50 protein-coding genes and 1 pseudogene (1 of these 51 running past the window's edge) are annotated in these 57671 nt (G+C 45.6%); 17 read left to right on the forward strand and 34 right to left on the reverse strand.

Annotated elements, in window-relative coordinates; translation table 11 throughout:
• Nucleotides 1-246: 246 nt before the first annotated feature.
• From ACVA58_RS00005 to ACVA58_RS00020, 4 genes are read right to left on the reverse strand one after another with little or no spacing between them, the layout of a single operon-like run.
• Complete coding sequence (locus ACVA58_RS00005; RefSeq protein ID WP_446508438.1) at nt 247-864, reverse strand: ABC-type transport auxiliary lipoprotein family protein; 618 nt, start codon at nt 862-864, stop codon at nt 247-249.
• 1 nt (nt 865) lies between these two features.
• Nucleotides 866-1921 (reverse strand): MlaD family protein, encoded by a 1056-nt coding sequence (locus ACVA58_RS00010; RefSeq protein ID WP_446508439.1) that lies wholly within the window; start codon nt 1919-1921, stop codon nt 866-868.
• A gap of 15 nt (nt 1922-1936) precedes the next feature.
• Nucleotides 1937-2728 (reverse strand): ABC transporter ATP-binding protein, encoded by a 792-nt coding sequence (locus ACVA58_RS00015; RefSeq protein ID WP_446508440.1) that lies wholly within the window; start codon nt 2726-2728, stop codon nt 1937-1939.
• Nucleotides 2729-2737: 9 nt separating this feature from the next.
• Nucleotides 2738-3826 carry an MlaE family ABC transporter permease gene (locus ACVA58_RS00020; protein ID WP_446508441.1) on the reverse strand — a complete coding sequence of 363 codons (1089 nt, stop codon included), beginning with the start codon at nt 3824-3826 and terminating at the stop codon, nt 2738-2740.
• A 542-nt stretch (nt 3827-4368) separates the two neighbouring features.
• On the opposite strand from ACVA58_RS00020, the gene ACVA58_RS00025 reads away from it, so the two are divergent.
• Nucleotides 4369-5283: a DUF2971 domain-containing protein gene (locus ACVA58_RS00025; RefSeq protein ID WP_446508442.1), complete on the forward strand. Its 915-nt coding sequence runs from the start codon at nt 4369-4371 to the stop codon at nt 5281-5283.
• A gap of 149 nt (nt 5284-5432) precedes the next feature.
• On the opposite strand, the gene rlmC is transcribed toward ACVA58_RS00025, so the two are convergent.
• Nucleotides 5433-6563, reverse strand: a complete 1131-nt coding sequence (gene rlmC / locus ACVA58_RS00030; RefSeq protein ID WP_446508443.1) for a 23S rRNA (uracil(747)-C(5))-methyltransferase RlmC — start codon at nt 6561-6563, stop codon at nt 5433-5435.
• A gap of 208 nt (nt 6564-6771) precedes the next feature.
• On the opposite strand from rlmC, the gene ACVA58_RS00035 reads away from it, so the two are divergent.
• The 4 genes from ACVA58_RS00035 (at nt 6772) to ACVA58_RS00050 (ending at nt 11743) form a co-directional block, all read left to right on the forward strand.
• Nucleotides 6772-7695 carry a LysR family transcriptional regulator gene (locus tag ACVA58_RS00035; RefSeq protein WP_446508444.1) on the forward strand — a complete coding sequence of 308 codons (924 nt, stop codon included), beginning with the start codon at nt 6772-6774 and terminating at the stop codon, nt 7693-7695.
• 193 nt (nt 7696-7888) lie between these two features.
• Nucleotides 7889-8998: an NAD/NADP octopine/nopaline dehydrogenase family protein gene (locus tag ACVA58_RS00040; RefSeq protein ID WP_446508445.1), complete on the forward strand. Its 1110-nt coding sequence runs from the start codon at nt 7889-7891 to the stop codon at nt 8996-8998.
• A gap of 53 nt (nt 8999-9051) precedes the next feature.
• The gene (locus ACVA58_RS00045; RefSeq protein ID WP_446508446.1) at nt 9052-10458 is read left to right on the forward strand and encodes a YfcC family protein; all 1407 of its coding nucleotides are present in this window, start codon (nt 9052-9054) and stop codon (nt 10456-10458) included.
• Between the two features lie 277 nt (nt 10459-10735).
• Nucleotides 10736-11743, forward strand: coding sequence for a zinc-binding alcohol dehydrogenase family protein (locus ACVA58_RS00050; protein WP_446508447.1), 1008 nt, complete (start codon nt 10736-10738; stop codon nt 11741-11743).
• Nucleotides 11744-11873: 130 nt separating this feature from the next.
• Here ACVA58_RS00050 and ACVA58_RS00055 read toward each other — a convergent pair whose 3' ends face one another.
• Nucleotides 11874-13376, reverse strand: a complete 1503-nt coding sequence (locus ACVA58_RS00055; RefSeq protein WP_446508448.1) for an arylsulfatase — start codon at nt 13374-13376, stop codon at nt 11874-11876.
• Nucleotides 13377-13386: 10 nt separating this feature from the next.
• The gene (locus ACVA58_RS00060; protein ID WP_446508449.1) at nt 13387-13776 is read right to left on the reverse strand and encodes a DUF4345 domain-containing protein; all 390 of its coding nucleotides are present in this window, start codon (nt 13774-13776) and stop codon (nt 13387-13389) included.
• Between the two features lie 220 nt (nt 13777-13996).
• Between ACVA58_RS00060 and ACVA58_RS00065 the strand changes: the two genes are divergently transcribed.
• A complete protein-coding gene (locus tag ACVA58_RS00065; RefSeq protein WP_446508450.1) occupies nt 13997-14764 on the forward strand; it encodes a hypothetical protein in 768 nt (255 codons plus the stop codon).
• A gap of 180 nt (nt 14765-14944) precedes the next feature.
• Here the strand turns inward: ACVA58_RS00065 and ACVA58_RS00070 are convergent, their stop codons facing one another.
• The 6 genes from ACVA58_RS00070 to ACVA58_RS00095 form a co-directional block, all read right to left on the reverse strand.
• Nucleotides 14945-15892 carry a LysR family transcriptional regulator gene (locus ACVA58_RS00070; protein ID WP_446508451.1) on the reverse strand — a complete coding sequence of 316 codons (948 nt, stop codon included), beginning with the start codon at nt 15890-15892 and terminating at the stop codon, nt 14945-14947.
• Between the two features lie 56 nt (nt 15893-15948).
• Nucleotides 15949-17259: a DUF1501 domain-containing protein gene (locus tag ACVA58_RS00075; protein WP_446508452.1), complete on the reverse strand. Its 1311-nt coding sequence runs from the start codon at nt 17257-17259 to the stop codon at nt 15949-15951.
• Between the two features lie 6 nt (nt 17260-17265).
• Complete coding sequence (locus ACVA58_RS00080) at nt 17266-18813, reverse strand: DUF1800 domain-containing protein (protein ID WP_446508453.1); 1548 nt, start codon at nt 18811-18813, stop codon at nt 17266-17268.
• Between the two features lie 336 nt (nt 18814-19149).
• Nucleotides 19150-20460: a DUF1501 domain-containing protein gene (locus tag ACVA58_RS00085; RefSeq protein ID WP_446508454.1), complete on the reverse strand. Its 1311-nt coding sequence runs from the start codon at nt 20458-20460 to the stop codon at nt 19150-19152.
• Between the two features lie 3 nt (nt 20461-20463).
• The gene (locus ACVA58_RS00090; RefSeq protein ID WP_446508455.1) at nt 20464-21987 is read right to left on the reverse strand and encodes a DUF1800 domain-containing protein; all 1524 of its coding nucleotides are present in this window, start codon (nt 21985-21987) and stop codon (nt 20464-20466) included.
• A 221-nt stretch (nt 21988-22208) separates the two neighbouring features.
• Entirely contained in the window at nt 22209-22973 is a 765-nt protein-coding gene (locus tag ACVA58_RS00095; protein ID WP_446508456.1) for a DsbA family protein, read from the reverse strand.
• A 698-nt stretch (nt 22974-23671) separates the two neighbouring features.
• On the opposite strand from ACVA58_RS00095, the gene ACVA58_RS00100 reads away from it, so the two are divergent.
• The gene (locus ACVA58_RS00100) at nt 23672-24316 is read left to right on the forward strand and encodes an outer membrane protein (RefSeq protein WP_446508457.1); all 645 of its coding nucleotides are present in this window, start codon (nt 23672-23674) and stop codon (nt 24314-24316) included.
• A 129-nt stretch (nt 24317-24445) separates the two neighbouring features.
• On the opposite strand, the pseudogene ACVA58_RS00105 reads toward ACVA58_RS00100, so the two are convergent.
• From ACVA58_RS00105 to pcp, 9 genes and pseudogenes are all read right to left on the reverse strand, one after another.
• Nucleotides 24446-26252 (reverse strand): annotated as a pseudogene (locus ACVA58_RS00105) (M3 family oligoendopeptidase).
• Nucleotides 26253-26294: 42 nt separating this feature from the next.
• The gene (gene btuD, locus ACVA58_RS00110; protein WP_446508974.1) at nt 26295-27056 is read right to left on the reverse strand and encodes a vitamin B12 ABC transporter ATP-binding protein BtuD; all 762 of its coding nucleotides are present in this window, start codon (nt 27054-27056) and stop codon (nt 26295-26297) included.
• A gap of 38 nt (nt 27057-27094) precedes the next feature.
• Entirely contained in the window at nt 27095-28087 is a 993-nt protein-coding gene (gene btuC / locus ACVA58_RS00115; protein ID WP_446508458.1) for a vitamin B12 ABC transporter permease BtuC, read from the reverse strand.
• A gap of 123 nt (nt 28088-28210) precedes the next feature.
• Entirely contained in the window at nt 28211-28810 is a 600-nt protein-coding gene (locus tag ACVA58_RS00120) for a sugar O-acetyltransferase (protein WP_446508975.1), read from the reverse strand.
• A 166-nt stretch (nt 28811-28976) separates the two neighbouring features.
• A complete protein-coding gene (gene astE / locus ACVA58_RS00125) occupies nt 28977-30023 on the reverse strand; it encodes a succinylglutamate desuccinylase (RefSeq protein ID WP_446508459.1) in 1047 nt (348 codons plus the stop codon).
• Nucleotides 30024-30326: 303 nt separating this feature from the next.
• A complete protein-coding gene (ihfA, locus tag ACVA58_RS00130; protein ID WP_255041551.1) occupies nt 30327-30626 on the reverse strand; it encodes an integration host factor subunit alpha in 300 nt (99 codons plus the stop codon).
• A 593-nt stretch (nt 30627-31219) separates the two neighbouring features.
• Nucleotides 31220-33607 (reverse strand): phenylalanine--tRNA ligase subunit beta, encoded by a 2388-nt coding sequence (pheT, locus tag ACVA58_RS00135; protein ID WP_446508460.1) that lies wholly within the window; start codon nt 33605-33607, stop codon nt 31220-31222.
• Nucleotides 33608-33625: 18 nt separating this feature from the next.
• Nucleotides 33626-34609 carry a phenylalanine--tRNA ligase subunit alpha gene (gene pheS / locus ACVA58_RS00140; RefSeq protein WP_107297789.1) on the reverse strand — a complete coding sequence of 328 codons (984 nt, stop codon included), beginning with the start codon at nt 34607-34609 and terminating at the stop codon, nt 33626-33628.
• A gap of 152 nt (nt 34610-34761) precedes the next feature.
• Nucleotides 34762-35457 (reverse strand): pyroglutamyl-peptidase I, encoded by a 696-nt coding sequence (gene pcp, locus ACVA58_RS00145; RefSeq protein WP_446508461.1) that lies wholly within the window; start codon nt 35455-35457, stop codon nt 34762-34764.
• Nucleotides 35458-35743: 286 nt separating this feature from the next.
• Between pcp and ACVA58_RS00150 the strand changes: the two genes are divergently transcribed.
• Together ACVA58_RS00150 and ACVA58_RS00155 are read left to right on the forward strand one after the other, a co-directional pair.
• Entirely contained in the window at nt 35744-36001 is a 258-nt protein-coding gene (locus ACVA58_RS00150) for a YiaA/YiaB family inner membrane protein (protein ID WP_446508462.1), read from the forward strand.
• 5 nt (nt 36002-36006) lie between these two features.
• A complete protein-coding gene (locus tag ACVA58_RS00155; protein ID WP_446508463.1) occupies nt 36007-36453 on the forward strand; it encodes a hypothetical protein in 447 nt (148 codons plus the stop codon).
• A gap of 92 nt (nt 36454-36545) precedes the next feature.
• Here the strand turns inward: ACVA58_RS00155 and rplT are convergent, their stop codons facing one another.
• From rplT to yqfB, 5 genes are all read right to left on the reverse strand, one after another.
• Nucleotides 36546-36899, reverse strand: a complete 354-nt coding sequence (rplT, locus tag ACVA58_RS00160; RefSeq protein ID WP_107348195.1) for a 50S ribosomal protein L20 — start codon at nt 36897-36899, stop codon at nt 36546-36548.
• A gap of 42 nt (nt 36900-36941) precedes the next feature.
• Nucleotides 36942-37136 carry a 50S ribosomal protein L35 gene (gene rpmI / locus ACVA58_RS00165; protein ID WP_006232269.1) on the reverse strand — a complete coding sequence of 65 codons (195 nt, stop codon included), beginning with the start codon at nt 37134-37136 and terminating at the stop codon, nt 36942-36944.
• A gap of 97 nt (nt 37137-37233) precedes the next feature.
• On the reverse strand, nt 37234-37785 hold the full coding sequence (gene infC, locus ACVA58_RS00170; protein WP_107348196.1) for a translation initiation factor IF-3: 552 nt from the start codon (nt 37783-37785) through the stop codon (nt 37234-37236).
• A gap of 3 nt (nt 37786-37788) precedes the next feature.
• On the reverse strand, nt 37789-39720 hold the full coding sequence (gene thrS / locus ACVA58_RS00175) for a threonine--tRNA ligase (RefSeq protein ID WP_446508464.1): 1932 nt from the start codon (nt 39718-39720) through the stop codon (nt 37789-37791).
• Nucleotides 39721-39926: 206 nt separating this feature from the next.
• Entirely contained in the window at nt 39927-40229 is a 303-nt protein-coding gene (gene yqfB, locus ACVA58_RS00180; protein ID WP_446508976.1) for a N(4)-acetylcytidine aminohydrolase, read from the reverse strand.
• A 138-nt stretch (nt 40230-40367) separates the two neighbouring features.
• On the opposite strand from yqfB, the gene hutC reads away from it, so the two are divergent.
• The 5 genes from hutC to hutH all read left to right on the forward strand — a co-directional run bounded on the left by hutC (nt 40368) and on the right by hutH (nt 47129).
• Nucleotides 40368-41078: a histidine utilization repressor gene (gene hutC, locus ACVA58_RS00185; RefSeq protein WP_446508465.1), complete on the forward strand. Its 711-nt coding sequence runs from the start codon at nt 40368-40370 to the stop codon at nt 41076-41078.
• 200 nt (nt 41079-41278) lie between these two features.
• Nucleotides 41279-42502: an imidazolonepropionase gene (gene hutI / locus ACVA58_RS00190; RefSeq protein WP_446508466.1), complete on the forward strand. Its 1224-nt coding sequence runs from the start codon at nt 41279-41281 to the stop codon at nt 42500-42502.
• A gap of 10 nt (nt 42503-42512) precedes the next feature.
• Complete coding sequence (locus ACVA58_RS00195) at nt 42513-43556, forward strand: formimidoylglutamase (RefSeq protein WP_446508467.1); 1044 nt, start codon at nt 42513-42515, stop codon at nt 43554-43556.
• Between the two features lie 55 nt (nt 43557-43611).
• A complete protein-coding gene (gene hutU, locus ACVA58_RS00200; RefSeq protein ID WP_446508468.1) occupies nt 43612-45306 on the forward strand; it encodes a urocanate hydratase in 1695 nt (564 codons plus the stop codon).
• 290 nt (nt 45307-45596) lie between these two features.
• Entirely contained in the window at nt 45597-47129 is a 1533-nt protein-coding gene (gene hutH / locus ACVA58_RS00205) for a histidine ammonia-lyase (protein WP_446508469.1), read from the forward strand.
• A gap of 133 nt (nt 47130-47262) precedes the next feature.
• Here hutH and ACVA58_RS00210 read toward each other — a convergent pair whose 3' ends face one another.
• The 6 genes from ACVA58_RS00210 to ACVA58_RS00235 form a co-directional block, all read right to left on the reverse strand.
• On the reverse strand, nt 47263-47997 hold the full coding sequence (locus ACVA58_RS00210; protein ID WP_446508470.1) for a DUF3726 domain-containing protein: 735 nt from the start codon (nt 47995-47997) through the stop codon (nt 47263-47265).
• Nucleotides 47994-49694 (reverse strand): hypothetical protein, encoded by a 1701-nt coding sequence (locus ACVA58_RS00215; RefSeq protein ID WP_446508471.1) that lies wholly within the window; start codon nt 49692-49694, stop codon nt 47994-47996. The genes ACVA58_RS00210 and ACVA58_RS00215 overlap by 4 nt, the downstream gene beginning before the upstream one ends.
• Nucleotides 49695-49861: 167 nt before the next feature.
• The gene (locus ACVA58_RS00220; protein WP_446508472.1) at nt 49862-51451 is read right to left on the reverse strand and encodes a BCCT family transporter; all 1590 of its coding nucleotides are present in this window, start codon (nt 51449-51451) and stop codon (nt 49862-49864) included.
• A 130-nt stretch (nt 51452-51581) separates the two neighbouring features.
• Nucleotides 51582-52571, reverse strand: a complete 990-nt coding sequence (locus ACVA58_RS00225; protein ID WP_446508473.1) for a membrane dipeptidase — start codon at nt 52569-52571, stop codon at nt 51582-51584.
• 10 nt (nt 52572-52581) lie between these two features.
• The gene (locus tag ACVA58_RS00230; protein WP_446508474.1) at nt 52582-54030 is read right to left on the reverse strand and encodes an aldehyde dehydrogenase family protein; all 1449 of its coding nucleotides are present in this window, start codon (nt 54028-54030) and stop codon (nt 52582-52584) included.
• 10 nt (nt 54031-54040) lie between these two features.
• The gene (locus ACVA58_RS00235) at nt 54041-54433 is read right to left on the reverse strand and encodes a RidA family protein (RefSeq protein ID WP_446508475.1); all 393 of its coding nucleotides are present in this window, start codon (nt 54431-54433) and stop codon (nt 54041-54043) included.
• A gap of 154 nt (nt 54434-54587) precedes the next feature.
• Between ACVA58_RS00235 and ACVA58_RS00240 the strand changes: the two genes are divergently transcribed.
• The 3 genes from ACVA58_RS00240 to ACVA58_RS00250 all read left to right on the forward strand — a co-directional run bounded on the left by ACVA58_RS00240 (nt 54588) and on the right by ACVA58_RS00250 (nt 57275).
• Nucleotides 54588-55484, forward strand: a complete 897-nt coding sequence (locus ACVA58_RS00240; RefSeq protein ID WP_446508476.1) for a LysR substrate-binding domain-containing protein — start codon at nt 54588-54590, stop codon at nt 55482-55484.
• 219 nt (nt 55485-55703) lie between these two features.
• Complete coding sequence (locus ACVA58_RS00245) at nt 55704-56567, forward strand: fructosamine kinase family protein (RefSeq protein ID WP_446508477.1); 864 nt, start codon at nt 55704-55706, stop codon at nt 56565-56567.
• 504 nt (nt 56568-57071) lie between these two features.
• Nucleotides 57072-57275 (forward strand): CPXCG motif-containing cysteine-rich protein, encoded by a 204-nt coding sequence (locus tag ACVA58_RS00250; RefSeq protein ID WP_428652083.1) that lies wholly within the window; start codon nt 57072-57074, stop codon nt 57273-57275.
• 108 nt (nt 57276-57383) lie between these two features.
• Here the strand turns inward: ACVA58_RS00250 and ACVA58_RS00255 are convergent, their stop codons facing one another.
• Nucleotides 57384-57671 carry the final stretch of a riboflavin synthase subunit alpha gene (locus ACVA58_RS00255; protein ID WP_446508478.1) on the reverse strand. It continues 327 nt past the right edge of the window, so 288 of the gene's 615 nt are visible here — the last part of the coding sequence; its start codon lies beyond the right edge, outside the window; the stop codon is at nt 57384-57386.

Genomic DNA, 57671 nt, shown 5'->3' on the forward strand with positions numbered 1-57671 from the left:
GGCTTTGACGTTGTACACGGTTCAGTACGTGTTTCACTGGCGAACCTGACTCACCACGAGTACGAGTTGATTGGCCGTGAAACCCGCAAAGTGCTTGACGAGTACTACAACAGCTTCGTAACTGCGACTCAAGCATAACGCTAGAAATAAACAGTCAACAAGCAAGCGCCCCCCAGCTTGCTCTAATATAAACCCCCAGCATATCCTGAGTGATGTTGGGGGTTTTCATATTATCCCCAAGATAATTTAATACCGTGTTCTTAAAAATTCTGACGTTAACTGCTCAAAAATTTTCGTCATCGCAACACCATATCCTTCCGCCAATAATGATGGTGACTTGTTTTCTATAGGAATGCGGCTTGTATACGTTTTCGAGAAAACCACTTCAGGACGGTAGTCGGTATTATCGACGAGGAAAAACTGTATCTCCATGACGGCCGTTGGCTGCTGGCCTTCTCGAAAGTCGCCAAACAACTTAGTAATCGTCACCTGTAATACTTGATTAGATGGGGTATGAACACTGGGCAAAGCGATAATATCGTAAAGGCCAGACTGCTGAAGCCAACTGGCAAGTTGGTTGGATACTATCGATTCAGGATCGCTAAGAAAACGATTGTAGTAGTCTTTTTCAAAACGCACATCGTTCAAACGATAGATCATTTGAGTATCATTGAAAGGCGGAACGCTTCTTACATGATCAATCCGTAATGTTTCTCCGATTCGAGCTGTCTTCACCACTGGTAAACGAGCGGTCATAGCATAGTTCGTCGGCTGGGGCATACTTTCACCCACACTACACCCTGCAACAATCGCAGCAAGAATAAATGCGGTAACCACAAATGAAAGGCTTTTTGCTACGTTCATATTAGTTTCCCCCATCAAGATTAATTTTTTCAGGTGCATTGCTGAAAATAATTGAGGACGGATTATTTTTGGTTGTGTCTGAAAACTCTTTCAAATTCTCAGCTGTGATAGTGAGGTTCTTGATCATCTGATACAAGTCATATTGATTGTCTGTCAGGATAGCATCGGAGCGTTTAATCAGGTCATCAAAATCAACCAGAATCTTGTTAATATCACCACCAGACGCCAACATCCGATTGATAGTGGCTGAGATATTCAGCAGCGACGATATCGCCTTTTTTATTTCTGGATCAGCAACAATATTGTTCAATTCTGAGCTCGCGACATTAACATTGCTGAATGTGTCATCGAGCTTGCTATCATTTATCAATTGATCAATATCGAGGATCATTTTGTTCGCATTCGCTAGCAGATCTACCGCCTCATCCGAAATCATCAAGGTATCAAGATCAACAATCTTCTTGTTTACATTTACCAATAAGCTATTGAGGTTATGTCCCAAATTAGCTATTTGAGCATCGTCAAGATTAGCCAGTAGGTTTTGGATCCCAGTTATGATTCTGCCCGTTGAGTTTTTAATAGATGGGATATATGCATATTCAGGTGTCCAGTTAAACGGCAAGTCATCCTTGGTTGAAATATCAATATAATCCAGAGATAGGTATTGCTGCCCCGTGATACCGGCTATTTGGGTTTGAGCTCTCAACCCCTTTCCTATCAGGACATCGAAATTCGTCTCCCAATCCCTGATAGCGCTTTCATCACCGGTTAATTCACTTCTAACGATGACATAGGACTTCCTCTGCTCGTGGGGCACATCATCTTCATACTCAGAGTTGGATAGCTCAATGCCCACCACCTCACCAAGGGAAATACCACGATAACGCACTGGAGAACCCACCTCCAAACCTGCAACAGAGGTATCAAAATACGTTTCAAAGGTTAGCTTGGGTTTATAGAAAGACTGCCCGCCCAAAATAAACAGCACACCAAAGAGCAAAATTAGCGTTATGACAACAAACAAACCAAGTCGAAAGTGTTTTTGAGAATCATCCATACTACTTACTCATTATCAATGATCTGATACTCGATTGAAAAACTGGCGGACCCGGGGATCTTCACTCGTATCCCGTAACACCATTGGCTCACCTTCAGCAATAATGCTTCTTGATTTTGGATCCAGCATTATCGCCCTATCTGCGACCGTAAAAATGCTTTGAAGCTCATGGGTTACAATGACGAACGTAAAACCAAGGTTATCCCTTAGCTGCAGAATCGTTTGATCTAAGTTTGCCGCTGTAATTGGGTCCAATCCAGCTGAAGGCTCGTCCAACATGATGATATCAGCCCCTAGCGCCATCGCCCTTGCTATTCCAGCCCTTTTCAACATCCCGCCAGACAATTCACTTGGCATGAACTGTTCTGAGTAACCCATTTCCACAAGGTCGAGCAATATTCTTGCCGTTAGGTTTTTTTCATCAATGCCAATATCAGTAAACTCATCGAGAGGGAAGCGGACGTTTTCCAATACAGTCAATGACCCGAACAACGCCCCACTCTGGTACATGACCCCAAGCTGGCGTTGAATAGAGTATTTTTCCAGCTTACTGGCATTCAAAATGCTTTGATTATTGATCAGAATGTTACCTGATTTCGGTGTATACAGGCCGATTAAGTGTTTCATTAAGCTAGATTTTCCACAACCAGAGCCACCAAGGATGACCAGTATCTCCCCATGCTTAACATTGAAACTGGCATCTTCTAACAGCACTTTCGAACCATAACCCATTTTCAAGTGCTGGACGCTGATGGCGTATTCCTCATCCTGCGTGCTTGTATGACGTTCAGTTTGGCTCTGTGACATGGTCAATTCCTAGTTAGTCAATACAGCAAAAAAGCCATCAATAACGACAATCCACACAATACTGCTCACAACGGCACTTGTTGCTGATAGCCCTACCGCAGATGAACCGACTCCGGTGCTTAACCCCCGCTCACAACCAATAGCTGCAATTATAAAGCCGAATGTCGTTGCTTTTATCAGCCCGATAATGAAATCCCAAGGAGCAAGGGAATGTAATAACTCTTGATAAAACTGAACAAACCCAATATCAAACTTCAACAGCACAATAGCACCACCAAATATCCCGATAACATCAGCCAAAACGGTCAGCAACGGTAAAACTACAACAGAGGCGAGTAGCCTAGGTAATACAAGAAAGTATATGGGGTTTATTCCAAATGTCTGAAGCGCATTGATTTCTTCATTGATTTTCTGCGTACCTATTTCAGCAGCAAAGGCTGCACCAGTTCTTCCTGCAAAAACAATCGCAGTCATAAGTGGGCCGAGTTCCCTGAACATAGATATACCGATACCGTCAGCAACAAAAATGACGGCACCGAATTGCTGAGCAACAAGCCCAATCTCGAAAGCAATGATCACCCCCATCAGAAAACCAATCAGAAGCACGATCGGGATAGCATTCGAGCCAGCCTGAGTGGCAATTAATAGTACTTCACCCCATCTCATTTTTTCCTTGCCAGCAATGCCTTTGACCATGGCGCGGATACACTCTAAGAGAAAGTGATACATCACACTGACATAAGTTAGATGATCATGAGTCGCCTTCCCTACACCTTCAATAAATGAAGATAATGTAGAAGGTCTCTCTGGCTTTTTTTTCGGCTGTATATTCTTATTCGGAATCAGTAATTCAAGGCTGGCACTCAGGTTGTTTATAGTAATATCGGCATTTTCATTACGTTGGCGATGACGAATATCATAAAGAAAAGCGATACCGGTATTGTCGATAAATATTAACTTTCCAGCATTAATTCTTATTTTTGATGTCGGATTCTCATTAATAATTTTATTTGTCGAATGCCATAGCTCAGCAACAGAGCTAGATGTTATTCTTTCGTCCAAGTCGACGTCAATGGTTGTGTTATTGCCAGATTCCATCGATTACGACGCTCCAACCCTACAGAAAAATAGTTTTAAAAGTATAGTGCTCACTGCTCTATTCGAGAGTAATCCCTGTCTCAGTTGCACGAATATTAACTTACCTTGGTATCCTCAAAAGGACTCGCAAAATAGCGTTACTACAACTCATTCATGGAGATTCACGAGAGACGCATCACATATGCCAGCGTCGTTAGAATCGCTGTAATAGAAGATGGTAATGCTGTAACTGAAGATACACTCAAGTGGTAACATATTGTCAGTTATGAAATCTCACATATCTTTATGTGAATTTAACCAAGTTTGTGAGGCAGATTATAGAAAACGGCTACTACGCCCCAATCAAGTGGCTAAAAGTAAACACTACCCAAGAATTTTCCGCTGTCATTTGCATGATCAGCCAAATACAAACCCCAGATAATCGATATAAATAATTTTGTAATAATGGCTGCGGTTAACAATTTTCAATTAATTTATTTGACCTAATTTTACTGGCACTAGTAATGTTAATTAAACACATAACAAAAAAGTAGGCGCTAATTGTGGATGGGAACACGCTTTTTCATTACACCTCAACGGACGGACTATTGGGCGTTATGCTCAACAAAGAGATATGGTTTACCGATTACCAGTTCTTGAACGACAAAGGTGAGTACAAAAAAGCGTTGCATGCTCTTACTGGACGACTCAGAGACTCGGAGTACACCACATGCAGTATGATATTAGAAATGTTCCTACATCAAATCGAAAACCAGCACTCCATGTGCGTCTGCTCTTTTTCCGGTACCAGTGATTCTCTGACTCAGTGGCGATTTTATGGTGATGATTGTCGAGGAAGCTGTATCGGTTTTAGGTCTGACGTTCTGAAGAACAACACCAGTGATAGCCCTTCACTATCTTCCTCTTCTCACTACTTTGGCGGTACGCTAATGCTCAGTGAAACATTCAAGTGCAGCTATGATCCGCTCCATCTCTATATTGATGAAACTCTTTCCCTATTCAAAGAGCTGTTTAATTACTTAAACGACATGGCTATGCCCAACCAACAAGAGCAGCAAAATGCCCTTGAAGCTTTGGCACCTCATTACAAATCCTCGCTTTTTTCCCTGCTCAAGGCCTTGTTTGCCTGGAAACATCATGACTTCATTAACGAAGATGAGTCACGTGCCATTGCACTGGTTCCACTTAGTGAACTGAGCTACCGGGTAAACCGAAACCTTATCACGCCATACTACAAGCGGACTCTGGAAGATGTCTTTTCAATGGAGTCTATCAAAGTCATCATTCTCGGGGCAAAATCAGATAAAAGAAACTCACTGGCTATCTCTAGCTTAACCTCACAGTACGGCGAGCAAGCCTTATTGTGGGGAGCCAACGCCAGAGAGCTCTCTGAAATCAGACCTGAAACTTATGAAGATGTCGGTCAATGCGCAAGACATAAGACGCAATATAATTAGCGAACTCTACTACCGGTCCTCGACAAAACTGGCCTAGAGAATACCCCAAGCTAAAATCGGTGATGTTAGTTACTAAAAAGAAACATAAAAGCTCACACAATGCCATTAAGTTCAGTATTGATTAATCATAATCGGCTGATAATAAGAACTTATTCCGTTCTATTAAGTAACACCATCACCTCTGCATGTTCGGTGTGAGGAAACATATCGAACCACTGTAGCCGCTTTACTTCATACTGATGTAAAGCTAACAGATCCTGTTTCAACGTCAGTGGATTACAGCTCGAATATATAATGTGCTTAGGCGCGAGTAACAATAGTTGCTCTATCAATACTAGCCCTAGCCCACGCCGTGGCGGGTTTACCAACACCAACTCTGGTGCGCTCCCCTGCTGTTGTGAAAAGCATGCAGAATCCAATGCATCAAATTCAAGGTTAGTGATCCCCAATTGCTTAGCGGAATACTTGGCGCTGGCAATTGCTTCAGGTTCAATTTCAATGCCGACAACCTGTTTCGCTTCATTGGCACAGTGCAGCGCAAAACCGCCTACCCCACAGAACAAATCCCACATCGTGATTGGTGATAGCTCCTTTACCCAGTCACGTGCGGTGGCATATAGTTTCTCTGCTACCTTGGGATTAGTTTGGAAAAAGCTCTTCGGCCTAATCACCAATGGAACGCCATTGAGCAGCTCGACCAAATGTTGAGTCTCGGTCAGGAAGAGCTCTTCTTCTCCTTCCAAGCGAGCCATATGAATAGGTTGTAGATTCACCGAGACGACTTTTACTTGAGGGCAATCAGCAAGCAACTTCGCAAGGTTGGCCTCTATTCGGCCTAGTGCATCTCGGCTTCTCAACACAAGCCGTAACATGTACTCACCTCGGGACTCGGATCGAGTGAGTAAGATGTATTTCAGCTCACCTTTCTTTTTCGATTTGTTGTATGGAGGGATCCCTGCAATGCTGACCCAACGTTGCAAATAAACCAGCAACGCCTGCATGTCATCAGGATATAACGGACAATCACATAAGCTTACAGGTTGCTTACCACAGCCCTCAATACCAATCACAGGCGCATGTGCCGCCCCCAACACCACCATTTTAGCCTTATTTCTAAAACCTGTTTCATCACTACGCACTGCAGAAAGCCAAGACTTAGGCATTGTCGATAAAAACAATTTTTTTAGCTTTTCATCTTTAAGCTGAACTTGCTGGGAGTAAGGCACATCAGAATAGACACAAGAACGACAGCGCTGCTGATCATAGTAAGAACATTGCATGGAGGTACGACGATTAAAGAAAAGCGCTAGTCTATTCCTTTATTTGAAAAGCACCATTTAGGTTGTTGCTGCAGAAGATAAGCCATTTTTATGATACTGCTGGTATTTTCAACATCTATTTTCTGTCCCCCAAATATCAATGCTAGCTCAAAGAAACCAAGTCATGATTTTGCTAGCTTAGCGCAAACTCGAATTATCCAGCACTATCATGAAACTCAGCCAACTTAATGCCTTTAAAGCAACCATTGAATGCCAAACAGTTACCGCTGCAGCCGAACGCCTTCATCTCAGTCAACCAGCCGTAAGCCGATTACTATCAAGTTTAGAAACGCGGCTAGGATTTAAATTGTTTATTCGCAAAGGTAACCGTCTTGAACTCAGCGATGAAGGCCAGGCGTTTTATTTGGAAGTCGCCAAAGTATTCGACGCTGTGTCAGGTTTGGATCAAGTGGCTCATTCTATTCGTTCAAGCCACTTTGGCAGCCTTAATATTGCGGCAATGCCCCTACTCTCCAATGCTTTTTTACCTCGAGTCGTCGCGACCTTTCTAACTCAGACATCAAAATTAAAACTGGGATTCAAAACCTACCGTTCAGAAGAGGTTGTACGTCGGGTACAGAGCCAAACCGCCGATATCGGGTTTGCTTTTGTCGATGACATCGTAGCGGGAGTGAAAGCCCAGCGAGTCGAGTGTGAGTGTGTATGCTTAGTTCCGGCTAACTCACCACTTGCAAAACGAACCGTCATCGACATCTATGATATTGCTGATCAAGTATTGATCCGCCATGAAAAAGACGCCACCCAGCGTCAGATAGATGCGTTACTAAGGCGTTACAACCTTTCCACCATTGAGCATATAGAAGTGTCACTCGCCAGCACGGCGGCAGCTCTCGTAAAAGAAGGAATTGGCATTGCGATCACCGACCCGTTTACCGCTGTGATTGAAAGCGAGCACCCACACGTTGTCATGCGCCCGCTTGTCTTTAACCTATCATTTGAATTCGACATTCTTTACCCTGCGCTAAAACCCATCCATCGCCATGCTGAACACTTCATCGAACAATTTATGCTGTTAGCCGACTCTCTTGATGTGCAGTTGAAAATAGGTCCTATGAGAGATATTGATGAGTAGCACATCACACTTAGAATCGATATGATCCACAGAGACAAAGCATAATTAATACATATAGAATCAAACACTTAATTGCATGGTTATTTTGTAGCATTACTTTTTTGCATGGCTGTTTGTTCCTTTGGCATTGGCGATAAAACACGATTTTTCCTTACTGTAGCCAAAACAACGACACACATTAAAAGGAATAATCATGACAAATCGTGTCTCTATCATTGGCTCAGGGAATGCCGGATTAACTGCGGCCTATCACTTTACCAAACAAGGTGCTGACGTTTGTCTTTATGGCAGCCCGGGCTTTGATCAGCCCCTGCAAGATATTGAACAACGTGGTGGCATTGAAGCCCTGAGCCACTTCAATGACGTGGAACTCACTTTCGCTGGATTTCACCCCATCGATAAGCTCAGCCGAGATCTGAAAGAAACCCTTGCTTATGCCGATATTGTCGTGCTTCCGGTTCCTTCTTTCGCCCAAGAGCCTTTATTCATCGAGATGTTACCCCACCTTCGTGACGGTCAAGTCATCATGCTGATGCCAGGGAATTACGGCTCACTGGTACTTAACAGAATCAAACACGAACAAGGTTATGCTGAACTTGATATTACCTTTGTCGATGCCATTTCTATCCCTTGGGCCACCCGTATTGTCGGGCCTGCTCAGCTAGCGATATTGGGTATGAAAGAATTCCTTCCTGTGGCTGCTTTCCCAGCCAAGCATACCCAGATGGCTATCGAGGCCCTTCAGGTGGTGATGCCACTTCCTCTTACCGCATTGAATAATGTAATTGAAGCGGGGTTAGAGAATATTAACTTCGGTGGTCACCCTCTGCTCACGACACTGAATATGGGACTACTGGAAAACTTCGATGGCCAATTCAACTACTACAAGGACTGTTGCTCTGTATCAACGGCCAAAGCTGCTGCAGTAATGGAAAGTGAGCGTCTGGCAATAGGCAAACAGCTTAACCTATCGCTAAAACCGGAATTGGATGCCATGAATGCCCTTTACAACATGGATTGCAAAACCGTTTATGACGTCAACCGCACCTCCGAAACTCACGGAAAACTCAATAGCGCGCCAAACTCAGCCGGTAATCGCTATATCACAGAAGATGCCGCTTACTTACTGGTACCTTGCTATGAACTTGGCCAACTTACTGGCATAGAAACGCCAATGATCACGGCATGCCTGCACATTGATAATGCCTATAACGATACCGACTATTTCACCGCAGGTAGAACATTGAAAAAAATGGGGCTTGATAACCTTTCAGCCCACGAAATTATGGACTTTGTAGCGTAAGCCAAGCGCAATAGACAAATATGGGGCCATAGGCCCCATAAAAGGACTAAATAATGAGTAAATTTAAATTTCCCTCGGCCTATACAATCTTAATGCTGCTAACAGTGTTTATGGCGCTACTCACCTGGATGATCCCTGCGGGTCAATACCAGATGGAGCTCAATGAAACTCTGGGTAAATTGGTTCCCGTGGTCGGCTCATACCAAACTGTAGAGGCAAACCCTCAAGGTATCGTTGATATCTTAATGGCCCCTATTCAAGGTTTTTACGATCCGTCAGAGTATGTTGCTCGGGCCGTTGATGTTGCTTTATTCGTGTTAGTTATCGGTGGCTTTCTGGCTGTCGTCACTGAAACTGGCGCAATTGATGCGGGTATCGCAGGTACAATGAAGCGTCTTGCCGGCCGCGAAAAATGGATGATCCCAATCCTGATGGGACTATTTGCATTGGGTGGTACCGTTTATGGCATGGCTGAAGAAACGATCCCCTTCTACGCCTTGCTTATCCCTGTCATGATAGCTGCAGGCTATGACAGTATTGTTGGTGTCGCCATTATCATGGTGGGTGCAGGCATCGGTTGCCTAGGCTCGACTATTAACCCTTTTGCCACCGTTATCGCTTCCAATGCTGCCGAAATAAACTTTATGGAAGGATTTGCCCTTCGCGCGGTGATCCTCATCCTTGGTTGGCTACTGTGTGTATTTTATGTCATGCGCTACGCTGAGCGGGTTAAGCAAGACCCTTCTCGTTCCATTGTTGCCCACCAGCATGACGATAACCTTAACCATTTTCTTCATGGCAAACAAAAAGAAACCCCCGAGCTAACCAATACGCGCAAATCAGTATTAGCTATTTTCGCTATGACCTTTGTTGTCATGATGTGGGGCGTATCCGTCGCGGGTTGGTGGATGGCCGAACTATCTGCCCTGTTTATTGGCTCAAGTATCCTGGTCGGCTTTGTTGGTCGTTTATCTGAAGTGGAAATCACCGACAGTTTTGTTAATGGTGCAAGAGACCTACTTGGGGTTGCCCTAATCATTGCCATAGCCCGCGGCTTAGTCGTCGTTATGGATAACGGCAATATCACGCACACCATCCTTAATTATGCCGAAGGCTTGCTGGGTGGGTTGCATGAAGTGGCCTTCATCAATGCCATCTACTGGGTTGAGGCGGTGCTGTGTCTTGTGGTGCCTTCATCATCCGGTCTTGCCGTACTTTCAATGCCAGTATTAGCACCGCTCGCTGATTTTGCTGGAGTCAGCCGAGAATTAGTCGTTACCGCTTTCCAATCTGCATCAGGGCTTCCTAACCTTGTCACTCCCACTTCTGGTGTTGTGATGGGTGGTCTTGCCATCGGCCGTGTTGCCTACTCTTCTTGGTTACGTTTCATTGGCCCGCTGATTGGCATACTGACAGTGATGATTATGATGCTACTTAGTGTTGGGGTGATTATCGCCTAAGGGTCAGATATTCTATTTAAACAGAATCTAAGCCTCTTCATGACATCTTTGAGTCATGTTGAGGCTTAGTCACTGCTATATCTCTTGAGCAATGCGAACTGATTAAGTAATGCCGACTGGTCGAAAATAGAATCAAAAAAACAAACATCTACCAAACGATGATAGCTGACATTAATTATGGGCAGAATAATCCATAATCATTGGAGCTTTTTACTCTTTTTCGTAACGATTTGGTGCTTCATTATACGGCTATCAAAACAAATGGTTCGAGGACATCATGAAAGCAGTCGGTTATCAGCGCAATCTTCCTATTAAAGACGAAGCGTCTCTTCAAGACATCACACTGGAAGCCCCAACAGCTACCGGCCATGACTTGCTAGTAGAGGTTCAAGCCATTTCAGTTAACCCTGCTGATTATAAGGTTCGCCAAGGTGTACCGGCAGAAAACGGGGGCTGGAAAGTCCTAGGCTGGGATGCCACTGGTGTCGTGAAGGCTGTAGGCGAAAAGGTCACCCTATTCAAGCCCGGTGACAAAGTATGGTATGCAGGCGATATTTCCCGATCTGGCAGTTACGCCGAAATGCAACTGGTCGATGAGCGTATCGTGGGAAAAATGCCTCAATCCCTTTCTTTTGCTGATGCCGCAGCTTTACCGCTGACCTCTATCACGGCCTGGGAGCTGTTGTTTGACCGCTTAAAAGTCGACAAAACGGCAACGGACAAACGTATCTTGGTCATTGGTGCCGCCGGCGGTGTTGGTTCAATTATGGTGCAGTTAATCAAACAACTCACCAACCTGGAGTTGATTGCAACCGCTTCTCGTCCCGAGACAATTGATTGGCTCAAAGACCTGGGCGCAGACCATATCATCAACCACCGTAACCCGTTGGGTGTCGAGTTTGAAGAGCATGGGTTACCAGAGGTCGATTATGTCGTTAGCCTTAACAATACTGAGCAACACCTAGGCGAGATTGTTAAAGTGATCAAGCCTCAGGGGCAATTTGCACTGATTGATGATCCTGAATCATTGGATATCGTCCCATTCAAGACGAAATGTATCTCTATCCACTGGGAGTTGATGTTTACCCGTTCGCTATTCCAAACACCGGACATGCAAGCGCAGCATGACTTGTTGAATGAAGTCTCAAGCATGATTGATAAAGCTGAAATCAAAACCACTGTTGGTGATCACTTCGGCCAAATCAATGCAGTCAACCTGCGCAAAGCCCATGAGTTTTTAGAAACAGGTAAAGCGAAAGGCAAAATTGTTCTTGAAGGGTTTTAAATAATTAACCCACAATAATTACAGATGACTTAACGGGCGATCACAGTGTAATGAGTTCGCCCGTTTTGATCTTACTCCTTATCGATATGCATAAGTTACTTGTAGTTCCCCGTAGCATACGATGCGTTAATCAGTTTCCAACCCCACCAGTGTTTGTCACCTCGGTTTTGGGTGTTAATGGTGGCCACTGCTCAAATGTAGCCAAATGCTGCTCAATAGATGCCTGTGCCGGACCAAATGCCCACATTTTCTGACCCATCCATTTTAGATACATTCCTGATTCTTCAGCAGCCCGTTCATAGGGATCACGACGTAAATTAAACAGCAGTGGCGCGTTCAACTCTTCTTTAGGTCCACTCCAACCATGGTTTTGCACAACAAAGTGGGCTTTCCAATCACCTACTCTCACAGCTTGCAGTTTATCTCTTTCATAGTAAAAGATTTCATTGCGATTCGACTGGCCGTCTTTCATCAACATCTCCAATTGATTGTAACCATCGAGATGTGCCTTGAAGCCATCATAACCGTCCAGCATTTTATCCTTTAGATCAGCAGGGCCACCCGCTGCTGCGACCAATGTAGGTAACCAATCCATTCCGTCAAAAATACCGTTATTCACAGAGCCTGCCGAAATCTTACCCGGCCAACTGACAAGTGCAGGAGCACGAACACCCCCTTCCCACGTAGTCCCTTTTTCGCCATGAAATGGTGTCATCCCGCCATCCGGCCATGTCATTATTTCCGGCCCGTTATCAGCGGTGAAAATCACAATGGTATTATCAGCCACTCCCAACTCTTCCAATTTTGAGAGCATCTGCCCCACATGATCATCCAGATCTTTCATCACAACTTCTTGTAAGCCCCAACCATTCTGCCCAAGCATTGCTTCATACTCTGGTGACAAGTGTGTCCACACATGCCCTCTTGATGGACAGTACCAAGTAAAAAATGGTTTTTCTGCTTTCACTGCTCGTTCAATAAAATCCATCGCATGTTTATTAACTTCGTCATCTAGTGTACGCATCCGTTCTATCGATATTGGTCCATCATCCTCTATCGACTGACTACCATTACCATCAGACTTAGCGTAAATTACATTACGCGGTGCAAACTTCTTAAAATCAGGATCTTGCGGCCAGTCTGGATCTTCTGTGTATTCCATAGCATTCAAATGGTATAGCCAGCCCCAATATTCATCGAAGCCATGCATCGTTGGCAGGAACTCATCACGATCACCAAGATGGTTTTTACCGAACTGACCCGTCACGTAACCCATTGTTTTCAATATTTCAGGCAAGGTTGGAGTATCAGCATTCAACCCAACAGCCCCTCCTGGCAGCCCGACGGTGTGCATACCTGTTCTTACGGGAAGCTGACCCGTTAAAAAAGCTGAACGCCCGGCAGTACATGATGGCTGGGCATAATAGTCGGTAAGCATCATTCCGTTTTCGGCAATACTGTCAATATTGGGGGTTTGGCTACTCATCACACCGTTGTGATACTGGCTCACATTTGAAATCCCAATATCATCGGTAAATATTACAAAAATATTGGGTTTATCTTGCGAAGAATAAGCTGAAGATGTCCAGCCACTTAATATAAACAACACGAACAAAAACATTGTTTCTTTCATAAATAGCCCCTTATGCAGTTTCCACTCTTTCTTTTTTAATCATTTTCAAGCCAATAACGCCAAATCCCAACTCCAAGACCAGATAAATGACCAGTAACCAATGTGGGATTCCATCAACAATAAGGCTGAGGGCCCGCCCGGCTGCTAAACCAAGCATAAAAACAACTAAACTATATAATGCATGGAGTTTGTATTTTTTGGTAAAAGCACCCAACAGCCAAAACATAACTAGCGCTAAGTACAACCCCATAACCGCACGAAAAATATGAGAAATATTGGTAGGGGTCGCATCAATACTGAAAAGATATTGAAGGGACATAACCGGATTGAAGCCATATGAGAGCGCGATAGGCATCAGGCCGCATGCAGCAACAATCAAAAATAAACTTTGTGGTTTCATGAAGTTCCCATCTTGATTGGACAGTTTTTAAAGCATAGACGATAAAGCCAGATACCAGCACAATTGCATATTTTATTATTTTTGATAACTAGTTGTAATAATTAAAATATGATAATTAATGTCATAATGTGGCGGGTGATATACAAGTTTTCTCCTGCAAAATGATAGAATTCGTCTAGCATGTAATATTATTATAAATGCAAAAAACTTGGAGCCGCTAATGGATAAACGGAATTACCTTCCCTTAATTTTCTTTCCGGCAGTCTTTCCTATTATGGCAAATGCCTCATCAACACCCAGAGAATCTAGCTGGCAGCATAGTTTTGAACTCTATGCCATGGGGCTCAATATTCGCGGCGACAGCACCATAAAAAACTTTTCTACCGATGTCGATATTGATCCAGGCTTTATTATGGATCACATAGATATCGGGGCTATGTTGAGACTTGAAGGCATATATAATAATCAATGGGGTTATTATATTGATTATAGTTTCATGGAACTAAGTGGTTACTCAGATGCCGTTCTGGACAAAGATTTAAACCTACTCCGTGGCAATTTAGATATCCGGCAAGGCGTATTAGAAGCAAAAGGCTTCAAACGCTACCTGTACGACTTCGGTTCAATTGACTATTTGTTTGGTATTCGTTGGTGGGATAATGATATTGATGCCAAACTTTATACTGATGGCCCTAAGGTAGATATTAACAAGTCTCTTGATGAAGATTGGGTCGACTATCTTGTCGGAGTCAGATGGATGAAACAACTCACCCCATTCTGGCACTTCCATGCCAGTATCGATGCAGGGCTCAGTAGTGACACTGACTTTACAAGCGCACTACTCACAGGAGTTCGTTATCAAATAAACCATTGGTCAAATATCCATTTCGCTTATAAGTCAACGTGGGTTGACTACGACAACGGAGATACTTTTAAATACAATACAGCTACGCAGGGTTTTCTTATCGGCTGGGCGGTTCAGTTTTAATGTTATTTCAGACTTGTGCGTAAACGCCTCATTTAAATATGAGGCTAGATCTAATACAGCTGCCAATATTGTAGCTTGATCCTTTCAACAAATATCCGCAGCTCAGTCTTCCACAACAAAATCTAAAGCACTCAGCCCCCTCTTATCCCAACCTGTGACTATGCATGTCAATGGCATCAGTCACCGATATAAACACGCATAGTTTGGCACGTGGCTAACCCAGCGCGGTGGATCACCGATATCATCCTGAAAGGCTTGAATGAACTCACGGACCAGCGGAGTTTGTTTGCGGTGCGGGTAAACAGCGTAGACGGCCTTATCTTTACTAGGCAGCACATAGTCAGTCAACAGCGTAACAATCCCCTGCTCCTCGATATTTTGATTTAGATTGTAAAGGTCGATCACCGCATAACCTAACCCATCCCTGACACCCGCCACCATCATACGAACATCACTGACTTTATAGTTTCCTTTCATTTTGTAACTTTTAAAATTGTCACCGTGTGGTACATCACTCAGCCACATCTGATCCAATGTGGTATCAGCATTGCTATAAATGACAGCAGGCAGTTCAGCGAGCTCTTCCGGTGTCGTTGGTTTACCGTGCTTTTTAATATAGGCTTTGGAGGCAATCACGGCAAAATGGGTATTGGCTATTTTCTTAGCGATCAAGTTGGATTCTTCTAGCTTGCCTATACGGAACGCTAAGTCATAGTGGTCGGCAATAATATCAGCCTTCTTATCATCCAGCGACAACGTCACTTTGACATCCGGGTACTTCTGCATAAAATTGGAAATCACCGGCTGAAGATATTCCTGTCCGAGGAAAACCGGGGAGGTAATTCGAATGACCCCTTTCGGTTCTGATTGATATGAGTCTGCAATACTCTGAATGTGATTGAGGGTATCTACCAGCAATTGCGCCTGCTCGAGAATTTCTTCACCTGCCGGAGTTAACGCGAATGAGCGGGTCGAGCGGTTAAGTAGCTGTACCCCTAATGTCGCCTCCAGTTTTTTGATCTGTTTAGACAGGGATGAATTGTCCATATCATGAAGGGCTGCCGCTTTGGCAAATGAACCTTGCTGAACTACATCTAAAAATAACGACAATTGATTAGTGACAGACATTCAGACCTCGAAATAAAAGCACAAGCCAGACTCTTGTCTGGCTTGTGTCCTTGACCCTATAAAAACGTCAATGTCTTTTGTTCAAAGTTCGCCAAGGATGGGAATAGTGTTGTTAGATCATCATTATAGCCAAACCACCTTGCAAGTGTCGCGTTTACCTGATCCGCAGCGATCTCAGGGATCAGGCGGCCATTGTTATAATCATATTCACTGCCCGGTGTTAAATCAGGCCAGTGGCCATATGCTTTGCCACCGTTGACTGCACCACCCATAACAAGTTGGTGCCCAGCCCAACCGTGGTCAGTACCAGTATCATTTGGCATCAATCGCCGGCCAAAGTCAGACATCGTAAAAGTGGTGATCTTATCTGACATATTCATGCCATTTATTTCATCGTAAAACTCCGCCATTGCATCTGCGACTTGCCCCAGCAAGGCCGTATGCGCATTCTTTTGGTTGTGGTGAGTATCAAAGCCCCCCAGACCAACAAAATAGATTTGGCGGTGATGGCCCATATCCGCATGTTGCTTGATCAGTTTTGCGGTCGTATGCAGTTGCTCAGCCAGAGACGTGCGCTCAACCCCATCATCTTCTTCACCCAGTAATTCAATCATTCTGTCATTTTGTAGAAAGCGACTCTTCATCACATCTGTAAAATTATCTTTGAACAAGTTGCCAAATTCCTGAGCAAAATGGTACTGCATGGCTTCAAGTCGCTCTGGCTGATCCAAGCCATTATATTTTTTCGGTCCAGCTCCCGGAATCACTAATTGTTCGTACACATCATTACGTAGCCATTTTTGCTCACCATTCAGTGACATCATCGGGGACAGGTCATTAGACAGGTAAACACTGCTCACCATACGCCCCGCCCAGCCAAGTTTATCCTCCATATTGAGGCTACCTGATTGCCACATGGTTTGCTGAAGATTATGTGCCATTAGAAAGTCTGGATAAACAAATGGGCCTTGCTGACCTATGATCGGTTCTACCAGTTGTCCTGAGTTCACAATGACCGTTGCATCTTGATTTGCAAAGACTGGCTTTAAACTCTCCATCGCAGGGTGCAAACCTAGACTAACTTCAGAAGTATTCGCCCCCGCCTCTGACTTGATATTGATATCTACAAGTTCATTTTGATTTATTGCTAAACTTGGCCTTGCTTGGCGATAGCGTTCGTAATGATGATTATCGACTGGAACCACCATGTTATACGCATCATTACCGCCAAATAGGAACACACATACCAACGCTTTAAACCCGTCATCACCAGCTACCGCCTGATGGCTAAGCGCTAAACCCGGAACAGTAGAGAGAGCACTAAGTGCTGTAGAGCTTTTTAAAAAGTTGCGTCGTGACATTTTCATGGTTTATTACTCCTGACAGCGAAAGTCTGGTGAACATTGAATGGCGAATAGTGTGACGAACGTTCTTCTATCCTCACCAATATTCTGGGTAGTCATCGCGATCAGTAATTTTGTTAAATAGTGATGCATGTCTTCTGTCATCAATCCGAAAAATATCCGGTCATTGATCCACTCTAAGTACCTTTCAGGATCATCTACTCGATTTTCTAGTGGCGTACGATCCCATGTCCACTGCTTCTCATCGGTATATCGATGGCTAAGAATAAGTCCCCACATCGCATTTGAAATTCGACGCATTGAATCCATCGTCAAAATATTAAACTCTGGTGCGGTAAGCTCTTTATTGGCGATCTCACCTTTCGGTGCGTAGTCAGGCTCATAAAAGTTAAACACACTTGGTGCCTGCAGCGGTGCTTGACCGAAGTTGTTTTGCAAGCCGGGAAAGTCCCACCAGCGACGAGAGTCGTTACTTTTCACATTCAACGCACGACACAGATTAGCCATAGCGATGGCAGGCTCTTTCACTTTACCAAAGTTGCGTGTATTTGAACCAAAGTTCTGGTGATCAGCCATTGCGCGGCCTTCAACCAGATCCTCATCAAGCAGAACCGCTTTAATCACCGCTTTCATATTGCCGCGAACACCTTGCCCATCATCGATAAAGACTCTGGCAACACGTTCAATATAATCGCGGCGTGGGTTACTGATAGTCAAACGCTGAATTAACAACCGAGAAATAAACACAGGTGTATTCGGGTGCAGATATAACAATTCAATTACCGAATTAAGATCTTGCTCTGCCGTTTGGCCTGCCGCGAAGTCAACACCTAGTACTTCTTTTTGACCATCATCGTGCCACTGCGATGCTGCTTTCATCGGCTTGACATTACTGTCCTTACCGTCGTCGCCTTTATCCTTATTCCACCCAGTTAGGGCACGGGATAACTCTTCTACATCATGCTGGGTATATGCAGGAATCGGCTTACCTTGGTTATCTAATTTAGGTTGGCCATTGATATTTAACTGCCATAAGCCAATGGAAAACAACTGCATGACTTCACGTGCATAATTTTCATCAGGATAAGTCTGTTTTTGCTCATCATGAGCACGACTTCCTGCCAGTGTCAGGAATTGTCCCATAGCAGGATGTAAGGTGACCGCTTTTAACAATTCATCAAAACGCGAGAAGGCATTTCTTACCAGCACATCATAATATGACGCTAAGCCTTCACCACCAGGACCGCCGTTATTTGAAACAACAAAAATTTGGCTCAATGCAAAAGCTACTCGCTGACGTAACTGATCCCCTCCAGTTAAAGAACGCTGCCACCATGCACTCATTCGTGCACCTTCATTTAGTGAGTCGCCGGTCGCATCAGCCACTTTCTGGGCTAGATTCAAATGCAGGTTCTGGCGAGAAAATTGATCTTCGAACCACCCATCGATACCACCTTCGAAACCAATTAGATTTTCGATATCCCCATTCTTGGGGCCAAAGGTTGCTCGATATAAGAACTTCGCAGCCTGTATCGGGTCATTAATTGTTATTACCACTACTTCTTCCTTTGTACATTGAAAGCCAACTTCAGCTTCTTCTAAGTCATGGAACTGCTGACAGCCATCAATCTAAGACGGTAGAAAAAAATAATGTTCATTTTTTGTCAATTCATATATTTCACCTTCTACTGTGGAAACAAGGCAACAAATAAAAAATTCTTACATTTGGATATTTAATGATTTAACAAAACGCTGAAATAACTTTGTTAATAACAGATGTACCGACTAAAAAATCATGTACCCAGTAACTCAAAGGTCGTTTGGCATATACCATTACGAGAGAAAAATAAATAAAGTCAGGCACTTGCCTGACTTTCATTCACATTTTACACTTCATAAAAATGGAATTGTCTTTTCAGGGAATTTCACTAACGATGGAAATAGCTTTTCTAAATCACCATCAAAGCCAAACCAACGAGCTAAGGTTGCATTGACCTGATCAGCTGCAACCTCTGGAATTAGTCGGCCGTTGTTATAGTCATACTCACTTCCCAGCGTTAGATCAGGCCACTTACCAAAGGCTTTACCACCTTTAACTGCCCCACCAACAACCAATTGGTGACCGGCCCAGCCGTGATCTGTACCCGATTCATTAGCCATAACTCGACGACCAAAGTCAGACATGGTAAAGGCGGTAACCTTGTCGGATAGTCCTTGCCGTTTCATCTCTGAGTAAAACGCTGCAAGCGCATCAGACACTTGGCCTAGCAATCCTGCATGGACTTCTGCTTGATCTTTATGGGTATCAAAGCCGCCCAAGCCTACAAAGAAGATCTGGCGGTTATGCTTTAGTTCCGCAGCGTTTCTTACCTTGAGCAACTTGGCTGTGGTGTGAAGCATATTGCCAAGTTTTGTCTGAGGAAAACCATCCAGATCTCCAACAGTTCCCAATGCTTCATCCAATGTGTCATTCTCGTAGTAACGACTTGCCATCGTCGTCGAGTAGTGCTCCGTATATAGATTGGCAAACTTCTCTTCAAAATGACGCATCATGGCACCAACACGGTCGCTGCTGTTCATGCCGTTATACTTACCTGCCCCATCGCTGGTCATCACCAACGGCTCGACTGCATTATTCCGTAACCACTTCTGCTCCCCGTTCAAAGACATCAGTGGGGATAAACTACCGGACAGATTCATTTCCTGAATCATGCGACCCGCCCACCCCAGTTTGTCATTCATGTTTTCTGCACCCGACTGCCACATGGTTTGCTGCAGATTATGCGCCATCAAGAAGTCCGGCACTCTGCTGTTAGGGTTATTGTCGCCAATGATCGGCTCAACTAACTGCCCTGAATTGACAATAACAGTGGCATTGTTGTCATCAAAAGCTGATTTCAAACTTTCCATCGCAGGGTGTAACCCCAGTTGAATTTCGTTTTCCGTTCCGAGACTTAATGGAACTAACTCTTTCTGGGCAATGGCCAGATTGGGCCTCGCTTGCCAATAAGTCTGATAGGCACTGTCAGTAGTAGGGATCACCATGTTGTAAGCATCGTTCCCACCAAACAGGAACACACAGACCAACGCCTTGTAATCCTCTTCAGATGCATGAGCCATATTCAATCCGGTCAGAGCTGGCGCAACCGAAGTCGCACTGAGCGCTACCGAGCTTTTCAGGAAATGACGACGTGATAATTTCATTATTTACTCCTGGCAGCGAAACTCTGGCGAACATTGAATGGCAAACAGCGTATCGTTTATCTTACGATCATCGCTTCGGTTAGCCGCGCTCATTTCTTCCAGCATTTGGCGAATAAATCCAGCTAACTCCGCCGACATTAAACCTGCAAAGAAACGATCATTGAGTAATGCAATATATTCGTCGGGTTTGTTCACCCTCTTCTCGAACTGTGCACGATTCCAAGACCAATGTTTTTGTTTTGTACTGTCATGAGACAAAATCATGGTCCACATTCGATTAGAGATACGGCGCATACTGTCCATAGAAAGAATGGCAAACTCTGGCGCTGACAATTGCTTATCTGTTATTTCACCTTTAGGGGCATAATCAGGTTCATAGAAGTTGAACACGCTTGGGGCTCGCAATGGTGCCTGACCAAAGTTACTCTGGGTACCGGGAAAATCCCACCAGCGGCTAGGATCATTGCTCTTCACATTGAAGGCTCGGCACAAATTAGCCATCGCGATAACAGGCTCTTTCACTTTACCGAAGTTACGACCATTAGAGCCGTGATTTTGATGATCCGCCATTGCTTTACCGTCAATGATATCTTGATCCAGTAATATGGCCTTTATCACCGCTGTCATGTCACCACGAACACCTTTGCCATTATTCTTGAATACATCCGCTACCCGCTGAACATAAGAGCGGCGAGGATTGCTTATGCTTAACCTTTTAATCAGTAGAATAGAGATAAACATTGGCGTATTGCGGTGATTGAACAGCAAGTCTATCGCTTGCGATAAATCTTGCTCAGGGGACTGACCTTCAGGAAAAGTCTGGCCTAGCACTCGCTTTTCGCCAAAGTCGTGACGTCGGTGATCGGCATACATAGGCTTGAGATAGGTATCACGTCGCCAGCCTGTCAGTACCCTTGCCAACTCCTCGACGTCTTGCTGGGTGTACGTCGGCTCTTTGTTTCCCTGACTATCAAGCTTTGGCATACCATTATTTTGTAACTGCCATAACCCAAGGCTAAATAGCTGCATGACCTCTCTGGCATAGTTCTCATCGGGAAAAGTATTCTTTTCAGGATCAGCCTTGCGACTCCCTTCAAGGGTCAGAAATTTCCCCATCGCGGGGCTCAACGTGACAGCTTCAAGTAAATCTCGGAAATTGCCAAAAGCGTGTTTAATCAGAACATCATAATATTCAGCTAACGCTTCAGAATTTGGGCCTCCGCTTCTCGATACAACGAAGATCTGACTTAATGCATAAGCGACGCGCTGCCTTAGCTGATCACCGGACGTTATGCTGCGATTCCACCAAGCGCTTAAGCGAGCATTCTCATTAATATTGTCGCCACTGGCTTTTGCATACTGCTCTACTAACGGACGGTGTAAACGCCAATTACGCGTAAACTGATCGTTGAGCCAGGCCTCCTGCCCTATATTTAAAAATTCGTCAACATCCCCGGACTTTGGGCCGAAGGTGGCTCGGTACAGGAATTCCGCCGCCTGTTCCGGTTCATATATTGAGCTAGCCACGGCACATACCTCTCTCCTTAGTCATTATTGTTCCTAAAGGATTTATTCAATATTAATAATGATTCAGAAGCATCCATAGAAGAAATGAATATCCTTTTTTTGGGACTAAAGTAGCAATTAGCTAGCCCCTTAGCCTTTGGAGGGTATTTGAAGTGAGTCACTTAAAGAGAAGGTGTAAAAAAGGCGGGATTCCCCCGCCTTAATCATGCAATATGAAATGCTTAGCTTTTATTTTGCTGCTGTACAACTTGCGCTTTCACAATCGGACGAAGTTGCTCGATAGGCATATAACCCGGAAAAACTTCTGTTCCCATAATCATAGCCGGGGTTCCTCGTAACCCAAGCTCAGTAAACATCTGATAGTTTTTATCTATCATTGCACGTGTTTCTGCTTGCCGCGTTAAGCTCTTCTCGGTGCCGGTATGTTTAGCGATACGGGTCATTGAGTTCTTATCATGCACCTGAGGACGCTTCACGAGTAATTGATTAACCAGCTCAAAAGCGTCTCTATCCTGCTGCCATACATTCAGTGCAAACTCAGCAGAAGTAGTTCCTAGTCCTTTGACATCTTGCTGTTTAAGCGGCACATAGATATTAACGACCCTGACATCATTTGGCATTTCTTTAACCAGTTGTTCGAGTACCGGATCGAGCTTCTTACAGTATGGACAGTTGAAGTCAGTGATATTCACAATGGTCAATGCGGCATCAGCCTTACCAATCATTGTCTGCTGAGGGTTGTTATAAATCCAGTCTTGGTATTTCGCCATCATTTCAGATTGGCGATTTTGTTGATCAAGATATAGGTTCAAACTAGTCAGCAACCCATCAATCAAATCTGGGTTTTCTACCAGTACAGCTTCGATCTTGTCTAACTTACCTTGCTGATCTTTGTTAAGGTTATGAGTTAAGGGCTCAGCAAAACTAATTGACGAATATGAGAATGTAACAGCTGCCAATAACGGCAAAATAAATGATTTTTTCATGTTTCTTCCTAAATTAAATACGTTAATAAATTGAAAGCCATCAACGTTTTATTCCAGAAAGCAACAATGCCGCAGATGCAGTCGCGTTTTAAAATAAACGTACTCTTCAAAGTAGCGGTAAAGGGAATTGAAATGCGTCGGAAGCCATTCGATATCAAAATCATTAAACAGTATTAGTAGCTGATTGGCTCCTTCATCGGACAAGACCTGATAACGTATTAGCTTCTCACTTAAGCTACAAACACCGGTTCCAATAGGATCGTCATTCGGTGTCGATGAGTTATGGTCAAATGAGCTGATATCATATGCGTTGAGTTGTAACGTTGAAACAAAGCAAAACACGACCACAAGGCCGATAATTACAATACTGGCTTTTGCTTTATTTATCAGTATCTCATAGCTATTCACGTTACCAATACTTCTTCAATTAGCATAAAACTCTAAGGTAAGGGTTAGTCCCCTTCTGGCACATTAAGTTCCAACTCAGTAGGTAGAAAACTGGTACTCGCTAGATCTCCCCTCTCGCTAAGCCGAGCCATCAGACACTGTCACCGATTGTATTTAAATGTACAGATCACAAAAACGCTATTGTACATCGTTTTATTAGAGCGTAGCATTCACCACAACAATAAGTCAGCAGGTAAATCTTGCCTTCGACATAAAAGGCATAAAGCCTCTATTACAAAATTAGGATAAACATGAAAAAGTTAATGCTACTTCCTTTGGCAGCACTAGTGGGTGCATCTTTCGCTGCAAACGCTCAAGAGCCGATGACCCAGAACTTTGACTACATTTCTGGTGGCCTGCAGATCAGTAAATTCAATAAAGACCTATGGTCTGAAGCGAATGCTAACACTGGAGCACTTGCGACTACAGATGGTGGTGCTGGCCTTTACCTACGTGGTAGTTGGAACTTCGCCGATAACTTCTTCGTGGAAACGCGTGGTGATGCAATCGCAGCTGACGATATGACCTTTTCAAATGGGCTTCTTGGCCTTGGTTACTTCATGCCAATGAATGATGATTTCACCGTTTATGGTTTGGCTGGTTTTGCCAACTCTCGTTACGATCTGGATGTAAAAACACCATTTGGTACTTTTGGCGGAAATGAAACTCAATCTGGCTTCACCGGTGAAATCGGTGCTCGCTATCAAGTAATGGATCGTTGGATGGTAGAACCAGCAGTTCGCTTTGCAGCTTATGACGACACAATGTACGAGCTTCGCCTTGGTAACAACATAAAAATGACTGACCATGTCAGCCTTGAAGCTAACCTATCTCGTAACGATTACGATGCATTCGCAGAAACCAACTTCCAGCTGGGTGCACGCTACAGTTTCTAAGTGTGTCTAGCTAGACACTCTTGCTAAATTGAAATATTTACATTCGCTTTCGCTAGGTTAAAGCAGCGGCCTGTGGTATTTGACTACCTCACAGGCCGTTTTTTTATGGTGACTCAATAAGCGTAGCGCTTAACGAGCTCCCTTGAGGCGAGTGATCAGCGCAGCAAACTCATCTATCTGATTGGCAACCATATCGACACTCTGTTGCCAGAACTCAGGTTGGCGGATATCCATCCCCAAGTGCTTCTCTACTACCTCTTCAGCTGTCATTGAGCCAGTATCACGCAGTAGTGCTTTATAATCAGCATAGAAGCTCTCACCTTTCGCTTCGCGTTGGGCATAGACCCCTTTACTGAACAAGTACCCAAACAAATACGGATAGTTATAGAAACTGATTTCCGCGATACTGAAATGCAGTTTGCTGGCCCAGAACATTTCGTTAGTTTCATCCATGGCTTCGCCATACCAGTCCTGCCAAGTTTCAGACATCACCGACTTAAGCTGGTCGGGAGTAAATTCGCCGTCTTTGCGTTGCTCGTAATAGGCTTTCTCGAACTCGTAACGTACCGGGATGTTAACCATCAGCGCCAAGGCTGATTGCGCCTCTTCCCACAGCATTAAAAGCTTCTCTTGTTCACTGTCAGCTTTTGCCATCAATGCATCGCGCACCACATTTTCAGCAAAAATTGAGGCTGTCTCCGCCAGCGTCATCGGGTAGCGGGTTTGCACCAAAGGCATGTCTTTCATTACCCAGTTGTGGAAGGCATGACCGAGTTCATGAGCCAAGGTCAGTACATCCGACATACTGCCGCCCCAGGTCATAAAGACCAGTGGCGTTCTGCTATCAGCAAACTTGGTACAGTAGGCACCCAAACGTTTATTTGGCTGAGGAGCCGCATCTATAAGCTGCTTCTCCACCATCATATCAACAAAGCAGGCCATTTCCGGATCGACATCGGCAAAGGCGTCACGAATAATATCGATGCCTTCGGCAAAACTGTACGACGTCCCCTCTCCCCCAGACAATGCTGGCATTGACGCCATTTCATCCCAAGGTTTAAGCGTATCCGTACCAAACAGCCGTGCCATTTGTAAGCCCGCCTTCTGGCCTGTGTGGCGGTTATCTTTGGCAACTGCCATCATCGCATCAAGTGTGGCTTTCTCGATTCTACTTGTATGCAGACTCGGGTCGAGGAAATTGCTGGGTATGACTCCGCTTTTGGTACTCCGTCAATCGGGCACCGGATAACGCATTCAAAATCGCGGCAAAACTTTCCTGATGCGCAGCCATCGCTTCAGACACTGCGCGCCAAGCAGGTTCTCTACGCAAACTGTCACCGCCATACAAAATACTGGCAGCCTGAGATAACCCCATACGCTCTTGCTGACCATCAGGCAATTGCAACGTCACTTTCAGGCTTCCGGTAATATTGTCGTATAGTCGTCCCCATGCCAGCTTACCATCTACATCCATTGCGGTAAGCAGCTGCTCTTCGGCTACAGATAGCTGCTGGGGCTTGAGTAACCGCTCTCGCTCAAGCAGAAAACGCCATGGTGATAATGCTTCGCCTTGCTCTTCACCCATACCGAGCAAAGCATCAAAATCATCAACAGTAAGATTAACAACGGCCTGCATAAACGGGGTCATGGCTTGATCAAGCTCGGACTGCAAAACATTGACTTTTCCGAGTAGCTTTTTCGCCTGCTTATCCGCCGCATCTACCGACAAGATACAGTTTACAAAAGCACCAAGTGTCATCACTTTCACACGCTCGGCTTGCTGCATAACTAATGCTGATGCCAAACCATCTAGCGACGTTGAGTCCAACTTTGCCAATTCTGGAAACAGTGCTTCAACGGCAGCCAGATCTTGCTCGATCTGGGGATCATTCAGATCTTGGTAAGCAATAGATAAATCCCAGCTTGGTGTATTCATTCGAACTCCTTGATGAGCGATACGTTTAATTCGCAAACAGTTTTAATCAGTAAACAATAGGCAAGATTTACCTTCATGCTCAATACGCTGAACTTGAGTAGAAAAGACCGTTTCCAATGTCTCCACTGTCATTACATCGTGTGGTTTTCCCTTCACGACACATGACCCGTTGTTCAACAAAATCACTTTATCAGCTTCCCTCAAAGTCCGGTTCAGATCATGGTTAGCCATAACCACGGCTATCCCTTTGTTCGCAAGACGGCGAATAAGTTGATACATAATCGCTTCTTGACCAATATCCAGTGCCGAGGCGGGTTCATCCAACAGCAATAATTGGGCATCGGGGTTCAGCGTTGGCCAAACTTGAAGGCAGGCAGCAGCCAACCTTACCCTTTGCCATTCACCTCCCGATAATTGCTGGATATTACGGTTGAGCTTGTCGGTAATTTTTAGTGCTCCACACACCTCATCCAATGCTTCCTGAATATCATTGGTGGCGAGTTCACCAAGCGGTGATAGAGCTAGCGACAAATAATGATATACCCCCACGGCAAACGCCGGCTTATCCTGCTGCGACAAGTAACTACGCATCCGAGCAAGGCGTGGAAGATCCAGCGTAGCGATAACCTCACCCACTAAGCTAACTTCCCCTTGGGCTTCAACCAAACCAGACAGCATAGAAATTGCACTACTTTTCCCGCTACCATTCGGGCCAATCAAATGGACGATTTCACCACGCCGGACAGAAAATGAAAGCGGCAACAACCGCGGTGGCATGGCCAAATTTCGAGCTGCAAGGATCACTGGCTGTGATTCTGATAAAGTTTCCATTCACAACCTTCCTAATCAATGTGCGAACGCAAAAGCATCCAAATAAACACAGGCGCACCTAAGCTGGTGATCACTACTCCAACAGGCAGCTCTGCGGCGGGAAGCATGACTCTTGCTAAGGTATCAGCCAACGCCAATAGCAGCGCACCGCATAGCGCAGATAAAGGGAGTAAGTAGCGGTTTTCAGTCCCAAGCGCCAAACGCAGTAGATGCGGGATAACCAGACCAATAAAACCAATGACTCCAGCCAAAGCAACCGAAGCACCAACCAGCAACGATACCACTAAAATTAAACGCCAGCGGCTAGCTTCCACATCTAGCCCCAATTGTTTGGCCTGATGCTCACCCAGCATCAATAAATCTAATTTGCGCCCTTGTAGGCAAAGCCAGAGCAGTACCGGCAAGACAAACAGTAATAATGAAAGCTGCTGCCAGCTAACGCCAGCAACACTTCCCATCAACCAATACATTAGCATTCGAAGGTTCAAATCATCACTGAAGTAAAAAGCCCAGGTAACGGCAGCGCCCGACAAAATGCCTAGTGCAACACCGATAAGCAACAAACGTGCTGTGGAGACCCGCTTACGCCGTGATAAACCAACCAGAATAAGAGTAAATAAGAATGCTCCCGCCATCGCTGCCACCATCATCAACAGTGGCGTCGGCGCAAAAGGTAGAGCAAACAGCAAAATAACAAGTGCGAGGCTTGCACCTCCGGAAATACCGAGTACACCTGGCTCGGCCAGCGGATTACCTAGTAATACTTGTAGCACTGCGCCAGAAGCTGCTAGTGATGCCCCAACAGCAATCGCGGCTAATAGGCGGGGCATTCTAAGCTGAAGCAACAACTGCTGCTCAAGACCGCTTTGGGCAGACCACGGCCATATGAAGATTTCGCCAACGGAAAGGGAGAGAAAGCAAGCAACGATTAACGCGCTGACTGCGACAACAAAACCCATACGCCATCTCGTTTGGCGGCGAATAAGAAGATCATTTAAGAGCATGTATAAGAAGGCATAATAACTAAGGACGCCTTACCATACCGCCTCGCTCATAAAATAGAAAGCCAGCTTTGATAGAATGCGGCAACAAGTGTATTAAGCGGCGAATACGCACAGGGATCAGCACTAAATGTCTATTTTCATATCCTTATAGTAAAACTCTTTATCGCGATCGCTGATTTCTCTCATCACCCGGCAAGGGTTGCCCACAGCAACCACATTGGCAGGGATATCTTTAGTCACCACGCTGCCTGCACCTATCACAGTGTTTTCACCGATAGTCACACCTGGAAGTACAATTGCTCCAGCCCCAATCCAGACATTATTGCCAATCCGAACCGGAATATTAAACTGAGCAACCTTTTTACGCAGCGTTGGATCAATAGGATGTCCAGCGGTTGCTATCACGACATTGGGGGCAATCATTACATGATCACCAATATATATGTCGGTATCATCAACCAAAGTGAGATTAAAGTTGGCGTAAACAAACTTACCTAGGTGGGTATGCTTACCCCAATTGGCTCTCAGAGGTGGTTCGATATAGCAGCCCTCACCCACTTCGGCGAGCAACTCCGTCAATAAGTCTGCCCGCTTTTTTGTCTCAGAAGGACGAGTCTGATTAAAGTCATACAGCTTTTCTAAACACAGTGTTTGCTCAGCGAGCAAATCGTCATCATCAGAACAATAAATCTTCTGGTTTTGCATCCTTTCTCTTAGCGCCAAAGCTTGCTGTTTCTCCTGCTCGGTAGCCGACATTTTATCACTCCAGTTATCGAATACAGGCATCACTATGCCGAGATAACCTCATGAAGAAAAGCGAATCACACAATCAAAGTGCGCCTTTGTGATTCTAGTGAGTCTTATTCAGCATACATTTAAGAACAAGCAGTTAAGTAATAGCTTTAACTTGCCCATCAACACTAACTTGCACTTCTTTCACCAGTAGACAGGCTCGTTGACCAATAGCCACTTTCGCATTAGGAAAAACGACCGCCTCACCTTCTTCGAGTACATAGTATTCAATGTCTTTATCACGTCCTAACAAAGTGCCCTGCGAGTACATCGTAAAGTTAGCTTGGTCATCAGGGAAGTTCAGCATGAAGTGCTCGCTCTGCTTCATCAGGGTCCTGGTCACCTTGTAAACGGCCAGTTTTTCTTGCTGCCACTGATAGTCAGGACTTAACTGAGAGACCAATTCAACCATCGCTTGGTAAAACGGAAATAAACGCTGCAGATCATTGTGACCAAATGCAGCGACTTTGCCCAATTCGACCGTCAGGGCCTGGGCACCAAAATACTCAGCACTATACCAACTGAATGTCGGCGAAGGAGCATTTGACAGTAACGCCGCTTCGATTTCTGCCTGTTGTAGAAAAACAAACAAATCGCGTTGACGGGTCTGGTTGGTAGAAAATGGGCTGACAACAAACGTATAATGGGCTGAGCCTCTAATTGCGCAATGCAGATCAAGGTGCCAACGGGATTGCTCTGACTTGCCACCTTGTTGGTAAAACTCACTGACAGCGAGTTGCAATTGATTAGCTCGAACACAATCAGGATTTATTGCTTCGTTTCTAGCCCGGAACAATCTGTTCATGTTCTCATCGACAAATCGCCGATGAAGATTAATAGCCTCAGGGTGACCAATAATGACTAGCAAACGATGGGCTGGCTGTATTTCACCAGACAAGATTAAACCAACAAGCCGCTGCAATAACTCAATGGGGCTGGTTTCATCGCCATGTACTCCCGATGACAACACAATATCTTTAGAGCATGAGGATATATCTGTCGGCGTTAGCTGAAGAATACCCCGTCCTATAAGAGTGCACTCGATGCCTGACTCTGTCAGCCAACTACCCCACTCTTCAGGCAAGGCCATATCCAATGTGGCTTCAAGAAACTTCCCTTCCTTTACCAGCTGTAGCATTCCCATTAACCACCTCCGTGTTATTAGCTAATTTAGAGCTAATGGAATGCATTCATTTTACCGCTGCAGTATTTACATTGAAACCATATAAAAACATAAATTTAACACCAAACACACAATTTACAACTAGTGGCACCTATCTCATACCAATTAGCCCCAAATACAGGGTGATTAATGATAATGCTATTCAAGATATATTGCTGCTCAGAGGGGGGATCAAGTATCACTATGGGAAGATTGATAGGCATAAAAAACCCGGGTAAGTTCTACACACCTTACCCGGGCTCTGTTTTGTCAATGAATTCGCGATTACTGTTGTTCGATTTCGATATTTTCTACGCGAGCTTTCAATTTCTGACCTGGACGGAAAGTCACAACACGGCGGGCTGAGATAGGAATATCTTCACCCGTTTTTGGATTTCTTCCCGGACGCTCATTTTTGTCGCGAAGATCAAAGTTACCAAAACCTGATAGCTTAACCTGTTCGCCACATTCAAGCGCTTTTCTGATTTCTTCAAAGAAGACTTCCACCGTATCCTTGGCGTCCCGTTTGCTCAATCCAACATTTTCAAACAGGTTCTCAGCCAAATCGGCTTTTGTGAGCGCCATAGATAATTCCCTCAAGACTATATTGAATGGATTGTAGGATGACATCAGTCATGCCTACAGCGAATTAGTCGAGTCAGACAGAAGCCAGAAAACGCTAAAATAGCCTGCTTCTCTGCGCTCAATCCTAACTAGAGACAAGTTTATGCCAACTTGCTGATTTCCGCCAACTTTTTTATGTCAACTTATCTTTAAATAATTGATTTTTACTAGCACAAATAGACTCATTCCATGCACCCTGTTGTGCTTATTTCGAATAATTACTGGTAAAATTTGCTATAAACCACCCAAATCCCGACATATATTGCTGATATTTCATTCCATTATAGAAATTACCGCTATCTATCAGAAAGTTACAGTATTTAGATTCAGATCAAAAAAATTACAACGTTCAGGACGAATTTATAAAACAATGACTTAAAAACACATCATTTTCAGCTGTATCTCAATTCAATCGGAACATTATTTTGGAATAAGCTTCGGCTATATCATTATGATTTCTGTCATCCCCCCTCATCTGATTCGTGTATCTGACAAATTAAAGGCAAAAAAAACCCTGCCTAATTGGCAGGGTTTTTAGCAATCAACTAATTGAATTAGTCACGCAGTGACGCACCAAATTTTTCTGATACGTGGGCAACAATCGCATCTACAGAGCCTGCGATATCAGCATCTTCTAGCGTACGCTCAAGAGACTGAAGTGTCAGGGCAATTGCCAAGCTCTTCTTGCCTTCTTCAACGCCCTTACCAACGTAAACGTCAAACAGTTTAGCGTCAGTCAAGAATTCACCACCGGCTTCTAGACAAGCGTTAACGATGTCGCCAGAAGCAACGGCTTCATCAACAACAACCGCGATGTCACGACGGTTAGCAGGGAACTTAGAAAGCGCAACGGCCTCTGGGATAACTTTAGTGTTGATCGCAGACCACTCGACTTCGAATACGATAGTACGGCCGTTCAGGCCAAACTTACGCTCCAGCTCTGGGTGAACCGTACCGATAACACCCACTTCTTTGCCATCTACAACGATAGCTGCAGATTGGCCAGGGTGAAGTGCTGGATGCTTAACCGCTGCAAAGCTGTATGCCTTCTCGTTAGCAGAAAGCTCAAGAACAGCTTCCAGATCACCTTTAAGGTCAAAGAAATCAACCGTGTTGGTTTCGATGTCCCAATGCTCTTCACTACGCGTACCTGCAATAACACCCGCAAGCATAGGCTCTTGGCGCATGCCGTTCTCAGCGTTTTCACATGGGATGAAGCGTAGGCCGTACTCGAACAGGCGAACGCGTGGTTGCTGGCGCTTCTGGTTGTGAACAACAGTGTTAAGCAGACCTTGGATAAGGCCAAGGCGCATTGCTGACATGTCCGCAGAAATTGGGAATGGCAGGACTAACGGCTCAACGCCAGGAACGATCAACTTCTGCTGCTCTGGTTCAACAAAGCTGTAAGTGATCGCTTCTTGGTAACCACGATCAACAAGCAGGTTACGAACACGCTTAAGTGGAAGGTTCGCTTCAACGTGGTCGTGCATCTTAAGTGCTGCAGCTGGGTTCTGGTTTGGAATGTTGTCGTAACCGTAAATACGGCCAACTTCTTCGATCAGATCCTGCTCGATAGCAATATCGAAACGCCATGTCGGTGCAGTTGCAGTCCAGCCAGCTTCTGTTGATTCAACGCTCAAACCTAGACGCTCAAGGATCTCAACAACATCGCTATCAGCAATGTGGTGGCCAAGTAGGTTGTCTAATTTAGTGCGGCGCAGTGCTACAGTGTTTGGCTTAGGAAGATCTGCTTCAGATTCTTGGGCAACAACAGGGGCAACTTCACCACCACAGATTTCAACTAGAAGCTGAGTGGCACGCTCCATTGCGCTCACTTGCAGTGCGTAGTCCACACCACGCTCGAAACGCATTGATGAATCAGTGTGAAGACCGTAGCTACGGGCACGACCACGGATGTGGTCAGGTGCGAAGAAAGCACACTCCAGTAGTACGTCTTTAGTCTCAGTGGTAACACCAGACTGTTCGCCACCGAAGATACCGGCAATTGCCAGCGCTTTGCTGTGGTCAGCCACAACTAGTGTATCTGCGTTTAGCTCTGCTTCAGTGCCGTCTAGAAGAGTTAGTTTCTCACCCTGCTCTGCCATACGAACCACGATGCCACCTTCGATCTTCGCTAGATCAAACGCGTGCATTGGTTGGCCCTGCTCAAGCAGAACAAAGTTTGTGATGTCGACAACTGGATCGATTGAACGAATACCACAGCGGCGAAGCTTCTCTTGCATCCAAAGTGGTGTTTGTGCCTGAACATTAACGTTCTTAACCACACGGCCAAGGTAACGTGGACACGCAACAGGCGCTTTCACTTCGATAGATACAGTGTCGTCGATAGACGGAGCAACCGCTTCAACAGCAGGCTCAGTCACGTCAGCGCGGTTCAATACGCCAACTTCACGAGCAAGACCACGGATGCTAAAACAATCAGCACGGTTTGCCGTTAGGTCAACGTCGACAGTTACGTCATCTAAACCTAGAAATTCACGGAAATCAGTACCATTTACCGCGTCTTCAGCAAGCTCCATGATGCCATCAGACTCAACGTCGATGCCTAGTTCAGTAAATGAACAAAGCATGCCGTGAGAAGGCTGGCCACGTAGCTTAGCTTTCTTGATTTTGAAGTCGCCTGGTAATACTGCACCAACAGTCGCTACAGCCACTTTCAGACCAAGACGACAGTTAGAAGCACCACAAACGATGTCTAGTAGTTCTTCAGCACCAACATCAACTTTGGTAACGCGTAGTTTGTCAGCATCTGGGTGCTGGCCGCACTCAACAACCTGACCAACTTTAACGCCAGTAAATGTACCAGCGACAGGTAGTACGTCGTCTACCTCAAGGCCAGCCATAGTGATTTGGTGAGTTAGCTCGTCAGTTGTAACCGCAGGGTTTACCCACTCACGAAGCCAAGATTCGCTAAATTTCATAGTGTATGAACCTCTGGATTACTTGAATTGTTTTAGGAAACGAAGGTCGTTCTCAAAGAACGCACGTAGGTCGTTTACGCCGTAACGAAGCATGGTTAGACGCTCAACGCCCATACCAAATGCAAAACCAGAGTATTTCTCAGGGTCGATACCCACACTACGAAGTACGTTAGGGTGAACCATACCGCAGCCTAGTACCTCAAGCCATTTACCGTTTTTACCTTTAACGTCAACTTCTGCTGAAGGCTCAGTAAACGGGAAGTAAGAAGGACGGAAACGCACTTCCACTTCTTCTTCGAAGAAGTTACATAGGAAGTCGTGAAGAATGCCTTTAAGTTGCGCGAAGTTTACATTCTCATCAACCAGCATACCTTCCACTTGGTGGAACATTGGAGTGTGTGTCTGATCGTAGTCGTTACGGTAAACACGGCCCGGAGCGATGAAACGGAAAGGAGGCTTGCCATTTTCCATCGTACGGATCTGAACGCCAGACGTGTGAGTACGCAACATTAGATCAGGGTTGAAGAAGAAAGTATCGTGGTCAGTACGTGCTGGGTGATCTTCAGCAATGTTCAACGCATCGAAGTTATGGAATGCGTCTTCGATTTCCGGACCAGACTCAGTGTTAAAGCCTAGCTCGCCGAAGAACTGCTCAATACGCTCAACAGTACGTGTTACTGGGTGTAGGCCACCGTTTTCAATGCGACGACCAGGAAGGGTCACATCAATAGTTTCAGCCGCTAGTTTAGCTTCAAGCTCAGCACGCTGAAGTGCGTCTTTACGAGCGACAATCGCTTGCTGAACTGCACCTTTAGCCTTGTTAATTTCCTGACCAGCAGAGCGACGCTCTTCTGGTGGAAGTTTACCCAAACCTTGAAGTTGAAGGGTCAATTCACCCTTTTTGCCCAAATATTGGACACGCACTTCGTCCAGAGCGACTAATGAATCAGCCTGCTCGATAGCTGCCGTTGCGTTGGCAATAATCTCGTCTAGATGTTGCATCGTTTCCTCATCCACCTACAGGTGGCGTCCTTTAGGGAGATATAAATTCGCGTAACGATACATACTAAAGAAACATGCGTCTAAATCCAAACCCAATCGTAAGAAAACCGTTGGATTGCGTGAAAAAAACACCATTTTCTCTCAAGGCTGGGTTAATTGATGGTACCGGCTGTGACTCGTTGCTCTAGAGGGAAACTGGCAGCACACATTATCGCAACAACAATACCCTCAACCATATTCTCTAGCGGCATGGAAGGGAGGGACACCGAACCGGTTGTCTGCAGCTCTACTTCAACTTGTTCCGGCAATAACGGCACGTGAATAAAGTCACACATAGCATTACTCGCCTGTTGTTCGTGCTGTTCATATAAATAATGGCTGACCCCATAAAACAAGTGATTGCAAACAAAAGTACCTGCGCTGTATGAAATTTCTGCTTTAATGCCCTTATCTAATAAGGCTTTCATCATTGTTTTGATGGGTAACTGGGTAAAATAGGCAGCTGGACCTGATTCAACAACAGGCTGATCAATTGGTTGATTACCCGCATTATCTGGTATCCGGAAGTCATCAAGGTTTATCGCGACTTTCTCAAAACTGATTGCTTGGCGCCCTGATGCTTGCCCCATCATAATCACAATCTCTGGCCGAAAAGATTCAATCGCTTGGGTACAAGTACTCACTGACTGCCCTTTCACAACAGGTAGTAAACGTGTTTTTAGCGTGACCCCAGCCTGCTCCATACGCAGCTTAATCACGTCTGTTTGTAATTGTTCGACAATCGACTCCGTTGGATTGCTTGCTTGCCCGCCAAAGGCTTCAAACCCTGTCACTAATACCCGAGCCATACTAAGCCTCAATATTTCATGTGAAAACAATAAAATAACGTACCGTTCGCTACTGAACAAACGAAAAAATGAGTTACGACTCACTGACTCAACTCAATTTATCAACACCCTTTCCCCTAACCGCTATTCCTCGTTAATAGATAAACTTGTAACTTACCTCCAAAATACAAATCACCTCGCAAAATTAAGCTTTACGCATTCTTTATCTCTATTTTTATTGCATTGTTATTCATTGTGCTCTAACTTAATGAAACACTGTTCAATTAAATTGAAAGAGAAGAATAATATGGGTTCACAAGATAAGTATTGGGTTAACTACGCAAAATTGACATTCATTGTTGCTGTCGCAGCAATGATCATCAGCATCGTTATGCTGCCAGGTGATTTACTGATTAAGGGCTATTACAGCATTTGCAGCTTATTCCTAGTCAGCGCGACCATTACATTGAGCAAAGCTGTACGCGATGAGGCTGAATCTAAGAAGCTATTGCAAAAATTGGAAGAGGCAAAGACCGCCCAACTACTCAATGAGCTAGATGAGTAACTAAAATGATCGGCGATAAATCGCTTACCACAGCTTTCCTTCTACTAGTCGAGCAAATAAAGCAACTTGAGCGCTTACTCACGTTGAAACAGGAACAGCTAGCTGACCTTATAAAGCACCAACATGAGCTTGAGCAGCTGCATGCTCAATGTGAACGAAATATAGCGTCAATGATAGTTCCTTTACCATCAAGTCATGCTCTAAACAGCAAGGAGGCTCCAGCGTTCAAGGTAAAGCTACGACAAAGCTGGTCACTGAAAATGGCGTATGCGAAACAAAGAGCGAAAGTCTATCGCCTTAAACAGCGGATTATACGTCTAGAAAAGCGGGTTGAGACATCACTCGCATTAAAAACCAATGCGATGGCAACCATTAAAACACGTGAAGGGAGTCAGAAACTGCAGACAGCGATTGAAATACTGTTGGTGAAGAATCAATTATGGCTTACATAATATGATGCAAGATATGAGCTAAATGACTAGATACTGAAAAGAAAAAAGGAGAGCCGAGGCTCTCCTTTCAACATCAAACTAGACAGTAATAATTACTGTGCAGCTTTTGCTTTTTCAACTAGTACCGCGAAGGTAGCTTTGTCGAATACAGCGATATCAGCAAGGATCTTACGATCGATTTCGATAGACGCTTTCTTAAGACCGTTGATGAAACGGCTGTAAGACATACCGTTCTGACGAGCAGCAGCGTTGATACGTGCAATCCAAAGTTGACGGAAAGTACGTTTCTTGTTGCGACGGTCACGGTAAGCGTATTGACCAGCTTTAGTAACAGCTTGGAAAGCTACGCGGTAAACACGTGAACGTGCACCGTAGTAACCTTTAGCTTGTTTAAGAACTTTCTTGTGACGTGCACGTGCTTGTACACCACGTTTTACGCGAGGCATAGGAGACTCCTAACTAAAATTAAAATATAAAACTAAAAACGATTAAGCGAACGGAAGCATACGTGCAACAGCTGCCACTTCACACTTAGGAAGGATAGCGTTTGGACGAAGCTGACGTTTGTTCTTAGTAGTACGTTTAGTCAGGATGTGACGCTTAGTTGCGTGCTTAAACTTGAAGCCACCAGCAGTTTTCTTGAAACGCTTAGAGGCACCTTTGTTGGATTTCATCTTAGGCATGATGAGACTCCGCATTGTTGATAGTTAATAACATAGTAATAAGGCGAACAAAAAGCGCTGCGGTTAAGCAGCGCTTTTAGCTACTTGAATGCCTTAGTTACTTCTTCTTTGGAGCAAGCATCATCGTCATTTGACGACCTTCTACTCGATTAGGGAAACTTTCAACAACCGCTAGGTCGATTAGGTCTTCCTTAATACGATTTAGAAGCTCGATACCAAGACTCTGGTGGGCCATTTCACGACCGCGGAAACGCAGTGTGACCTTGCCCTTGTTGCCCTCTTCTAAAAAGCGACTCAGGTTGCGCAGTTTTACCTGATAATCGCCTTCGTCTGTACCAGGTCGGAATTTAACTTCCTTGATCTGGATTTGTTTCTGCTTTTTCTTTTGCTCTTTAGCAGCCTTGCTCTTTTCGAACAGGTACTTGCCATAGTCCATCACACGACAAACTGGTGGCTCGGCATTCGGGCTGATTTCAACTAGGTCTACGCCAGCTTCATTAGCAAGATTTACTGCTTCTTCAATAGAAACAACACCAACTGATTCACCGTCTAGACCAGTTAAACGTACTTCACGTACGCCACGAATTTCACCATTTAAGCGATGTGCATTTTGCTTAACTGGTGCTTGGGTTCTTCTTCCGCCTTTAATACCTTATTCCTCCACAACATTGAGCTTGCGACTGCTAACTTCTTGCTGCAAGTATGCAACAAGGTCGTCAATCTTAAATTTACCCAAATCTTTACCCTTGCGAGTACGAACTGCAATTTCGCCTGCTTCGACTTCTTTGTCACCGCACACGAGCATGTATGGTACACGCTTCAAAGTATGTTCGCGAATTTTAAAGCCAATCTTCTCATTTCTCAAGTCCGCATTTACACGAATTCCAGATTTTTGAAGTTTTTCGACTACTTGTTGAACATATTCTGCCTGGCTATCAGTGATATTCATCACAACCGCCTGCTGAGGCGCCAACCAAGTTGGGAAGAAGCCAGCGTATTCTTCAATAAGGATACCGATGAAACGCTCTAGTGAACCTAGAATAGCACGGTGGATCATAACAGGCGTATGACGCTCGTTATCTTCACCAACGTAAGTTGCACCTAGACGTTCAGGGAGTGCAAAGTCTAACTGAACTGTGCCACACTGCCAAGCCCTATCTAGACAATCATGCAAAGTAAATTCAATTTTCGGTCCGTAGAACGCACCTTCACCCTCTTGAATCTCGTAAGGGATCTCCATTGATTCTAGTGCAAGTTTTAGATCTGACTCTGCTTTATCCCACATTTCATCAGAACCCACACGCTTCTCAGGACGTGTAGATAGCTTAACAACGATGTTGTCGAAGCCAAATGTCTGGTATGTATCGTAAACCATCTCGATACAGCTGGTTACTTCAGCCTGAACCAGCTCTTCAGTACAGAAGACGTGAGCATCATCCTGAGTAAAGCCACGTACACGCATGATGCCGTGTAGTGCGCCTGATGGTTCGTTACGGTGACATGAGCCGAACTCAGCCATACGTAGCGGTAGATCACGGTAAGATTTCAGGCCTTGGTTAAAGATCTGAACGTGACCCGGACAGTTCATAGGCTTGATTGCGTATTCACGGTTCTCAGAAGAAGTCGTGAACATCGCTTCTGCGTACTTGTCCCAGTGACCAGAGCGTTCCCAAAGAACGCGATCCATCATTAGTGGGCCTTTAACTTCTTGGTAACCGTATTCAGTCAGTTTTTCACGGATGAATACTTCAAGGTCACGGAAGACAGACCAGCCATTGTGGTGCCAGAACACCATACCCGGTGCTTCTTGCTGCATGTGGAACAGGTCTAGCTGCTTACCGATTTTACGGTGATCACGCTTAGCCGCTTCTTCTAGGCGAGTAAGGTGAGCTTTAAGTGCCTTCTTATCGTGGAAAGCCGTACCGTAGATACGCTGAAGCATCTTGTTGTCGCTGTTACCACGCCAGTAAGCACCAGCAACGTTCAGCAGCGTAAAGTGCTGACAGAAGCCCATGTGCGGTACGTGTGGACCACGACACATATCGATGTATTCTTCGTGGTGGTAAAGGCCTGGACGATCATCACGAGAAACGTTCTCGTCTAGGATTTCCACTTTGTATGGTTCGCCGCGTGATTCAAACGTATCACGTGCTTCCTGCCAGCTTACCTTTTTCTTGATAACTTGGTACTTGGTTTTCGCCAGCTCTTTCATACGCTTTTCAATCTTTTCAAGATCTTCTTGCGTAAGCGACTCTTCTAGGTCGATGTCGTAGTAGAAGCCGTTGTCGATCGTTGGACCAATCGCCATTTTCGCTTCAGGGTAAAGCTGTTTAATCGCGTGGCCAAGAAGGTGAGCACAAGAGTGACGAACGATCTCAAGACCGTCTACTTCATCTTTAACAGTGATGATTTCAAGGCTAGCATCTTCTTCGATCAAGTCACACGCGTCGACGCGGTTACCATTAACACGACCGGCAATAGTTGCCTTCGCAAGACCAGGACCGATCGATTGCGCGACTTCCATTGTAGATACTGGGTTGTCAAATTGACGCTGACTGCCGTCAGGAAGAGTAATTACAGGCATGTAAATATCCTTTCACAGTGGTCTTGCACACCAAGCAAGACATGTTGAATTAAAAATATAAAGCTATGAGAGCTAAATAAAAGAAGCTCAGAAATCCGGAGCTGCAATACTGAGCAGACCAAAAAGGCTGAGCGAGGTAGCAACTATAACAAACGCCTGTGACACTTTGCAAAGCCACTCCTCAATTATTTTCTTATATTCCCAACTCACTTGGGCACAAGGCGAAAACTAACGACATAGAGCTGCTTGGTACCAGGATAAATGTCTTCAAGTACCTCTCGCAGTCGCTCAAGTGACATATTTTCTTGTACCGCATGGTTCTCATTCAATTCATCAAACAAAACAGGTTCAACGCTAACTATATCAAGTCGGCCAAATTGCCTGCCCTCTTGATAAATCACGGCATTGACGCGGCTCCCAACCTCATAGTGGCTATCCGCTTCATCACGGATCGTGATTGTTTTCTTTTCAGCCAGTACATCACTCTCAAAGCAAGCTAAAAAGAGCATCTCTTTCATCGTCATTCTGATCACCGTTAATGGGCTAGTCCTAACCAAAATGTAGTTATTTCATAGCTACTAGAGATCAAAACTTGAAATCAAAAGCAAAAGTTGCTTTTATTTGTATAGGCAATTAGGAAAAGCGTTATGGCTCAGTCACCTCGTTATCAGCAAATCAAAGCTTACTTATTAGAAAAAATCCAAACTCGGAAATGGCCACCCAGCTATAAGATACCGACAGAAATTGCGCTGTCTGAACAATTCTCGGTTAGCCGCATGACAGCCAACAAAGCCATTACCGAACTGGTCAAGGAAGGCTTCCTAGAACGTACCCCACGGCTGGGCACGTTTGTCTGTAACAAAAAAGCCGAATCGCCATTAATGGAAATCCGTAATATTGCCGAAGAAGTCAAAAATCGCGGCCACCGCTATTCGTCAGATGTGATCTCCCAGTCGACGATCCACGCGACCGAAGATATCGCGCTGCGATTAGGTGTGCGCCAAGGCACTGAAGTGTATTTCACACAAATTGTTCATTTCGAAAACAGCACACCGATACAGCTAGAGGAGCGCTGGGTTAATCCCGAACATGCCCCTGCTTACATCAAGCAAGACTTTAGCTCTCAGACGCCCAATGAGTACTTGGTCAAAGCCTGCCCACTTAGTGATATCGAGCATATTGTCGAAGCGCTGTTACCTCCGCAACGTATTGCGGAGTTGCTAAAAGTCAGTGTGCAATCACCCTGCTTGCTGCTAAATCGCCGTACTTGGAGCAACAAAAACTTAGTCAGCACCGCTCTGCTCTACCATCCGGGCAATAAGTACAAACTCAGTTCGAGAGCCCAAGTCGGTCTATAGGGCTATAGCCTCTTATTTTGTGCTGGCTAGACCAGCTTCAAACGTGCGATTCATCTCATAACCCAACGATTGTCAGCAATTAATTACAAGTACGATCACATTTCATTTACATCCCACCTTGAATTTCAACCTCTAATTGCCTATTAATTTGTATATACATTAATGGTGCTAGAAATAGTCAATAGCTGAAGAGTCACGAAATGGATAGAGTGCTGACAAACCTCAATATGGTTACCCTCTCGGGGCTGAATGGCTACCAGGTCGTCAAGGATGCCATGATTGGTATTCAAGATGGTAAAATCCTGTATGCCGGCCCCAAAGAGCACTTTGACTGCCATGGCCACCCAGCTGTTTTGGATTGCCATGGCGCATTGATCACGCCGGGACTCATTGATTGTCACACTCACCTTGTTTTTGCCGGCAATCGCGCATCTGAGTTCGAACAGCGCCTTAACGGTGTACCCTACGAGCAAATCGCAAAAGCTGGAGGAGGTATACTTTCCACTGTTCGGGCTACCCGCGAAGCCTCCGAAGAAACTCTGTTTAAGCTTGCCCATGAGCGTTTACAAGGCTTGAAGAATGAAGGCGTTACCACCGTAGAGATCAAGTCAGGCTATGGCCTGACTCTTGACGACGAACTAAAAATGCTAAGGGTTGCTCGCCGAATCGGTGAAATGCCGGATATAAATGTATCTACAACTTTGCTGGCAGCTCATGCTCTACCTCCGGAATATTCTGTTGATCCCGACAACTACATTCAGTTCGTTTGTGATGAAATTATCCCAGCCGCAGCACAGGAAAGGTTAGCTGATGCCGTTGATGTCTTTTGTGAGGGCATTGGTTTCAGTACACAACAGTGTCAGCAAGTATTCCGCGCAGCCCAAAAACACGGCCTTGCTATCAAGGGACATACTGAACAACTTTCCAACCTAGGCGGCAGCGTAATGGCAGCCCGAATGGGAGCCTTGTCTGTCGACCATATTGAATACCTAGATAACGAAGGCGTCGCTGCACTCGCCGCCTGTGGCACTGTTGCGACCCTGTTGCCCGGTGCTTTTTATTTTCTGCGTGAAAACCAAATGCCACCGATTGATCAGTTACGTCTACTAAATGTTCCAATGGCAATTTCCACCGACTTCAATCCCGGTACCTCACCCATAGCATCTATCCGCACCATGATGAACATGGCGTGCACCTTGTTCCGAATGACACCGGAAGAGTGCATGCGCGGCGTTACCACTAATGCCGCCCAAGCACTTGGCTTGAATGAGCTACGAGGTCAAATCCGAGAAGGAATGCAAGCCGATTTGGCAATTTGGAACCTGTCTCATCCTGCAGAGCTTTCATACCGCATTGGTGTGCCAGATCTCAAAGCGCGGGTAGTCAACGGTGATCTATTCACTCACCAACACTCAGAGCGATAAGGAGCATCATATGCCAATAGATATGACGGTCTGGCAAGGTCGTAGCGATCCAGAAGATGGTAACCTCGGACTACGTTGGCATGAAGTGATCAAGCCAGCTGATGAAGTGAATGAGCCCGGTATCATGCTGCTCGGTTTTGCCTGTGATGAAGGCGTTTCACGCAATAAAGGTCGCACTGGTTCCTTCGATGCACCGATCACCATTCGAAAAGCATTGGCCAACCTTGCTTGGCACCATACCGAACCCGCCTATGACGGTGGCGATATTCGTTGCAATGACGGTAATCTCGAGCTTGCCCAGCAACGCCTCGGGGAAGATGTATGCCGCGCCCTTCGTCAAAATCACAAAGTAATTGTTTTTGGTGGTGGGCATGAAGTCGCTTGGGGAACTTTCCAAGGGCTCGGTAACTATTTATTACAAAAGCAGCACGTATTGCAAAAGCAACATACCCTAAAAGATGGGATCGAACCTAAAGAGCTGGATGTGGCTAACCAAGCCCCGAAAATTGGCATTATCAACTTTGATGCCCATTTTGATCTGCGTAATCCTCCTTCTGGTTCATCTGCAGAACAAGGCAGTTCAGGTACCCCCTTCCAGCAAATCGCCCGCTTTTGTGAATTACAAGGTTGGCCTTTCAACTATGCCTGCCTTGGTTTGAATCGAGCCAGTAATACCCAAGCTCTTTATGACAAAGCCGACCAAATGGGGGTACTGTACTTCGATGACTGCGAGCTCACCCACCAGCGATTACCGCTGATTATTGAATCGTTAGAGCACTTTATTGCCCAGTGCGACTACCTCTACCTCACCATAGATATTGATGTATTCCCTGCCAGTACGGCACCGGGAGTCAGTGCACCCGCTGCGCGAGGTGTCCCGCAAGAAATCATAGAACCATTGCTCAACACAGTGCTTTCTGCAGAGACCACCACGGGAAGAAAGAAAGTACTGGTTGCCGATATGGCGGAATACAATCCGCGTTTTGACATCGACAACCAAACCGCAAGACTCGCTGCACGATTGGCTTGGACCATCGCCCGTGCCCTACGTTAATCAACACCGCTGTCTTCTTAAACCATTACATTGACAGCATTGCAAGGAGAGCCACATGACACAAGATACCCAACCACGCTTGGACGAAAGCCGGACTATCATTGCCCCAACAGGTACCACGCTAAATACCAAGTCATGGTTAACCGAAGCCCCGCTCAGAATGCTGATGAACAATTTGCATCCCGATGTCGCGGAACACCCACACGCTTTGGTGGTATATGGCGGTATTGGTCGTGCTGCAAGGAATTGGCAGTGCTATGACAAAATTGTTGAGGTGTTAAAGCGCCTTGAAGAAGATGAAACTTTGCTGGTGCAATCTGGCAAGCCTGTCGGTGTATTCAAAACCCACAGTAATGCGCCGAGAGTACTCATTGCCAACTCAAACTTGGTTCCACACTGGGCCAACTGGGAGCACTTCAACGAACTCGATAAAGAAGGTTTGATGATGTACGGCCAGATGACTGCAGGTAGCTGGATCTACATCGGCTCACAAGGCATCGTTCAGGGCACCTACGAGACCTTTGTTGCAATGGCAAAACAACACTTTAATGGTAACAGTAAGGGACGCTGGATCCTTACCGGTGGCCTTGGCGGTATGGGCGGTGCTCAACCATTAGCCGCAACTATGGCGGGCTTTTCAATGCTTGCTGTTGAGTGCGATGAGAGCCGAATCGACTACCGCCTGCGTACTGGCTATGTTGATTGCAAAGCAACCTCATTAGATGAAGCCTTAGCTATCATCGAAGAAGCCAAGCAAACAGGTAAACCCGTTTCAGTTGGCCTACTTGGCAATGCTGCCGACGTGTTCCCTGAAATTGCCCGCCGTGGCATTGTTCCAGATGGCACCACAGACCAAACGTCTGCTCATGATCCGCTAAACGGTTACCTACCACAGGGCTGGACCATGAATCATGCAGCAGAGATGCGCCAGCAAGACGAAGCTGAAGTAGTAAGAGCCGCCAAGGCGTCTATGGCCGTCCAGGTCGAAGCTATGCTAGCACTGCAAAAAGCTGGTTCAGCGACTGTCGATTACGGCAACAATATCCGTCAAATGGCCTTTGAGGTCGGTGTTGAGAATGCCTTTGATTTCCCAGGATTTGTGCCAGCCTATATTCGACCATTATTCTGTGAGGGTGTCGGGCCGTTTCGCTGGGCAGCACTTTCTGGCGATCCGGAAGACATCTACAAGACAGACCAGAAAGTCAAAGAGCTGATCCCTGATAACCCACATCTCCACAACTGGCTCGACATGGCCCACGAAAAGATCCAGTTCCAAGGCTTGCCTTCCCGTATCTGCTGGGTGGGACTGAAAGACCGTGCCCGCCTCGGTAAAGCCTTCAACGAAATGGTTAAAAATGGCGAGCTTAAAGCGCCAATCGTTATTGGTCGTGATCACCTTGATTCAGGATCTGTCGCCAGCCCGAACCGTGAAACAGAAGGCATGATGGATGGCTCCGATGCCGTATCAGATTGGCCATTGCTCAATGCCCTTCTCAACACCGCGTCCGGTGCGACTTGGGTATCCCTACACCATGGCGGTGGTGTTGGTATGGGCTTCTCGCAACATTCGGGCATGGTCATTGTTTGTGATGGTACTGATGATGCTGCTGAACGTGTCGGCCGGGTACTTCGCAATGACCCAGCAACAGGCGTGATGCGCCATGCCGATGCCGGTTATGACATCGCTGTTAACTGTGCCGAGGAACAAGGCTTAGATTTGCCAATGATCTCATCAACCCAAAAAAAATAATAAATATACCCAAGTAAATTCATGATGCTTGGTTCAGCGAGAATTACTTGGATAGTAGGCAAGGCAGCGATTTACAGGTCTAGTGGCGCTAAATCAAAAATCGCTAACACCGCCTAGTATTCAAGTAAACTCGCCCTTTGGGAGCTCATCAAGGCCCCCACTCCTGTGTCAAATAACCTTGAAATAGAACAACTATTCCTAGCGGTTATTTTCCTTGGATTGAAAGCCTTGATGAAACTCTGAATCATGCAGCATGAAATCACTTGGGTATAACACACTAAGGACGTTGTATGTACCAAATTGAAATCAATCCGGGAAAATTATCGCTCAAGCAGCTGCGACACATCAATCGCCACAAAGTGACACTGTCACTAAATAAGGCTGCCTATGACGATATGTTGGTAAGTACCAAAGCTGTAGAGCTAGTTATCACAGAAGACAGAGTCGTTTATGGGATCAACACCGGCTTTGGGCTACTTGCCAATACCCGTATCGCGGTCGAAGACTTAGAAACACTACAGCGCAGTATCGTTCTCTCTCACGCCGCTGGTATCGGCAAGTTAATGGAAGATCATACTGTCAGGCTCATGATGGCGCTGAAGATCAACAGCCTTGCCCGAGGTTACTCGGGGATCCGTCCTAAAGTCGTTGATGCACTAATAACACTGGTCAATGCCGAAGTGTACCCGTGTATTCCACAAAAAGGATCCGTCGGGGCGTCGGGAGATCTCGCCCCGCTGGCACATATGAGCACGGTTTTACTCGGTGAAGGCCAGGCACGCCACAATGGCGAAATCATCAGCGGTTCTGCAGCCCTCAAGATTGCCGGACTTGAGCCTATTACGCTGGCACCAAAAGAAGGGCTGGCTTTGCTCAATGGCACCCAAGCCTCAACCGCTTTTGCCCTTGAAGGCTTATTTGCCGCTGAAGATCTGTATGCCTCAGGCACCGTCTGTGGAGCGATGTCGGTAGATGCAGCACTGGGTAGCCGACGACCTTTCGATCCGCGTATCCACCGAGTACGAGGCCATCGTAGCCAAATTGATGCAGCAATGGCTTACCGCCATATGCTAGAGAAAGACAGTGAGATTGGCTTATCACATCAGCAATGTGACAAGGTCCAAGATCCCTATTCACTTCGCTGCCAACCACAAGTCATGGGGGCCTGCCTACAACAAATCCGTCATTCTGCCGATATTCTTGAAATTGAAGCCAATGCCGTATCGGACAACCCACTGGTATTTTCCGATGATGGCGACATTATTTCGGGGGGTAACTTCCATGCCGAGCCAGTTGCAATGGCTGCAGATAGCCTTGCATTGGCCATTGCCGAGATCGGGAGTTTGTCAGAACGCCGAATGGCGCTGTTAATTGATAGCGGCTTGAGTAAATTGCCTCCCTTCTTGGTCGATAATGGCGGCGTAAACTCCGGCTTTATGATAGCCCAAGTTACCGCAGCAGCACTGGCAAGTGAAAACAAAACTCTCGCCCACCCAGCTTCTGTTGATAGCTTGCCGACGTCCGCCAACCAGGAAGATCATGTCTCGATGGCAACTTTTGCGGGTAGAAGACTCAAGGACATGGCCGAAAATACCCGCGGGATCTTAGCCGTCGAATTGCTGGCTGCCGCTCAAGGCTTGGATTTCCGCTCGCCGAACCACAGTTCAGAGCGCGTGGAACAAGCCAAAGAAATGTTACGGGCTCGTGTGAGCTTTTACGATAAGGACCGCTACTTTGCGCCAGATATTGAAAAAGCCAACGAGCTCCTACTGGAAGCACATTACAACACCTTGATGCCTTCGCAATTATTGCCAAGTCTATAATCTCATTAAGGTGAATGACCCAGTGATATAAAAACGCCCCTTATTAAGATTCAATAAGAGGCGTTTTCTTTATTCATTCAGTTTAGGGTTCGGGTTCAAGGTATTAGATTTCAAGGTATTAGGTTTCAGCTAATTACACAAACAGCTCTCCAGCACCTTTGGCCGATGTTTCACTGTTCTCAACCAAGAATACCTTTGCTGCTTGCTTAAGCTGTTGCCAGCCAACGTCGTCAACCTCAATGCCTTCTTTCCACGCCGTGACATACGTTTCCCGCAAGCTTGTTGAATCAAGTCGAACAAAACCAGTAACACCCGAAGAAGACACGGTGAAATCAGCAACCGACAATTCAATTATCATGTCATGATGGCTTTCATCGCTGCTAGTTACTTCCTCAGACTGAAACAGCTCTGGGAACACACAGCCCTTATTCAATATGTAACGTGTCTGCTTGGCATCAGAGCCATTTTTCCACTGTGCTTTGCATGCTAGACCTTTGGCCGCTAACTTAACCAACTCACTATAAGCTAGCCAACGGTTATGACAATGGCGAACATGGATGGTTAATGACTTACTGTGTACCAATTGCTCAACAGCATAATCAAGGATGTTAGGTAAATGACAAACCAAGCTGGAACCATGCATATCGACATCAATACGGTCAGAGGCAGGCTTAGTTAATGTGATCGGGCCATCTTTTTCGCCGGCAAGATAAGGGAGCGCCTTATTAAAGTGTCCAACACCATTAAGGCCAACCATCTGCAAATCAGCCACCATATGGGCAATGACATCCGCTTCACCACAACAACGGCGTAATCCTAAAAATGCCTTGTAAACAGCAGTAACAAGCTCGTTATGGGATACAATCATTTTGCCTCTCCTGCTAGCTCTTGTGCCGATGGCAGGATAGGAAATAACCATCCACCATCGTGGATTTCATCCAAAAGTGGCGCACCTTGGAAAAAAGTCACTTGAACCCAACGATCTGAGCGCGGGTCGAATTTCGTCGCACCGAATACAGCTAACTTGCAGCGTAGCAGGTGCATAGGAAGTGAAGCCTTGTGCAGTACGTTCATCTGGATGTCACCCATCACTTTGTTGCCAAGTGTCCAGGCCCGCTTTGCAATACCACGATACTCAGGATTTGATAATAAGAACTCAGCAAGAGTGTGTTCTGAGTCGGCCTTAAGCAAAGCACCATATAAACAGTATACCTGACGACCGATATCCAAAGGCAGCTCACGCTCCTCCCCAGCCTCTACTCCACGCACTCCAAGTCGGGGCTCCTCTTTATCTTGTGAGCGATACCAGAACCAGTAATTGTTCTCTGGTTGTTGAAAATCCGTTTCAATGGCCCAGCGATACCTGCTTTCAAGCAGCTGTATGAGGTCCTGTACTTTCTTACCGCTGGTCAGTGACAAAGTTTCATCACAGTTCATTTTGTCTTGATAAGAATCTGCAATGTCAGGGTAAAGCTCCATCACACAAGAAAGGAGGATTTCCTGCGTTTCCAAACTCATTGCCTGAGATTGGGCGACAACAGCCTGCCAATCCGGTGTCTGATCAGACGCCAAGCCTGTAACTATATTGCGGAAAATCATCAACTCCTCTACTGCCAGCTTGTTCAACTCACGCTGATGTTCATCACTCGTTACTACCTGAGAAAGGTGGGTCTTGGCCTTCGCAAGCAGTTGGCATAATACAATTACTTTGGTTTCATCAAATGGCTGACTCAAGATCTCTGCTAATGCTTCTTCACGAGTCGTCATCCATTGATCAACGATACAAGGGTGATTGATCAGATATGGTGCCATACCCAATCCCGTTGCATTACCCACGCCAAGATAACGCTGCAACGAACGGTGAAGAGATACCGCTTTATCTCCACCGCGCTGCTTGGCTAGGTAATCGACCCAATCCAAGCTAAATTCACGCAGCAGATAAACTGCACACATCTGGGCACTGAAAGACTGGTTAAAATCCGGGTTTTCTTCCAGCAATTTGAAATCTGCAATACCAAACTTGCCGTTACCATACACCGCAGTCGTGCGCAGAATATAGCCAACATTTGCTAACTGTTGCGGATCAGGTTGCTGGCCTTGGGCAAGGCTCGAAACAAGGTGATCGAACACCCGCACACTCTTGTTGGCACGTGCCAATACCAAGGCACGGTTTGGATTGCGACCGGCCTCCTGCAAAGGCACATTTTCTCGAAGTTGCGCTAGCAGTTGCGGAGTGACATCACCATGAACCAAGGCTAGCGTCACGTCCCACTTTTCGGCAATCACACGATCGTTACGTTCTTCGTCACTGATTTCGTCACAGAACACCACAAGATGATATTGGTTTTCTTGTGTTTCAAGCCGATAGATAGCGTGGCCATAACCTTCAGGCGTCAATTGCCAAGCATGTTGGTTTACCTGCCAGTTTTTTTGGGCCATTTGGCGAACCAAGTAACGAACAAAACTAATACGGTTTTGGTGCATAGCCCCCAACCTTTCAGGCGCCATAACGACTTCTGGTTGACGTAGAGTGTTATCAGATTTCAAGGAACGATGTGCATCCATATTGCTCACCATCAATTTTATAATTATGTTTCTGGTTATAGGCGTCCAACTACCGCCCGGGAATAATGTTCATAGAGAACTTATGATTTCGTTGTTGCTTTTTCATGCCCCTTTCGAGGCATGATGAGCCTATACCTATCTAGAATATGTACTTATAACGCTTGGTATTAAACCCCTTGCTCTTTGGCCATCTTCATCGCAATTTTCGGTGCATCCCATAGCGACGGCAATAAAATCAGTGATACCGGTACGGCAGTAATAACGATAAAAGATTGCAGGGCCGATACCCCACCGGAGCCAAGGGAAATCAAAATTAAGGCTATTAAACCCATCATCACGCCCCAGAAAGAACGGATAAAGGCGTTAGGTTCGGTTTCTCCGCTGATCACTACGCTGATGGTATAGGTCATTGAGTCACCGGTAGTGACAATAAAAATAGTTGTCAGTATCAGGAACAGAATCGACACTATCGTTGGGAAAGGCAGTTGCTGAGTAATAGCCAGTAATGCCCCTGGTAAGTTAAAGCCTTCGAACCCCTTGCTGACAGTGCCTGGGGCGGAAATTTCGAAAGCCACCCCTGTACCACCAACGATGGTAAACCAAAAACAAGTCACCAAAGGTGCAATCACACCGAGGGTCAGTACCAATTGACGGATCGTGCGTCCACGGGATATACGTGAGATGAAAATAGCCATCATCGGGCCGTAGCCAAGGAACCAGCCCCAAAAAAAGACTGTCCACCAACTTAACCAACCTTCATCACCACGGTAAGTAGACATTGGTATAAAGTTGTCCAACATAGTACCCACTCCTTGCAGGTAACCATTGACAATAAAGCTCGTTGGGCCAACCAACAAAATGTACGCCATCAGACCGACAGCCAGAATGATGTTCCAACGACTGAGAATTTGAATACCTCGATTCAAACCACTCAGAGCTGAAATGGTATAAATGGTGATAGCAAACAATATGATGATTAACTGGGTGGTGAAGCCATCAGGAATAGCAAACAACACATTAAGCGCATAACTGATCTGCAAACCCAGGAAGCCGATAGGACCGATGGTACCGGCTGCCACGGCAATAATGCAGCATGCATCAATCGTGGCACCTATGCCGCCTTTAAGCGCGCGCTCTCCCAATAAAGGGTAAAGCAAGGTACGAGGCCTCAGTGGTAGACCTTTATCATAATGCAGGTGCATGAACACGATAGACGTCAAACAGCCTGTAATCGACCAAGCCAAAAAGCCCCAATGCATGAAAGATTGCGACAGGCTGTTAATGGCCTGCTGCCATGGCGTCGCCCCCTCACCATATAAAGGAGGAGCACTAACAAAATGCGCTATTGGCTCAGCCGCAGCCCAAAATACACCACCACCCGCAAGCAAGGTGCAGAGAAGAATTGCAATCCAGCGGAAAGCATCTATTTCAGGTTTATCTAAATTACCAAGCCTAACTTGCCCAGTTCTACCTACAGCTAAAGCGATGGCTAATAAGAAAGTCATTAACAGTAATATTTGCCAGTACGGGCCGAAGTATTTCACCGCCCATGAAAAACCCGTGTTGACAATAGTGGAAAGTAATTCGTGATCAAATATCGCCAGAGCGACAAAAAGTGCAATGAATCCGCCGCTTAGCCATAACACAGGATTGTTAACACCCAATTTCTCGATCAAAGATTCATGTTTATGTATTTCTGATTGTAAAGATCCAGTATTGGTCGCTTCTGGCTTTATGGTATTCGTGAGGTCAGACATCAAGTGTCTCCAGCTGTGAGTGGATTTGTCTGGGATAAAAGAATAAATAGCCTAACTAAGATCAGTTTGCTTTCGCCGAAAAAAGCAAACGGGCCCTTGAGATTATAGGAGTGATAGGCCCTTTCTGTTCTTACTGCGCAGGCTGTAAGCCGCTCTGCAAGAAGTTGAACCAGTTACCACCAATGATCTGGCCTGCTTCCGCTTCATTGAATCCAGTCTTGATCAGCCCGTTGTAGATGTTTTCCATCCCACAACTACCGCTAAACCAAGGCAAAGCATCAGGCCAGCATGCATTACCGGCCGAGCCCTCACCATAATCCATCGCTTTCGACCAACGGCCATTACGCATCCATTCCAACACCGACTGTGGCTGGTTCAGGCACAAGTCACTACCGATCCCCAAATGTTCGACCCCGACCATATCGGCAGTACGTCCAACCATTTGGCAGAAGTCTTCCAATGAGCACTGACTACCATTTGGCAAGTGGAACGGGTACAAGCTAAAGCCCAGCAAACCACCACGGTCAATCAATGCCTTGATAACCACATCAGATTTATTACGCAGCGCATCATGAGCAAACGTCGGGTTGGCATGGCTGATACAAATCGGCCGTGAAGATAAATCTATCGCCTCCAGAGTCGAACGCTCGGCGCTGTGCGACATGTCAATGACCATGCCGACACGATTCATTTCATCGATCACTTGTTTACCAAAACGGGTAACACCGTTATCGTTCTGCTCATAACAACCTGTCGCCAGCAGGCTTTGGTTGTTATAGGTCAACTGCATAATCAATAAACCCTGACGACGCATCACTTCAACTAAGCCAATTTCATCATCAATGGGAGAACAGTTTTGCGCCCCAAGTAAGACTCCGACTTTGCCTTGTGCTTTTGCCGCTTCGACATCAGCCATCGACATCACGGGCATAATTAAATCCGCATTCATCTCGAATAAAAGATTCCACTCGGCAAAACGGGTTAGCGTTTCTCGTGCATTCTCGTGATACACCAAGGTGGCATGCACCGCATGGATCCCACTTGCTTTCAGCGTCTGAAAATATTCACGATCCCAGTGACAGTATTGCAAGCCATCAATGACTATTTGCTGCTGATACATAGGCCACTCCCTAGTAAGGACGCTGGTATGCCGTTTTCACAACGGTGTAGAACTCTTTCGCGTACTGGCCTTGTTCGCGAGGGCCAAAGCTCGATTCTTTGCGACCACCGAACGGTACGTGATAATCCGTTCCTGCCGTTGGCAAATTCACCATCGCGCAACCAGTTTGAATCTGCTCTTTGAACAGCGCGCTGGTACGCAGGCTTTGGGTGATAATGCCGCCAGTCAGGCCAAAGCGGGTATCGTTGGCGGTCGCAATTGCCTCGTCCAGATCCGATACCTTGATAACACAAGCCATCGGGGCGAAGACTTCTTCCTGATTCACTTCCCAGCCGTTCTTAGTATCAAGAAACAGCGTGGGTGACATGTAGTAACCGTCATGCCGGAGGCTTAAACGCTCGCCACCGACGGCTAACTCGGCACCACTCTGACGGGCTTTTGCTACCCAATCCAAATTGGCTTCCAACTGCTTACTGTCAACCACCGGCCCCATAAAGATACCCTCTTCTAATGCATGACCCACTTTTAGCTCACTCATGCGTTTGATTAGCGCCTCTACGTAAGCATCATGGATGCTATCCATAACGACCAAGCGCGATGAAGCGGTACATTTCTGCCCAGCGCCAGAATATGAACCCGCAATAGTGGCTTCTACAGCGATTTGGATATCAGCATCATCAGCAATGATTAGCGCGTTTTTACTGCCCATCTCTAGCTGACAGCGAACAAAATTCGGCGCAGTAGCAGCAGCCACTTTACGACCCGTTTCAACTGAACCGGTAAAACTCACCGCTTGGATTTGTTTTGAATTAATCAGGGTATCGCCGACTTCTGCACCACTGCCCAATACAAGGTTGAATGTGCCTGCTGGCAGGCCTTGCCGGGCAATGATGTCGGTTAGCGCAACCGCACTGGCCGGTGTAAGATTGGCGGGTTTCCAAATCACACTGTTACCAAACGCCAATGCCGGAGCAATTTTCCAAGCGGCTGTTGCTGTCGGGAAGTTCCAAGGTGAGATAATAGCCACCGTCCCCACGGCTTCGCGGGTCACTTCAACAGAAACACCCGGGCGAACAGACGCGGCGTTATCACCCACCTGACGCAATACTTCTGCGGCATAGTATTGAAAGAACTGACCGGCACGGTAAATTTCACCGCGACCTTCTGCAAAGGGCTTGCCTTCTTCGCTTGAAAGTAAACGTCCTAGCTCATCACAACGGGCAATAAGCTCATCACCAATGGCTTGCAATACGGCTAATTTGCGTTCCAGTGGTGTTTTTTCCCACTCAGGCTGTGCTGCATTGGCCGCAGCAATTGCCTGCTGTACCTGGGCTTGGCTCGCTTGGGCATAATTCCCCAGATTCTGACTGATATCCGATGGGTTGATGTTAGCCAGTGTGCTTTGACCAGATTGCCACTCGTTACCGATAAAAAGCGATTGCTCTGCTTGAATAGTCATTGTTATGTCCTTATTCCTTTACTGCGGCGTAAACCACTAGCTCAACAAACATTTCTTCCCGTGCCAATCCGGCGACGACCATCGCTGCACGATTGGGATATGGGGCACTGAAATATTCGGCGTAAACCTTATTAACCGTGGCGAGAAAATCGCGATCCGTCACGTAGATCAGCACCTGCAATACAGAATCTAGCGACACTCCGGCGCACTCTAAGGTGTGAACCAAGTTGTCCAATGTCTGGCGAGTCTGAGCTTCGATCCCCCCTTCCACAACCACACCACTCTGATCAATCGGGATCTGCGCAGTGTAGAGCGTGCCATTATGGGTAATGGCCCATTCAAGCGGGGCTTTTGAGGCAAATAGAGAGGTTTTGACAGCTTGCTTTTGTTCTTGAAGGCTCACGCTCAACTCCACTTTGTAACCAAGATGTTTCAAGTTGGTTAAATCATGCACTACCTAGACTGATATATCTAACGGTTATTTTTTTACAATTGATAAATTTTATTTAACACTTGGTTTCAGGCATGATGAATAAAGGGCTCAAAAGGAGGCGAGCATGGGAATTAAACTTCAGCAAATGATCCATTTTGTGATGGTGGTCGAGGAAGGTGGCTTTCGCGCGGCTGCAAAACGGGCAAACCGCTCTCAAGCAGCACTCTCTACTTCGGTAAAAGAGCTGGAACGAACATTGGGGCAAGCCCTATTTGAGACTGGGCATAAGGCGCAACTCACCCCTTTTGGTAAAGTCTCCTACCCGAAGATCACCCAGTTTCTCAGCATTTATAATGATCTTGATAATGATCTGAAAGCCATTGCCTCTGGTCATCAGGGAAAGGTACGTATTGCATGTGTTCCCTCCGTGGCAGCCAAACTCATTCCAAGCGTGTTGGCCGCATTTTGCGAACGCTACCCCAAAGTCGAAGTCAGCTTGATAGATGATAATGCCGCTGGCGTAGAAGCCCGTCTACTGGCTGGGGAGGTCGATTTAGCCTTGGGAAATTGCTCGCATTTTGATGATGAATCTATCTCTTTTACCCCATTGCTTTCTGACCCACTAGGTGTGGTCTGCCTGCAAGACAACCCCTTAGCTAAACTTGAAGAGGGGATTAGTTGGGAAACCTTGCTCAAACAACCTTTTATCCGCAATGGAACCTGTACGCTGTTAGAACCCACCCCGGCTCGGGTACTCAGTGAAAAAGCACTCTATTCTGTAGAAAACATTACGTCGTTATTCTCAGTTTTGGAATTAGGCATAGGTATCACGACCCTGCCCAAATTAGCCTTCCCTACCAATGAGACCAAACTCGTCTGGCGACCGCTTATCGACCCACCGCTCAAGCGAGACATCGGCATTTTCCGCCTTACCGACCGCACCATCTCACCACAGGCCAATGCATTCTATTCGCTTTGCGTTGAATATCTTATGTACACAGGTGACGCCCTAAATAAATGAAAAGATAATGACTTTCCACTGCCTTTTAGCACACCAGCCAAGTGCAACAAAGGGGAGCCATATCATGCCGTTGAAAAATTAAACTTTGTTTTCGACACCCAAATTTTAGGGGAGATCTTTAAAACCTTGATAAATACCCAGTTATTTGTTCAATAAATAGACTACTATGTTGAAGAGGCAACGAGCCCAACTGCATATTGATGTGTCGTGGAGGATGCTATGTGGCAAGCAATTTCTCACCAACTTTCTGAGGTATTGGATAGACCATTCAAAATCAGCGAAAAGGAAGTTCTTGAAGGCGGTGACATTAGTGAATGCTACTGCATCGGAGACGGTAACGAACGTTACTTCGCCAAGGTTAATGACCGCGAACGATTGGTGATGTTCGAAACAGAAGCAGAAAGCCTGAGAATGCTCAATGAAACTGATTGCATTCAAGTTCCCCAATTTGTCCATCTAGGCGCGACCAAAGATCGTGCGTTTATTATTCTTAATTATCTGCCGACAAAAGTCATCGATAATCAATCTGCTTATACCTTGGGTGAACAGCTAGCACGTATGCACGCTTGGGGTGATCAAGGGGAATACGGATTTGACCTCGACAATTTTGTCGGCTTGACCCCACAACCTAATCAATGGTGCCGAAAATGGTGCCGCTTCTTTGCTGAGCAACGTATTGCCTGGCAGTTGCAGCTCTGTTCTGAAAAAGGTATCGATTTTGGCAATATTGATACAATCACCAGCAAAGTGATCGATCTGCTTGTCCATCACCAACCCAAACCATCACTACTCCATGGTGATCTTTGGCATGGCAATACCGCCCTTACCGTAACCGGGCCGATCATTTTTGATCCTGCTAGCTATTGGGGAGATCGCGAATGCGACGTTGCCATGACAGAATTGTTTGGCGGCTTCCCACCTAGCTTCTACGAAGGATACCAGTCCGTCTGGCCCTTAGATGATGGTTATGAAGAGCGTAAGATACTCTACAACCTATACCATGTGCTCAACCATTGTAATTTGTTTGGTGGCAGCTATATCACCCAAGCTGAACAAATGATGGAAAAGTTAGGGCTGCGATAAGTCTAGCTTTTCTCACTACACGCTAATCTGATTTAAGCTGGATGCAGACACCTGCTCCAGCTTCTTGCCTTTCTCTATGGCAATCCTCAACCAGCGGTCTATATCAATACTGTCGACCAGAAACTTAACTCGCCACTCGAAGTAAATAAGCAATTTATTGCATTGCTGAAGTAACGTCACACTTTCAATAAGGTCTAGATCAAACCACTATATTAATTGCACCTTTTTTGCCTTCCGTGTCATATTAAAAATGTTCCAGTTCTGACCTAATATTTATTTCATCAATATAAACAAAAATTTATACGTCCAGTCTTTTTTCGATATCGGATATTTACCTCACCGTTATTTTTCATAATTTTCTATCACTTCAAACTTTATAGTTAATTTGAGGCGAAAACGAATGCTTAACGCTAAAGTTAAAACATTGAATTGAACCTGTCACGTTCCCAGGAATGATTGCAACTTGGATGCCCATTCTTGTCGTAAGTTTGCAAGGAGTACAAAATGAATAACTTTACAGAGCAGACGGTAGCCTGCCCGCATTGCGGCCACAACATCCGCATTACCCTTGATGCCAGTGCTGGTAGCCAAGAGTTTTATGATGACTGTCCAGCCTGCTGCCACGCCATCCACCTCAATATGCAAGTTGATGACTTGCACAAGACAATCAATTTATTTGTCGATGCCGATGATGAGCAAATATTCTAAAACTGTCTCTCAGGTTGAGCAGCATAACAAATACTAAGAAACAAAAACCCCTACACATAAGTAGGGGTTTTCTCTTTAGAAGGAGCCTTGCTTTATATCTTAGATAAATTATTCAAGACCTTTTTCAGCCAGTACCCTTTCTACCGTATCGACGATTGCTTGGGTTTGCGGATCGATTTCAATATTAACTTTAGCACCTACTTGCTTCACACCGAATAGTGTTCGTTGTAATGTTTCAGGAATTAAATGCACGCAAAATCTGTTTTCTTCCACCGTACCAATGGTCAATGAACAACCATCCAAGCCAATATACCCTTTTCTTAATATATATTTATTGTATGACTCAGGGATTTCAAACCAAATCGTGGTGTTATTTGGCGATACTTCAATATCTAC

Source organism: Photobacterium sp. DNB22_13_2 (assembly GCF_052873915.1).

Coding starts and splice junctions, on each gene's coding strand:
- ACVA58_RS00075 (WP_446508452.1), bottom strand. CDS start 17,259: ATGAAAATGTCACGACGCAACTTTTTAAAAAGCTCTACAGCACTTAGT.
- ACVA58_RS00250 (WP_428652083.1), top strand. CDS start 57,072: ATGAATAACTTTACAGAGCAGACGGTAGCCTGCCCGCATTGCGGCCAC.
- ACVA58_RS00155 (WP_446508463.1), top strand. CDS start 36,007: ATGATCGGCGATAAATCGCTTACCACAGCTTTCCTTCTACTAGTCGAG.
- hutU (WP_446508468.1), top strand. CDS start 43,612: ATGACACAAGATACCCAACCACGCTTGGACGAAAGCCGGACTATCATT.
- ihfA (WP_255041551.1), bottom strand. CDS start 30,626: ATGGCGCTCACAAAAGCCGATTTGGCTGAGAACCTGTTTGAAAATGTT.
- ACVA58_RS00015 (WP_446508440.1), bottom strand. CDS start 2,728: ATGTCACAGAGCCAAACTGAACGTCATACAAGCACGCAGGATGAGGAA.
- thrS (WP_446508464.1), bottom strand. CDS start 39,720: ATGCCTGTAATTACTCTTCCTGACGGCAGTCAGCGTCAATTTGACAAC.
- astE (WP_446508459.1), bottom strand. CDS start 30,023: ATGGGAATGCTACAGCTGGTAAAGGAAGGGAAGTTTCTTGAAGCCACA.
- hutC (WP_446508465.1), top strand. CDS start 40,368: ATGGCTCAGTCACCTCGTTATCAGCAAATCAAAGCTTACTTATTAGAA.
- ACVA58_RS00100 (WP_446508457.1), top strand. CDS start 23,672: ATGAAAAAGTTAATGCTACTTCCTTTGGCAGCACTAGTGGGTGCATCT.
- ACVA58_RS00070 (WP_446508451.1), bottom strand. CDS start 15,892: ATGTCTGTCACTAATCAATTGTCGTTATTTTTAGATGTAGTTCAGCAA.
- ACVA58_RS00060 (WP_446508449.1), bottom strand. CDS start 13,776: ATGAAACCACAAAGTTTATTTTTGATTGTTGCTGCATGCGGCCTGATG.
- pheT (WP_446508460.1), bottom strand. CDS start 33,607: ATGAAATTTAGCGAATCTTGGCTTCGTGAGTGGGTAAACCCTGCGGTT.
- rplT (WP_107348195.1), bottom strand. CDS start 36,899: ATGCCTCGCGTAAAACGTGGTGTACAAGCACGTGCACGTCACAAGAAA.
- ACVA58_RS00150 (WP_446508462.1), top strand. CDS start 35,744: ATGGGTTCACAAGATAAGTATTGGGTTAACTACGCAAAATTGACATTC.
- pheS (WP_107297789.1), bottom strand. CDS start 34,609: ATGCAACATCTAGACGAGATTATTGCCAACGCAACGGCAGCTATCGAG.
- ACVA58_RS00050 (WP_446508447.1), top strand. CDS start 10,736: ATGAAAGCAGTCGGTTATCAGCGCAATCTTCCTATTAAAGACGAAGCG.
- ACVA58_RS00220 (WP_446508472.1), bottom strand. CDS start 51,451: ATGTCTGACCTCACGAATACCATAAAGCCAGAAGCGACCAATACTGGA.
- ACVA58_RS00210 (WP_446508470.1), bottom strand. CDS start 47,997: ATGATTGTATCCCATAACGAGCTTGTTACTGCTGTTTACAAGGCATTT.
- ACVA58_RS00010 (WP_446508439.1), bottom strand. CDS start 1,921: ATGGATGATTCTCAAAAACACTTTCGACTTGGTTTGTTTGTTGTCATA.
- ACVA58_RS00035 (WP_446508444.1), top strand. CDS start 6,772: ATGAAACTCAGCCAACTTAATGCCTTTAAAGCAACCATTGAATGCCAA.
- ACVA58_RS00095 (WP_446508456.1), bottom strand. CDS start 22,973: ATGAAAAAATCATTTATTTTGCCGTTATTGGCAGCTGTTACATTCTCA.
- ACVA58_RS00040 (WP_446508445.1), top strand. CDS start 7,889: ATGACAAATCGTGTCTCTATCATTGGCTCAGGGAATGCCGGATTAACT.
- btuC (WP_446508458.1), bottom strand. CDS start 28,087: ATGCTCTTAAATGATCTTCTTATTCGCCGCCAAACGAGATGGCGTATG.
- ACVA58_RS00055 (WP_446508448.1), bottom strand. CDS start 13,376: ATGAAAGAAACAATGTTTTTGTTCGTGTTGTTTATATTAAGTGGCTGG.
- rlmC (WP_446508443.1), bottom strand. CDS start 6,563: ATGCAATGTTCTTACTATGATCAGCAGCGCTGTCGTTCTTGTGTCTAT.
- ACVA58_RS00230 (WP_446508474.1), bottom strand. CDS start 54,030: ATGACTATTCAAGCAGAGCAATCGCTTTTTATCGGTAACGAGTGGCAA.
- ACVA58_RS00195 (WP_446508467.1), top strand. CDS start 42,513: ATGCCAATAGATATGACGGTCTGGCAAGGTCGTAGCGATCCAGAAGAT.
- ACVA58_RS00240 (WP_446508476.1), top strand. CDS start 54,588: ATGGGAATTAAACTTCAGCAAATGATCCATTTTGTGATGGTGGTCGAG.
- ACVA58_RS00045 (WP_446508446.1), top strand. CDS start 9,052: ATGAGTAAATTTAAATTTCCCTCGGCCTATACAATCTTAATGCTGCTA.
- ACVA58_RS00005 (WP_446508438.1), bottom strand. CDS start 864: ATGAACGTAGCAAAAAGCCTTTCATTTGTGGTTACCGCATTTATTCTT.
- ACVA58_RS00215 (WP_446508471.1), bottom strand. CDS start 49,694: ATGGATGCACATCGTTCCTTGAAATCTGATAACACTCTACGTCAACCA.
- pcp (WP_446508461.1), bottom strand. CDS start 35,457: ATGGCTCGGGTATTAGTGACAGGGTTTGAAGCCTTTGGCGGGCAAGCA.
- hutI (WP_446508466.1), top strand. CDS start 41,279: ATGGATAGAGTGCTGACAAACCTCAATATGGTTACCCTCTCGGGGCTG.
- rpmI (WP_006232269.1), bottom strand. CDS start 37,136: ATGCCTAAGATGAAATCCAACAAAGGTGCCTCTAAGCGTTTCAAGAAA.
- ACVA58_RS00020 (WP_446508441.1), bottom strand. CDS start 3,826: ATGGAATCTGGCAATAACACAACCATTGACGTCGACTTGGACGAAAGA.
- ACVA58_RS00245 (WP_446508477.1), top strand. CDS start 55,704: ATGTGGCAAGCAATTTCTCACCAACTTTCTGAGGTATTGGATAGACCA.
- yqfB (WP_446508976.1), bottom strand. CDS start 40,229: ATGCTCTTTTTAGCTTGCTTTGAGAGTGATGTACTGGCTGAAAAGAAA.
- ACVA58_RS00065 (WP_446508450.1), top strand. CDS start 13,997: ATGGATAAACGGAATTACCTTCCCTTAATTTTCTTTCCGGCAGTCTTT.
- hutH (WP_446508469.1), top strand. CDS start 45,597: ATGTACCAAATTGAAATCAATCCGGGAAAATTATCGCTCAAGCAGCTG.
- ACVA58_RS00085 (WP_446508454.1), bottom strand. CDS start 20,460: ATGAAATTATCACGTCGTCATTTCCTGAAAAGCTCGGTAGCGCTCAGT.
- ACVA58_RS00225 (WP_446508473.1), bottom strand. CDS start 52,571: ATGTATCAGCAGCAAATAGTCATTGATGGCTTGCAATACTGTCACTGG.